Below are 50,908 nucleotides of genomic sequence, written 5' to 3' on the forward strand. Positions count from 1 at the left end.
GGCTGACGCCTCCAGAACACCCGCTGCGAGGGCGCCGTCTCCCACCAGGGACGGCGCCCTCGCTTCGTCCTGTCCGGGCAGGATCCGCCGCGGCCAGCAACACTTACCCTGCGAATCCGTCAGTCCGGGCATGAGCGTTCTTGCAGACGAGACGATCGTCGACACTCCCCCGTTCCCGTCCGGCCCGTCCCCGTCCGAGATTGCCGACGGGCTGCGGCTGCTCGGCATCGACCTCGCCGACACCAACGCCCATTACAAGGGCTACGCGCTGAGCGAGGCCTACCTGATCGGCTACCAGGCCGGGGCCGCCCAGGCTGGTCGCAACCGTCGCCTGGTCGTCGAGCGTGAGCAGCGCGATGCCGCAGCGTCGGTGCTGCACGCGCTCACCTGCGACCGGTGCGGTGGCGATGACCTGACGTGCCCCGACATCAAGGGGAAGTTCTACCTGCTCGGCAACGCCGCGGTGAACGCGGCACGCACAGTCACCCCCGACTGACGAGACCACCCACGCCCCACCCAGCCCCGGTGGGGAGAGAACTCGTCGTTGCCGGACACATGGCGGCCATGAATGACCGTGTCAGCCCCAAGACGAGGTTCACCGCCTCGACCCGTTTCTGCGACCTCGGCTGTGGCCGTGCCGGAACAGAACTGGTCGGAGAGAAGGGTGGATCCGTCCTGCTCACCTGCCCCGCCTGCGCCCGAGCCCTGATCGAGCCGATCGTCCCTGCCTCCGCGGTGACGGCGTCGGTCGGTGGACTCCGCGAGCACGCCCCGATGCTCCTGCTCGGCCTCCTCTGCGCCGCGGCTGCGGCCACGCTGGTCGGGTGGGGAACCGGCTCGACACCGAGCCCGACCAGCGCAATAGGCCTGTTCGGGCTCACCGCAGTCGTCAGCCTTACTGTCAGGCGGATGCGCAGAGCGTAGGCCGGGGCCGCCCCGGTCCATGGCGGCACCGTCACGGAGTCTGCGTATGTCGGACCGGAGGAGGATTCCCGGGTCTGCCGCACACCTGGGAAGGTGCAGCCACCACCCAGGAGGAGACCGTCATGGCCCGCAGGCGTACCACCGGCAACCCGCTCGCCGGGTCGCGCAACCTCGCGCTCGTCCAGGCCATGCAGGCCAAGGCCAGCGGAGCCGGGGTGCACGAGGACCAGAACACCCGCAGGGCAGCGGCCGGTGGCCGTACCAACCGGGTCGGGTCCCGCTCCAGCCAGCGCCGAGCCGCCGTCCGCGACGGCGGCTGGTGAGCGGCATGGTCGACCTGACCCCGACCGAGGACCTGGTGCTGGAGGTGCTCGCCGCCCGGCACCGGCTCGGTGAGACGCTGTGGACGTTCGAGTCCCGGCACGCCCCCGCCGCGCGACGACTGGAAGCCAAGGGCCTCGTCAACGTCATCCACGGCATCGTCGAGAACACGATCCGGCTCTCGCTCACGGAGCAGGGCAAGGCCGTGTGCCTCTCCGACGACTACACCGCACCAGTCCTGCGCACCGAGTGCCCGGCGTTCTACATCCTCCCGAACACGGCCGCCTACCGGGTCGACTGCGACCGCAAGCGCCGCCACAGGGGCAGGCATCGCGTCTCCTTCGACTACGTCGCCGACGGCGGGGTCACCTGGTTCGACGACGACGAGGGCGCGCACGGCGCCGACCCGCTCAACCCGGTGACCCACTGCCCGGGGACGTACCCGGTGCCCGACACCTCCTTCGTGCATCGCTGCGACCGTAGGCAGGGGCACGGAGCGCAACCGGTCCCGGTGCACCGCACCGATCTGACCGGCGAAGGTGTCGGCGACAACTTCTACTGGACCGACAGCCGCGCCGCGCACGCCCGGGCGCTGTCGCGCCGCCACGCCGACTGCACCAGCACTGACTGCACTGTCGACCGGCCCGCCGAGTGCCCGCACCCGGGCCCCGAAGACCCGGCATAGAGACCGGCATGACCACCCCAACTCACGCCATCGACACCGCCCAGAGGTTCCTGCCATGACCGCCATGACGACAGGGCGGTTCGAGGTATGGACCGACGGGTCGGCCAAGCACGGCACCGGCGGATGGGGATGGGTCACCGCGGATGGTCGCACCGGAGGCGGTGCCGAGAAGCCGTCGACAAACCAACGGATGGAACTGACCGCCGCGCTGGAGGCGATCTGGGCCCTGCCCGACCGGCCACTGCTGGTGGTCTCCGACTCGGCCTACCTGGTCAACTGCTTCCAGCAGCGCTGGTGGCGCAACTGGGTCCGCAACGGGTGGGTGAACTCCAAGAAGGAGCCGGTCGCCAACCGCGACATCTGGGAGCCGCTGGTGCGCCTCGCCATCGAGGAGGACGTCGCGTTCCGCTGGGTCAAGGGTCACGCCGGGCACCCGCTGAACGAGGCCGCCGACCAGGTCGCCGAGGCTGCCCGGCTCGGGCGACCCTGGGACTCCCTCGTGCTGCCGCTGGAGGGATACCTGGCGTAGGGTCCACCTGACCATTCCGACTGCCCTCGCTGCCGTTCCACCCCGCCGGGGAGTACCCGCCCGGCTGCCGCACACTGGTCGGCCATGACCGACACGGCCACCCAAGAGATCGCCAAGGCGCTCTGCGACGGCCTCTGCCACCACGAGGGCCGGTACCGCGAGTGCGAGAAGAAGGCGACCACGCTGCTCGACTCCCCCGCGATGACCGCGCTACGTGACCAGGTGCGCGCCGAGGCGTGGCGTGCCTCCCGTCTCGACCTCGCCCACGAGTTGCGCGAATCGGGTGCCTGGGCGGAGGTCCGCATGGCCGAGTGGGTCGAGATGCGGGCCGACCGCGGCCCACTCGGCCCGGACCCGACGCAGGAGACCGAGGACGCAGAGGTCCCCGACCACCAGATCTGCCCCGACTGCCTCGGGGGCATGAACGTCCCCGACCACTACGGCTGCTCGTTCTGCGGCGGCTGTGAGTGCCAAGGAGAATGCTGATGAGCCACACCCCCTCGACCGCGACCGCCCGCGGCAAGGGTGAGCACTCGTGGGTGCAGCCGATCGTCGTCGCCAAGGAGGGCACCCACGAGAACACCGTGCTCGCCGGTGCCCAGGCGTCGGTGGGGCTGTACCTGAGCCCGAACCACACCGCGGCTGACGACCGGTTCGCGCACGCCTTCCACGCCTGGCTGTCCGGCCCCTTCACCAAGACGGTCCGCCGTGCCTCCTACAAGGACCTGGCCAAGGTGGTCGACTGGTGCGAGGAGCACCGGGTGCCCTACGAGGGCGTCGAGTACGGCGACTCGGCCGCGTTCGCGCTGCCGCCGATGCGCTACGTCGACCTGCCCAAGCCGGTCGCCCGACTCCAGGTGTCCGGCACCGACCTGCCACGCCGCCCCGGGGTGGCGCACCGTGCCGACGACGAGGACTCCTGGGTCACCCTGCACGTCGACGAGACGCTGACCACCGGCAAGGCGACCGCGCAGGACGCGCACGCCATGTGGGCCTGGGTCCTGGACTGGACCCGGCACGCCGGGCCGTGGGAGATCGAGAAGTTCTTCGACGTGGGCTGGCCCACCGACCTGAACCTGACCACCGCGGCCAGCCTGGCCAGGATCGCCGACGAGCCGTACACGTTCCCGATCCGCGACAACGGGCTCACCGAGGTCGACCCCGGCACGCTGACCGCGGTCGCCGAGGGTTGGCACGCCACCCGGAGGACTCGCTGATGAGTGACCTGACCGAGACCGGTGCTCGTCTGCCGCACCCCGACGGCGGCAACGTGTTCGTCGACCCGACCCTGCTGACCGAACTGGCCACCGGCACGATCCGCACCGGCCTCGTCGTCGTCGGTCGTCTCCGGTTCGTCGCGCCGCGGGCCGAGGACGCTCTGGTGCACGCCGGATGGGCCGAGCCCACGTGCGGGGGTCTGCTCGCCACCGGCCGGTACTCCGCAGACCTGATGGCCGAGTCGCCCCGCTGAACTGACCAGACCGAACCCGGGCAGCGCACGGCCTGCTGCCGCACACCTTCCCGGCATGAGCACCGCCACCGACGAGATTTCGATCTCCCGCGAGGAGATGACTCGGCGCCACATCAAGTCCTTCTACGGACTCGACCTGCGCCGCAAGATGCGAGTCACCTTCGAGGGCCGCCCCGGGGTGATCACCGGGTTCCGCGACGCCTACGTGCTGGCTCGCCTCGACGACGGGGAGAAGGCACGGCTGCACCCGACCTGGCGGGTCGGCTACCCCGACCTCGACATCCCGGAGGACTGGTCCTGATGCTTCCCATCCAGGAGCGCCTCGCCTGCCGCGACGCCACCGTGTTCGTCGCCTCCGACTCCTTCGACGCCCTCGCCGAGCGGGTGCTGGCCATCGTCGGCACCGGACGCAGGATGACGCTGGTGCAGCGCTACCTCGACACCGAGGGGCGCGCCCGCAGCCTCGACATCCACACCTCGCTGCGCCTCGACGACGTGCCCGACGGCGGCGTCGAGCGATGGTCGCGCACCGACTCGCTCGCGGGCCGCGGCCTTCACGTTCATCTGGCGCCCGGCATCCACGGGTTCGGCTTCGCCGCCTACGACAGGGACGGAACCGAGTCCGACGTGGCCCGCCGCTACCACGCCGACCGGCCCCGCAACGTCACCGTCGCCCGCGTCGACGCCTGGACAGACTCGCCCAGCCGCGAGGACCGTATCGAGATCGAGCGCTGGAACGACCACGGCGTCTGCCGGGTCACCACGGTCGCCTTCGAGGAGTCCACGGACGACCGGAGCCGCGCCGCTGCCCACGACGTGCTCGACCTGGCCGAGGCGGGTCGGATGCCGGAGACGTTCTGGGCCACCGACTCTCGTGTGCTGCGCGCCTGCGAGATCCTCGGGATCACCCCGGCCGCGGCCCGCGAGGGTGTCCGATGAGCGAGCCGACGAACCCGCCCGTCACGGACCTGCTCCACGACTATCTGGTCGCCCGGGACACGGCGCGGCTGAACCGGGTCGCGGAGATGTGGAACGGCCTGACCGAGCGGGAGCAGCGGCTGGTCAAGGAGGCCGCAGTGATGGGTTACGTCCGCGGCACGATGGCCGGACGCGACGTGTCCCCGTTCCCGCGCGACCGGGACATCGTGATCGAGGTGCTCTCCTGCACCGACGGCCACGACCTGTACCCGACCCTGGCCGCGCTCCCCGGCCAGCCGGGCGACAACCTGTCCGACGACGAGGAGGACAAGGCGTGACCGTCTACATCGACGACTACCAGCGCCGCGCGAAGGTCGGTCGCCTGGACGCGACCTGGTCGCACCTGATGGCCGACACCACCGAGGAACTCCTCGCCTTCGCCCGGCGGCTGGGCATGAACCCGCGCTGGATCCAGAAGGCCGGGACCTCACTGGAGCACTTCGACGTCACCGAGCCCAAGCGGCAGCAGGCTTTGAGGCTCGGGGCGGTCCCGATCCGGTACGGCCACGAGGGCGCCGGGCTGACCCGCGCGAAGCGGGAGGGCCGGGTCTTCGACCTGGAGGCGCATCGGGCGGCGCTGCAAGCAGCCGAGGAGGCTCGATGAACCAGACCCTGGACGCGATGGGCCGGGTCCTCGCGCTGACCGGACGCCAGACCGTCCCCGCCGGGCCGGTGCTCAACCACCTCTCCTCGGTGCTGGGCCGCCACTGCGTGGTGAGCGGCTGGGCCGAGGAGCACAAGGACGCCGTACGCCGCGGTGACCCCGAGCACGACATCAACATCCACGGCGCCCGCTGCCTGCTGAACTGCCTCGCCGACGAGGGGATCTGCGGGCACTGCCCCGGCGACGTGCCATGGCCCTGCCCGGACGCCGCGGACGCGCTGCGGCTGCTGGCCGAGATCGAGAAGGCGAACGCCGTGATGGCTGCCGAGTCGCCCAGGCCCACCGGCGCCTCAGTCTCGCTGGCTCGTCTGACCACGATGGGTGTGCAGCCGGGCGACCGGCACTTCCACTGGCGGGTCGAGGACGCCATCGCGGTCTACCTATGGGCTGAGGCGAGCACCCGGCCCGGGCCCGGGCCCGGGACCAACACGATCGCCTACCCGTCGCTGAACGAGGCACGGGACTTCCTGGCCGCCTACAGGGAAGCCCGCGAGACGTCCTGGGAGTCGTGACGCCGCCTGATGCTTCACCGCAGCAGGAGCGACATCACAGCCCTGTCACGACTGGGGAGAAAACGGCACGAAGCCGTCCACGTTCTGCCCATGATCGAGGCCATGAGACTCCGACGCACCATCGCTGCACTCACCATCGCCCTGCTCGCCGGGTCCGGCCTGGCTGTGGCCACCGACGCCGCCGCTCCCCCGGCCGCAGAGGCCGCCGTGGTCAAGAAGCGGGTGGTGAAGATGACCCGGGACTTGCGGGTTGCCCGTGAGGTCCGCCGCGGCTACGACCGCGACCTGTTCGACCACTGGGTCGACGCCGACCGGGACGGGTGCGACACACGCCGAGAGGTGCTGATCATGGAGGCACGACGCAAGCCGAAGGTGGGCGCAGGATGTGATCTGCACGGCGGCCGCTGGTTCTCCTACTACGACGGCCAGCGCACCGGGAACGACTCGTCGTTCGACGTGGACCACATGGTGCCGCTCGCCGAGGCGTGGGATTCGGGGGCCCGCCGGTGGAACGTCGACACTCGACGCCGCTACGCCAACGACCTGGCCGATCCGCGCACGCTGGTCGCGGTGAGCGCGTCATCGAACCGGTCCAAGTCCGATCGTGACCCCGCCGAGTGGCTGCCCCGTCGGGCCGCTCAATGCCGCTACGTCCGCGACTACGTTGCCGTGAAGACCCGGTGGCGGCTGACCGTCGACCGGCGCGAGAAGCGCGCCCTGCTGCGCGCGGTTCGCGGCTGCAAGAACGTGGTCGTGAAGGTGCGCCCCGCGCGGGTCGTCATCGGGAAGACCACGACCGGGCCCACCACCGGCGGTGGCTCGACCGGAGGAAGGACCGGCGGGACCACCTCCGGCGGCTCGGGCACGGACCCGAGGTTCGACTACTGCTACCAGGCCAAGGACGCCGGGTACGGGCCCTACTACCAGGGCCGCGACGCCGAGTACGACTGGTACACCGACTCCGACGGTGACGGGATCGTCTGCGAGTAGTAGATCCCACGCACCGAGAAGCGCCCCGCGCCATCTCGGTCTCCGGGGCGCTTCTCGCGTCTGCGGCTCAGGCGTGCCGAGCCAGACGACCGGCGGCCTCGAAGGCGGCCAGGTCCCACTCCTCGACCAACTTCTCCCGCCACGCCTCCGCGTCGTACGGCGCGTCGTCGGGGTCGTACCCCTCGGTGGGGAAGTCGGCCAGTTCGTATCCGTTGATGTAGTAGGTCGCGTCGAGCGTGGAGGGGTCATCGGCCCGGTTCGCGATCTCGGCGGAGCGCCTGGTCGCCTCAGTGATCTCGGCGAAGTGGTGCTCGAAGTCCTCCTCGCTCACCGCCGGGACGTCCTCACGCATTCGTGCCCGGGCCTCGGTCACCGAGATCGGGGCGACACCGTCGACGGCGAACGGGTGCAGGTCGCGGGCGGTGTTCCACAGGTTGCTGCGCACGGACTCCTGGACCGCGTTCAGCGGCGCAGGCGCCAGCGTGAGCGTCGACTCGCCCCGGCTGGTGGCAGCGAACTGTCCTCCGGCGGGCACTCCGGCAGGAACTCGTGTCTCGGTCATGCCGTTCAGGTGCGCGGGATCTGCCGCCGGTGACAGGGGGCGACTGGTCGGACTCCTCGCCGCCGCGTACGCATGTTCCGGCATAGAGGACCCGTTCGCTGCCCCGACCCAAGGAGGACACCGCGATGCAGTGGCCCCAGCAGATGAGGGTGCGCCCGATCCAGACCTGGCCCGGGACGCTGACCACATCTCGTCGCCGGTCGAACTTCTCGGCGCCCTGGTCCGACACTCTGGAACTTCTGGCCCGCGAGATCAAGGCACTCGGCGGACGCGACGTCGTCCTCCAGGTGGCGATGGCCGAGACCGACTTCCGTCTCGACGGCTTTCCGCGAGCGAACGCGAAGGCCTCCCACCCAGGCGTGATCCTCTCGCTGGAGTCCAAGCACGGCCCGCTGTCGTGGCCCTGCGACACGTTCACGACCTGGCAGGACAACATCCGGGCGGTCGCGCTTGCGATGGAGGCGTTGCGCAAGGTCGACCGGTACGGGGTCACCAAGAACGGCGAGCAGTACACCGGATGGAGGGCGCTCCCCGGGGGCAGCGGCGCCGATGCGGACCTGCCACGCGAAGAGGCCATCTCGGTGCTCGCCACCCTCGCCGGACTCTCCGACCAGGAGACCGCCGCGTTCACCCCGGTCGCGCTCCTGCGCAAGGCGCGCGCCGCCGCGCACCCTGACCGCAACGATGGCGACCGGTCACGCTGGGACCTGGTCGAACGGGCCGCGAAAGCCCTCGGACTGATCGAAGACGGAGCAACCCGACGATGACCATGACCCAGCAGCGACCGCTCTCCGAGTCCGGCGCTGATCCGGTGGCCGACGCCGCGAACCTGCTGATGCGGCTGTCCTCCACCGAGGAGTGGCCGATGGACCGCGGTGCGCAGGACAAGATGCTGAAGAAGGCGCGGTTCCGGGTCCACCCCGACCGCAACGGGGGCGACCGCACCGGGTGGGACGCCGTCGAGGAGGCGGCCAAACTGCTCGGCATCCACCGGTAGGCTCTCCTTGGTCCCAGATCGCCGGGGGTCGTGCGCACCGCGGCTCTCGGCGAGGGGCCGCCAAGTCCCCGCCCGGGCGGAGAGCCGTCGCGGATCTGCCGCACACCTGGCGGCCATGAGAACCGTCGACGACACGATCCCCGAGCCGTACCCTGGCGAGTCCGCGGCCACCTACTGCTCCCGGCTGCCGAAGCGGCGCCACTCGCACGGGGCCAAGGGCAAGATCCTGCTCCTGCCCCGCACCGGCATGGTTGTCGTTCCGTTCGAGCAGCACTCCGGCGGCTGGAACGTGGTCGTGATCAGAGCCGACCGAAAGGGTGTCTACCAGCCCGACGGTTACTCGCTGTCGGTGGGCGCCGACGAGATCGAGACCGCCATCGAGCAACGGCTGGCCCTGGACTGATGGCCGAGTCCGACCGCACCGCTGCCTCCCGGATCGCCGCCCTGCGCGAGTTCTACGGCCACCCCACCATCGAGGTGGACCCGCTGCTGCCCGAGCACGCCGCGCTCCGCGCGGTCAGGCACGTCCTGGACCACATCGAGGACGTGTCGCGCCACCACGCCACCCGCACCGGCACCGACCCGCTGTACGAAGTCCCGTACTGCAACGAGTGCGGCTACGTCTACGACGGGGATACCGCGAACAGCCACACCAGCGACTTCCTCGACGCCCTGCACCTGATCGGCGTCTTGGAGCAGGCCACCCCAGGAGGACCGGTGACCGACCAGTCCGAGACCTCCAACGGGACGGACTGGCCGTACCCGGAGACCGACCGGACCCACGTCCCGGCACCGCCTGCAACCATCGGAGGCGCGACCGGATTGGTCTACTGCAAGGCATGTGGGTTCCTGCTGTGGTCCGGCAGCGGGCCGAGCAAGGGACCGCGCGCCAGCAGGCCCTGCGCACCCGTGCTGGTCCGGTTCCGCGGCGCAGCCGACAAGGTCCTGCTCCCCGACGATGTCGACGACTGACCATGTGCAGCCTGTTCGAGACCCCGGGACGCACCTACCTTGACCACCTCGGTCTGAGCGACCACCCGCTGTCGTGGGAGATCGTCCAAGACCTCGACGACGCGATCCTCTCCGCAGCCGAGCAGGTGATCGCCGAGCGGAGCACCCGAGACCCCGTCATGCGGGCGATGCTCAGCCCCCGCTACGCCCTGTGGGAACGCGTCGACATCCCGATCGAGCACGCCCGACTCGGGATGTGGATCGAAGGGTGGGTGCCCCACGGCAACGGGTACACCAGGACTGAGATCAACGGCCAGATCTCCACCATCACGGATCGGTGGATCACCGTCGTACGGCACGACTCCGGCCTCGACCGACCGGTGCAGGGCACGGTGGAGCGCGAGGCGTGGTCCTACGTGCGCGCTGTGCTACCGGTCCCGCTGGACGCGGCCACGCTCACCGAGGACCGGCCCGGCTACTGACTCAGCGGCGGAACCAGCGGCGTCGGCGCTTCGGCTTCTCCCCGTCGGAGAGCAGTCGCTCCTCCACCCAGGAGAGGTCTGCATCCGACTGCCCGCTCGGCATCCGGTCGCCGATGCGCGGTGCCATCTGGGCCAGGTCCGGGCGGGCGGTGTCTGGCGCCGGTGGTGTCGACTCGCGCACCCGACCGGACGGGTCGATTGCCATGTGACGGCGGGAGTCGGGGCTGACGACGGTGACCACGATGTGGGAGGCCCGGCGGATCGCCTCACCACACAGGTCGGTGACCGCCGCCGGGAGACTGGGCGCGTGGCGGCGGGCCACACCGTCCAGGGTGACCCCGTAGCGGTTCGGGCTGAGTCTCCGGACGGTCGCGGGCAGCGGCCGGGGTCCCCGCCGTTCCGCGTGCGGCGTCGGGCTGCCCGAGGCGGCACCCGGGTCGAACTGTTGCGCGTTCGGTACCGGCTGGGTGTGTCCGGATGAGGGCAGCACTGGAGCCTGCGGGGGCGGCACCTCGTGGTGAGTGGTCATGGCGGTGGCCCTCGACGGTCAGGCGCGGACTGGCTCGGGCGACGGCCCCAGGTTGCTCAACGCATCCAGGCTGGGCCAGTACGCCTCGCGGATCGCTGCGAACCGGTCCCGCAGGTCGTCGAGATGACCGGAGACGGTGAACAGGTCCGGCTGGTGGCCCTGGACGTCGATCTCGCCGTGGACCCGCGCGAAGTAGTCGTGGTGCGACTCCCCCGGCGTCCCGATCGGCAGGCCGTCGTCGTCGATGGCGGGCACGTCGGTGAGCAGCGACTCGGCCATCCGCGACAGCGCACGCACGCCGATCCGGATCTCGGTGTCCGAGGCCCGACCCACCTGGGCCCGGGTCTCCTCGGCGGTGTCGAGCAGGTCGTCGGCGATCAGCGCCCACGAAGCCCGTGTCAGGTCGCCGCGCAGCGCGAGAGCGGACTCCAGCGCCCACGACGGCGGCTCCACGTCCAGGTACTCGCTGAGGTCGATGCTGTCGAGCACCTCGTCATCGGCGCCGTCGAGCCACTCCTCGACCCGGGCTAGGTCGACGTCGTTGGTGGTGTCCAGGCCGACCGTGGCCAGCACGTCCAGCCAGGTTCCGGTCTCGGGGTCGTACAGGCCAGAGGCCGTCATCTCGAACGCGACCCGGATCGCCCACAGGTCGTCGTCTTCGAGGCTCGCGACCCCGGTGGCGGGATCGGAGATCGTGTACCGGCCCGACACCCGCCGGGGCAGCCACATCAGCGGGTGCCACATGAACTCCGCCCGGACGCCGTCCCAGCGGCGGCGCGGCCGCCCGTCGGGAAGCGGCCCGAAGTCGGTGTAGATCGGCAGCGGCATCGCGCACAGGATTGAGGAGAGCACATGGCGTGGCGCGACTCCCGACTCCTCGATGAACTCGCTGAATCGGATGGCCGCGCCGAACGTGGAGCGGCACAGCAGCAGTGGCTCGCCGGGGTTCATCATCGACGGCCTGCGGACGTGTTCCATCTCGGTGATCTCGTTCCTGTGTCTGCGGCGGTGGGCGCCTGCGTTGGACCCGACTCTGCCGAGCGACATGCGTAGACGCCAAGGGCGGTGCGTCCGCCCGAGTGGCCCCCGCTGCCGGTCCCCCACTGGGTGGCATAGGGCACGGCATGGCGAACGCGAACAAGCGCAAGGGCGACAAGGCCGAACTCGAAGCGGTTCGGGTTCTGGTCGACCTTGCCCCAGACCTTGCCCGCACCGACTCGATGAGGATGCTCGGTGCCGGGCGCAAGGAAGATGTCGGCGACCTGCGGGTCTTCGACGACGTCGCGATCCAGGTTCGCAACTACGCGGTGAGTTCCATCGGCACCGCCATCCGGTCTGCTGCCGTCGATGCCTCGGTGCAAGCAGCACGCGGCCGCAACCCGTTCGCGCTCGGCATGGTGCCGATCCCGAACGCCCGCAAGGACTCCGTCAGGTGGCTGGCCTGTGTCGAGACCTGGCCCACCTACACCCGGATCCACCGGCCTGGCTTGGAGACTGTCGAGTTTGCGCTGGTCTCGAAGGCGATCAAGTGGCTGCGCGACGACGTCGGCCCCTACGGCTACCGGGTGTACCCGCGCGAGCAGCGGGTCGCCCACCTGACCGGGTCCGGGGCACCGGTCCTGGTCGCCCCGATCGAGGCGTGGATGGCCGCCTACCGCGAAGGCAGGACGGGTCTGATCTACCCGGCCGCAGGTTGAGCCCGCCGCGCACCTGAGACCTGAACGCACCCACGACCGCCACCGCGGCCTGACCCCGAGAGCACACCCATGAGCATCGCGCCCGACCCCGCCAACCAGGACACCCCGGCCCCCAACCCACAGGAGAAGGCCAGGGCAACCCGGGAGCGCAAACGGCACGAGCGAGAGACGCTGCTGCGCCACGGCGCCGCCTTGGTCGCGGCCGCTGCCGCCCCCGCACTAGCCAAGCGCCGCAACGCCCCGCGCCACCTCGGGCAGCACCTGCGTCCGGACAGCACCACCTCGGCTTGCGTGGAGTGCGCCCACGTCTACGTCCACCAGCGTGCCTGGGATCGTGTCGAGGCCGACCAGCACGAGGCCTGGCTCGACGCCGGGTTCCGTCGCGACGGCGGACGCGGCCTGTGTGAGGAGTGCCTAAGTGCCCTGACGTCCGAAGTCGAGGGGTACCTCAACGACTTCGTGAACCCGGCGCAGCCCGCACCGGAGATGGTCCAGCCCGTACTGGTGGCGCTGGACGGAGGTGCACAGCCCGGGGAGGGCGCCCGCGGTGCCGCGGACCTGACCCTGATCCTCGGTCAGGGCCAGCCGCTGATCGTCGACGATCGCGGCTTCGACATCGGCCTGGAGGACTTCTACTTCCCGCCGCCGATGGGCCCCTGGATCGACGAGGCGGTGTGCGCTCAGATCGACCCGGAGTTGTTCCAGTCCGGGGCCGGTTCGGCCGACCAGGACGCCGCCACCGCAGTCTGCGCCACCTGCCCCGTCCGGCTGTCCTGCCTGCGGTACGCGCTGGAGAATCCGAAGGCCACCTGCACGGGGGTCTGGGGTGGCTACAACCAGTACCAGTTGGAGGGCCTGCGGCGTCGGGCGCGGGAAGCGGCCCGGGAACGCGTCGCGGTGCCCCTGTCGGCGTAGGCCCGCGGCCAACCCCGCCTCGCGGGGAGCAGCCTGCGCATGTCCGCACACGTGAACGTCGAACCGACACCGACGACCCGCAGGAGCCAGCCATGATGGGACGCACGCACGCCACCTCCGGCGCGGTCGCCTACCTGGCCGCGCTCCCGGTGCTCACCCACTACGGCGTCGACGTCGACCCGATCGCGGTCGTCGCCGGAACGGTCGCTGCCGCGGGCGCCGCGATGCTGCCCGACTTCGACCACCAGCACGCCACAATCGCTCAGGCCCTCGGACCGTTCACCAAGGCGCTCGCCCAGATCATCGGCGCCGTCTCCGGCGGGCACCGCAACGGCACCCACTCGCTGCTCGGCCTGGGTGCCTTCGTCTACCTCTCCTACTGGATCGGGGAGGCAGGCGGGATCGCCCTCGGGCTGTGGCTAGCGTTCCTGTTCGCGGTCGCCACCGCGGCCCTGCGCCTGGAGATGACCCGGGCCACCAGCCTGCACTACCTGATCTCCGGCGTCGGCGGTGTCGCCCTGGTCTCCACCAGCGCGTTCGCGCACTTCCCCGTCGACGTGATCCCGTGGGCGGTCGGCATCGGTGTCGCGGCCCACATCGCGGGCGACATGCTCACCAAGGAGGGCTGCCCGCTCCTCTGGCCGATCTCGCGCCAGCGGTTCAAGGTGCTGATGCTGACCACCGAGGGGTTCACCGAGCGCACCATCATCGGCCCGGGGCTCGGCCTGCTCGCCGTCGTGCTGACCCTCTACCAGGCGGGCCTGGTAGACACGCTGCGCCCACCGGGGGCGTAGCCAGGACGTCGTCGCCACTGGTTTCGCTGCGGGTCACGACTTGATCGTCCTACTCTGCGAACAGTCCGGTATGTCGGGTTCTCCCCGTCTCGCTTTCAGGAGCCGCACCATGAATCGCACCGCCACCATCGCCGTCCTCGCTGTCGCCATGCTGGGTACCTCGGGCAAGACTGCTCTCGCGGCCCCGTCAAACCCGTCCGCATCTGCGGTGACCAACAAGGTCGCGACGATCAAGGACGCCCGCAAGGACATGGTGACCGACTGGGGCAGCAGAAGTCAGTGGCCCGGGCCGCTCGACATCTGGCGCGTTACCGGGACGGTGGCCAACGGGCGGCTCGTCGTCATCGGCCGGTTCGCCAACCTCACCGCCGCCAACACGTTCGAGAAGACCTACAACTGGTTCGAGGGCGGAGCGGGCGTGGTCTGGACAGACCAACGAGCCGACTTCTCCGCCTTGGTCACGACCGACACCGGCCAGTACGGCTGGTTCCGCGACGGCGAGGACGGCACTGTGACCCTGGGTCGCCTGTACCGCACAGGGCCAGGAACCTGGGGTCAGGAGGACGTCGACTGCACCGGCGGGACCAGCGGGATCAACGTGAAGACTGAGCGGGTCCGCTTCAGTGTGCCCCTTTCCTGCATGGGGGACCCGACCCGTGCCCGCGTGCAGTTCGATGTGGTGGACTACCGCCGGGGACTGCGCGATGTCGCCGGACCTACCGGGTGGTTCGCCACCTCCTAGCCAGCGGGTGCGACGTGTTCGCGCAGGTGCTCGTCGTAGGGATCCAGTTCATGCCGCGACTCGCCCCAGGCGTGCGGCATCTGTCCCCGCGTCTCGATGCGCCGGGGACAGGGTGCGTCTTTCTCGACGGCATGCGTCATGAGCCCTCCGCGTGCGGCTCTGCGACGTCGGCTCCCCCGAACCCGGCACCCACACTCTGGTGGACCGGGCACTCCGGAATGCTCACGTGCACCGCGACGTCGGCGCGGGAGTCCCCGATCAGCCAGACGACCTCCTCGACGGTCGCCAGTGCGGGCCCGTCGGAGCCGTCGGTGAGCCACATCCCGTCCTCCGCCCGGGGAACGGCGAGCATCTCGTGGACCTCGCTGGCTCTGCCCGACCCACGGAAGAGAACCTGGACCCGCAGCGGCCGGACGGCGGTGTCGACCACCTCGGTGGTCACCGGTCGCTCCCGTCGACGGCCCGCCACAGTATCGTTCCGTCGGCGTGCTGCTCCTCGACGACCACCGAGGCGCCGAGGAGCACCTGCACCGCGGGCTGGGTCGGGTCGTACTGGAACACCCGGCAGTCGTCGTTGGCGCAGAACGCCATCGGGTGCACGTTGGGTGCGATCATCATCGACGCTGCCCAGCCGCACACCGGGCAGTGCGGGCACGCCAGGTGCAGGTCGGCGTAGGGCCATTCGGCGGGGTCGGCGGGTCGCTGGCTCATTGGTCTTCCTCTCACCGGTCTGGCTCCAGTGGACCGCACCGGACCGACACTCCATGCACTAGTCGGCCGCCAGTGTCTCCGCGTCTGCCGGGTAGGTGGCCATGTGCCGGTAGAGCGTAGAGCGGGACCATCCGACGAACCGCGCTGCCTCGGCTGCCGTCATGTCGTCCTCGTCCATCAGCCTGCGCGCGATCTTCACCTTGGTCTGTACCTCGGTCGGGTCCGGTGCGGGGCGGCCGAACTTCACTCCCCTTGCACGCGCCGCCGCGATTCCAGCGTTGATGCGCTCTCGGATGAGGTCGCGTTCGTACTGGGCGAGGGTTACGAACACGCCGAGCAGAAGCCGTCCCGTGGGGGTCGAGGGGTCAATGTTGTCCTGCAACGACCTGACCCCGACGCCGCGGTTCTGGAGTTCCTCCACGGTGTTGAGCACGTCGATCATGGACCGACCGAGACGGTCGATGCGCCACACGACGACCGTGTCTCCCTCTCGTGCCACGTCCAGCGCCCTGGTGAGTCCTGGTCGCTTGTCGGCCGACAGGGATCCCGAGGCCGAGTCGGCGTAGATGTAGCGCTCATCGACTCCGTGCTCGATGAGCGCCCGGCGTTGCAGGTCGTGATCCTGATCTGCGGTCGAAACTCGTGTGTACCCGATGAGCATCGTCTCGTTTACCTCTCGACTCTATGTGCGACTGTACTTTTGAGACGGTCCATGAGACACAGATGTTGCCCCCACAGCGCAGTTTCGGGACAGACTCGGGCGCCGCGCCCGGGAAGTCCTTGTGGGACGGCTCCGGGACCTACGGTGCCGAGCAGGGTCCGCCGGTCCCCCGGCCCCCGGCATAGGACGAGCATGTTCGCCTCGACCACCGACGCCTCACCGGCCGAGTTCGTCCACCTGCACGTGCACACCGAGCACTCCAAGCAGGACGGGATGATCACCGTCCGCAATCTCGTCGGGTCCGCGGTGGCCGACGGCCAGCCCGCGATCGCGATGACCGACCACGGGTCGACCGCTGGCGCCTGGCGGTTCTACAAGGAGGCCAAGAGGCAGGGCATCAAGCCAATCCTCGGCATCGAGGCCTACATGGCGCTCGTCCCCGACGGCTCCGACGGCAACCCCGCACTGGACCCGTTCGACCCGCAGGTGCGCTTCACCCAGTTCGCCTCTACCAAGGTCGACGCGGTCGACGGCGGTGACAAGCGCTCCACCTACAACCACCTGACGATCCTGGTCCGCAACGAGACCGGGTGGCGCAACCTGAGCGCGATGGTCAACGCTGCCGAGGACTCCTTCTGGGGCAAGCCGCGGATCGACTACGCGCTGCTGGAGCAGTACGGCGAGGGCCTGATCGTGCTCACCGGATGTCTCGGCGGTCCCGTCGCCGGTCCTTTGGCGCAGGGCGACCGGGACGAGGCGGCAGCAGCGATCCAGCGGCTGATCCGCTGCGTGGGCCAGGAGAACGTCTACGTCGAGATCATGGAGCACGGCCTGGAGGTCGAGGCCCAGAACCTGAAGGTGATGGCGGAACTGGCCGACGAAGCCGGGATCCCGCTGGTCGCCACCAACGACGCCCACTACACCGAGCCGAGTCACTGCCACGCCCACTCCGGCTTGCTCGCGCTGGCCACCGGCAAGGTGCTCTCCGACGAGAAGCGCTGGACGTTCAACGGCGAGGGCTACCACCTCCGCACCGAGGCCGAGATGCGCGCCCTGCGCGCGGGCAAGCGCTGGCAGCAGGCGGTCTCCGAGACCGCACGGATCGCCGAGCGCATCGACGATGATGTGCTTCCGGTCAAGGACCTGCGACTGCCCAGGTTCCCCGTGCCCGTCGAGTACGTGGCCGAGTGGGAGGCAGGCACGCCGACCACGGTCACCGACATCTTCGGTGTCGAGCAGCCCGCACGCCAGGTCGGCAAGAAGGCCTACCGCACCGCATCGGCGTACTACCTGCACCACCTGGTCGTCGACGGGGCCAAGGCCCGGTACGGGACACCGTTCGGCGCGGAGTTGAAGCAGCGACTGTCGTTCGAGGAGAGCGTCATCACCGGGCTCGGCCTGGACGACTACTTCCTCATCGTCCACGACGTGCTCGACTGGGCACGCTCGGACCGCGGCCTCCCGACCGCCGAGCACCCGCAGGGTGAGCCCGGGAAGAAGAAGCCGATCCTGGTCGGCCCCGGACGAGGCTCCGCCGCGGGTTCGGCGGTGTCCTACTGCCTCTACATCGTCATGGTGGAGCCGATCGCCAACGGGCTGCTGTTCGAGAGGTTCCTCGACCCCGAGCGCGTCGGCATGCCCGACATCGACGTCGACTTCGAGTTCATGCGCCGCGGCGAGGTCTACGAGTACCTGGCCGCCCGCTACGGCGCCGACTACGTCGCCCGGATCGGCGCGTTCCAGATGGCGAAGACCAAGCGTGCGATCAAGGACGCCGCCCGACTGCTAGAGAAGACCGCTCTCGGCGACCGGCTGACGAAGATGGTGCCGATGGACGGTGCCGAGCCGTTCACCTTCACCCAGATCGCCACCTCACCGGAGGCCGCGGAGTTCCGCGAGTTCGCGGCATCCGAGCCCGACGCCGCCGAGGTGCTCGACCTGGCACAGTTCTACGAGGGCGTGTCGATGGGCGAGACGATCCACGCCGCTGGCGTGATCATCTCCGATGAGCCGCTGCCCACCCTGATCCCGATGCGCTACCCGCGCGGCAAGGACAAGGACGAGGCCGACTCCGACACCAAGATCGCGCTATGGGACGGCGTCGACATCGACGGCTTCGGGATGCTGAAGTTGGACGCGCTCGCGCTGCGCAACCTCGACGTGGTCTCCATGTGCTGCGACAACATCCGCCACACCACCGGCGAGGTCGTCGACCCCGACGCCCTACCCGACCCCGACACCCAGGGCGACCCGCGCGTGGACAAGGCGTTCGCGCTGCTGCGGGCCGGGAAGACCGCGGGCATCTTCCAGTTGGAGTCCTCCGGCATCACCGAACTGTGCGAGGCGATCGCCCCGACCTCGTTCGCTGACCTGTCGGCTCTGGTGGCCCTGTACCGGCCCGGCCCGATGGGTGCCAACATGCACACCCGCTACGCCGACCGCAAGCACGGCCGCGAGCAGGTCGACTACTCGATCTTCACCAACGACCGTGCCGAGCAGGAGATCATCGCCGGAGTTCTCGACGAGACCTACGGGGTGATCGCCTACCAGGAGCAGTTGATGATCCTGGCCGCGGACATCGCAGGCTTCGACGCGGGCCTGAAGAACCGGCTGCGGAAGGCGGTCAGCAAGAAGAAGCAGGCCGAGATCGACGCGCTGAAGGCGATCTTCCTCGACGGCGGGCAGACCACCTTCGACCTGCCCGACGGACGGGTCTCCCCCGCGTTCAAGGCAGCGACGCTGGAGCGGCTGTGGGAGACGTTCAACGCGAGCGCGAAGTACCTGTTCAACAAGGCCCACTCGGCCGCCTACGGCTACCTGGCCTATGTGACCGCGTACCTGAAGGCGAACTGGCCGACCGAGTACGGCGCAGCGATCCTGAGCGTGACCGACAAGGACGACAAGCGCCGGGCCGCGCTGGACGCGCTCGCCCAGGACGGCATCACCGTGCTGCCGCCGGACGTTAACAAGTCGGGGGTCCACTCGATGCCCGACCCGGTCGACCCGTCCGCGGTCCGGCTCGGCATGAAGGAGATCCGCGACGTCGGCTCCAACAGCCGCTGGATCGTCCACGAGCGCGAGCAGCACGGCGAGTTCACCTCGCTGGCCGACGTGATCGCCCGGGTGAAGACCCCCAACGGTGACGGCGACCTGGTGTCGAAGATCTCCACCACCGCCATCGAGGGGCTCATCGAGTCCGGCGCGTGCGACTCGCTCGGCCCGCGCCTGGGCCACATCCTCGCGATGCGGGCGCTGCTGGCCAACCCGGACCTCGGCATCCCGGCTGCCGAGTGGGGCGCGCTGGAGCAGGCGACCCGGCAGCGTGTCCGGGTCGGGTTCTCGGTCGGCGAGCACCCGTTGAAGACGTTCCGCGACGTCCTGAAGGAGTGGGTCACCCCCGAGGACGACCTGTTCCGCGGAGAGACGTTCACCGCCCGTGGGGCGAAGCCGGTCAGCCTGCACACGGTGGGCCGCTCCGGCAACGGTCGCAACGGCCCGGTGGTCGCCCTCGGGCTGCTCACCGGCTGGACCGAGAAGCAGGGCAAGAACGGAAAGCGTGCCAACTTCACCATCGAGGGTTCACGCACCGTCATGGACGGGGTGATCTGGCCCGATTCGCTCTCCAGCCTGCGCAAGCGCGGACAGGTGCCCAACGTGGGCGACATCGTCGCCATCTCCGGGCGCGCCAAGGTCCGGCTCGTCGAGATCGAGGAGGACGGCGAGGAACGCACCGAGGAGCGCGTGGAGTTGATCGCCAACACCGTGTGGGTGATCGACGTCGACGACCACAAGTCGATGCCCGCGCCGGTCGCCGAACCGGTCAACCTGGCCCAGGTGATCGACCTCGCTCGGGCTCGTGAGCAGTCGCTGACCGCGACCGCCCGGAAGTCGACGAGGAGCACCTCGGAGCCCGAGCAGGACGCGCGCATCGCCGATGACCCGTTCCCCGACGTCCCTGGGTTCGCGGATGAGGAGGGCGCCGCGGTGGAACCGACGCCGCTGCGGCCCAAGAACCGGACGATCCTGTTGCGCGCCAGTTCGCTGGATCGCCTCGTGCGCGCAAGCGTCGTCGACGAGTCCGGCACGCCGTTTCCCAAGCACATCGCGATGGCGACCCGCAACGAGGCCGACCGGGTGATGTCAGCGCTGCGGACCCCACCCCGTGAGCACCTGCTCGGCAAGGCCGAAGGCGTCGTCTACCGGGTCCGCGGCGGGTGCCAGGGCGGCTGCCTCAACGGATGCGAGGTCCCTGAGGGCGCGACGACCTGTGCCTGCCAGTGCCCGGGATGCACCGACCGCCGGTCCAGCGCCGGTTACGAGGTCTGGGTGGTGATCGCGGGGAGCAAAGCCCCCGTTGCCGCATACATCCAGGCTGCCCAGGCATCGGAGACCTGGGAGCCGACTCAGGAGGCTGCCTGGTCGCGCACCTTCGCAGGTGCCGCCGCAGCAGCCACCGAGCCTGTCGAGCAGTACCCCGAGGACGCCGTCACCGCGGCGTGAGAGGAACCCGATGAGCACGCAATCCGACACAGCGGCCGGTCCGGCCCGGCAGTTGGAGTACCTGGTTCTCGACTTCGAGAACACCGGCCTGGACCCCCGGACCGACGCGATCGTCGAGGTCGCCGTCGTCGGCGTCGACCGGAACCTCGATGTCCTGTTCGAGTACGACACCCCGGTGCTCACCAGTCCCGAGGACATCGCAAAGATCGAGGCGAACGACTACCTGAGCGACATGCACTCCGGCAACGGGCTCCTCGATGCGCTCCGCGACGGCACGGATCTCCCGAGCCTGGCCGAAGTCGAGCAGAAGATCCTGGCGCTGATGGCCGAGCATCCGCAGCCGCAGCAGAAACCGCAGTTGGCCGGGTCCGGCGTGGGGCACCACGACCACAACTTCATCAAGTTCCAGATGCCGGTGCTGGCCGACGCTCTGTTCTACTCCACCTGCGACGCCGGGGTGATGCGCCGGGCGTACCTGAAGGCCACCGGTCGGCTGCTCACCGACATCGACCAGTCCAAGACCCACCGGGCGATGGACGACGTGCGCTGCCACATCGAGGAACTGCGGTCCTTCTTCGAGATGTTCCGCGCCTACGAGGCGATCCGCCAGGCCGGAGTCATCTGATGAAGATCGAACTGACGATGCGCCCCGACGAGGGCGACACGGTCACCCTGATTCAGCCCTACCTCGGGATGGACCCGTTCGCGCTGCTCCAGGTCCGCCCCGACCAGACCGACGCCGAGGACGGGATACGGCTGACCGTCGACACCGGCGGCGGGATCCCGCAGAGCGCAGCCGATCTGGCCGCGTTCCTGCGCGACGTCGCCGACTACCTCGACGACATCGAGGTCGAAGCGAACGAGGCGGTCGCTGCGGTCCTCGACGACTCTCCCTCCGACAAGGACGGGGCGGACCGATGAGCCTCGTGGCACTCCCCTACGGCGGCACGTCCGGCCACTCGGGGACCTCGACGTCGAAGACCCGCGCCCGCAACGCCGACCGGTCCGGCAAGACCGCCTCGCGGCAGGACGAGACCCGGACCCGGCTCACCGCCGCCAGGACCGACGGGCTCACCGTGGCGGAAGTGTGCGCCGCGACCGGCTGGCACCACGGCACGGCCTCCGGCGTCCTGTCGGTCCTGCACATGGTCGGCGACATCGCCCGGCTGGCCCAGACCCGCAACGGCTGCAAGATCTACGTGATGCCGCGCTACGTCGGCGCGCGCGTCGTCGAGCCGCAGGGCCGCAAGGCCAAGCCGACGTCTGCGAGCCCGTTCGCCCGGGTCGAGGACTGCGACGTCTGCCAGGGCACCGGCACCATCGAGTACGAGATGGACCCGCTCCAGATGGAACTCGGGTTCGTCTGCGGCTGCGGCGAGTGGGTCGTCGACACCGACCCGCACGAGCAGTGCCGCGACAAGCAGCCCCAGGTAGCGGCGTGAGCACCGGCGCGCTGCTCGGCCACGCCCTCGGCGGCACCGTCGAGCACACCGTCTCCAACGACGGGCTCCTGCTCATCTCGATCTACACCAGCCCCGACGGCGACACGATCACCGGCCGCGTCACCTGGCGCGACCGCCAGACCGCGGACGAGAACTACGCTAACGCTCAACGGTCCTTCGAGGACCGGGTCGTCGCACACTTCGCACCGAAACTGTCCAACCCCGCCCACGACGGGGACCGGCACCGGGCCTGGAAGCGCCAGACCTGGCTCGGCACCGCCTACCTGGGCCTGGCCACTGGATCGTCGACCCGACTCCGACCACGGGTGAACGTGAGGCTGCGCCGCAACGGCGAGCCCTCCCCGCTGGTGGCGGTCGGCTGGCTGCACGCAACGGCCTACCTGCGCTTGGCCCCGGCACGGCGCCGGACCGCCACCTGAGCCGCGCCAGGAGACTCCTCGCGCCGCGGGGAGAGAACGCTCCGCCGCCGTACACATCCTGGTCGACCGATCCGGCGAAGCCCGTTGTCACCGCGACTCAGGCCCGCGTACCTCACTGGCACACCACTGTCAGTGGCACCACCACAAGGGAGAACAGACATGGCTCAGAGCACCACCATCACCGAGACCGCCACCGAGCCGGGCGCCCTCATCTCTTTCCTGTCCGACCGCCGCGAGGTCTCCGTGGCCGAGGCTCTCGCCTGGGAGAGCGCGGCGGAGGCGATCCGCTTCGCCCCGCTCTCCCAGGCCGCCTGACCCGGCCCTAGAAGCCACCGGCTGCCGTCGTGCCGCCGGTGGCTTCTTGCTCGGCATAGGTCGGGCATGAGCACCCCCGGACGAAGCGGCCCGCGTTGCGCTGCCCTCTTCGTCGTACCCACCTCCGCGGTCTGCTACGCCCCGGCGGGCCATGACGGCGACCACGAGCCACCCAGACCCGGAACCGAACGCCGCGTGGACGTCGACTGGGCACGCCACTCGATTCCTCCGTACGCGCTCGAAGAGACCTGCCGTTGCGGGGCCCCGGCCGCGCACAACATCGCCGAGACTTCCGGCCCGGACACCTTCCACCCGCTCACCGCCTACCTGTGCTGCGACTGCTTCACCAGCGTCTTGGGCCCATGCGCCACCTACCCCTACGACCTCGACACGCACCGGAGCGTGACCGCGTGACCGACGACCGCCCCCGCAGCCTGTTCCCCAACGAGCAGGTCGCCGCCGACCGCCTCGCCTCGGCACTGGAACCGTTCCTGGCCGAGGCCCTCATCAGCGAGGAGCGTGCAGCCGGTCTCGCCCCGCTCCTCGCCCACTACGTCGTCGCCTCGGACTGGTTCGACGAGCAGGTCCGCAACGGGATCCTGCACGGCAAGCACATCGACGCCTACGAGACCTACGCCCTCGTCAGCGACCTACCCGGGGTCCGCGAGGACGTGCTCGGCCTGCTGCGTGACCGTGACGCCGAGGCCCGCCAAAAGTGGGACGACCACCGGCGCGCCATCGGCGGCCAGTGACCGAGGTCCCGGTGGCGGGGAGCGCCCGGTACGCCGCCGCACACATGAGGGCCATGTCCGACCAGACCCCGCGGATCCCGGTCTTCTCCTCCGACACGCCCGCGGACGGCAACGTCGGCCTGGCCGACCTGCACTACTTCGGCTGCGACTCGTTCGACACCTACGACTACGGCACCCGCACCGGGGACTGCGACTGCCGCAGCACGGTCGCCGCGCTGCTGACCGCGTTCCGCGAACAGGTCATCGCCGAGCACGCCGTCGGCACCCGTCCGGACTGCACCGAGGAGAAGTGACCATGCCCGACACCTACCGGTCCACGCTGCGCGAGTCGCTGCGCGACAACATCGTCGCCCCGTTCTTCGTCGGCGCGGGATACGACCAGCACCAGCCGAACGACCGCGAGGAGCGCGCCGACGCGCTCGCCGGGACGGTTTTGGATTCCTGCTGGCTCGAAGACCTCGTCGCTGCCGCTGAACAGCGCGGACGCCGTGCCGAGCAGGCGCGCCTGTCCACCAAGGTCGACACGGTGATCGAGGACCTCGACCACCACCGCGAGTTCGAGGGCGAGGCGGCCGAGTTCCGCAGCCGCGAGGGCTGGGTCGACGTCGGTGAGGTCGTGACCGGCCTGCTGCCCGACGAACCCGACCACGGCTCGTTCACCGACGCCTCGCGGCTGCTCGACGACGTCGGGGTGATCGCCGCGATCCGTCGCCGCACCGGCCTGAGCGCCTCTGACGCCCGCAACGTCCTCGTCGCCGTGGCCGAGCACATCGCTGCCCGGGCCATCCGCAACGACGCCGGACCGGTGACGTGATGTTCACCCGACGTGTCCCGGGAACCACCTGGATTCGCATTTTTGCCTCCAACCGGGCCGAACCGGGGCGAGGTTGGCTCTACGGGGGTGCGGTCTACCGGCTCTGCCTCCGTAGCGAGCGCCTCGGCTACGCGGTGGGCCTGATGGTGATGCCCGCCAGCCAGACCTCCGAGACATTCCGCGGGCGCCGCCGCACCGCCTACCTGCGCGGCCTGGCCGAAGGAAGGTACACGGCATGACCTGGCTGGTAGAGATCCGTCGCCGGGCCGCCGAGGTCGACTGGCGTGCCGAAGCCGTGCTCGTCGGGAAGGTCGTCTCAGCCGTCACACTGGCCGCGGCCCCGTACCCGTTCGCCTGGCTGGCGATCTCCGGCGAGGCCTCGGTGTCGGCCACCGACGTGCTCCTGGCCGTTGGCACCCTCGCGATCAGTGTCCCGCTGTTCTCCTTCGCGCTCCGCCTGGCCGGTGCTCGCCGGGCATGGTTCGGCGGGGTGTACATCGCCGGGCTTACCGGATTGATGGGCGCGTGGACGATCCTGTTCCGGGGAGCGGACCAAGTCAGCCCCGGGTCGTGGCTGGGGGCCGCAGGGTGCGTGGCCATCATCTACGCCCTCGACTACGGCTCACCCACCAAGTACCCCGTCAGTGAGGAGCCCTCGCGCCTGGACGCACCGGTCGACGTTTCTGCCCCCTGAACCGGGGAGACAACCCCGCGCGGCCGCACACCTGCGGGCCATGACCAAGACGCTCGCACCACAGACCCCCGCCGTCGACGCCCCCGTCGAGCAGGTTCCGTTGACCGCGCTGGACCGATGCGATCGTTGCGGCGCCCAGGCCTATGTCCGCACCGAGCACGATCCCGGCCCGCTGCTGTGGTGTGCCCACCACGCGGCCGCACACCGGTTCGCACTCTCCCCGTTCGTCGTCCAGGACGAGACGCACCGGCTGTACGAGGCGAACACCGCCTACAAGAACGGCGAGTAACCGGCGATGACCGCTGCGCCGCCCACTGGCGGCATAGGGACCGTCATGACCGACCCGACCGACCGCTACACCGACTGGTCCCTGGACGCCCTCGTCGCCGAGTTCGCCCTTGTCCGCGGTGACCTGGTCGAGCCGCAGGCTCGAACGCAGTTCATCGCCGCTGCGCTGGCTTCCGCCGAGGTCAGCGACTTGGTGGCCGCCGCCTACGCCGAGGGCCGCCGCGTGCAGGCTAGCGAGATCGCCTCCTACTGCCGCGCCCAGGCGACCAAGGCCGACCCGGCAACCGGGGACCACACCGCTCCGACCTGGTGGAACGGACACAACGCCGCGCTCCGGCAGATCGCAGAGCGCCAGGAGACCCGGATAGCCGAGGCGTTCGGATTCCCCGCCGCGTCCGATCCGACGCGGCAGGTCATCCCCGACCGAACCGCCGCGTGACCGAGCACATCGAGCCCCGGCCCAGCCGCCTCGACCAGATCCAAACCGCCCTGGCCGACCGGGCCACCCCGTACGCCGACCGCTGCGACCTTCACCTCGAACGCGACAAGGTGCCGTGCACGTGCGGGCACGTGTGCGGCATGCACGGCTCCTTCGATCCCGACCGCGGTTTCGTCGGCATCGGTCGCGGCCCCTGCGGGTTCGAGGCCCTCGACGCCTGGGCGCGATGGCAGCCGTGCCCATGCACCCAGATGACCGAGGTCACGGCTTCGTGACCTCCCCTGCGCGTCCGCTGCGCACCCCACACGACGGACCGGCACCCGGCTGGACCGCCCACCAGAAAGACGTGAGATCACAGTGACGACTCGGGCCGAACACCTCGACGAGATCCTGACCGGACTGGCCCTCTTCGACGCCTACACCGGACGCGACGCCGACGGGATCGGCAACCTGCTCGCCCACACCGACCTCAACGCCGCGCTGCTGGCGACCCTGACGTCGATGGAACTGCTCACCCAGATCTTCGCCGCGAGACTGGGCGCGGACGTGACCCAGGTGACCGACTCGGTGCGGCGACGTGTCATCCGCGAACTCGCAGCGACGGGACCAGTCAGCAGGTGATGACAGCGGGGAGCCATCACGGCTCTGCCGCACACCTAGAAGGCACGGAGCCACCCGGCCCGTTTCCGCCGCCGGTGCACCACCGATCGGCATAGGAGTAGACGTCCCCGCCAATCATGGCGGACGGCGACCGAGAGCCCACATGGGCACTACCTGGAAGGAACGTGCATGAACAGCACGCACTTCGTCGGCAACCTGGTTCGCGACCCCGAGTTGCGCACCGCGGCCAACGGCAACAAGCGGGCCACCTTCACCGTCGCGGTGAACGAGGGCGAGCGCGGTACCGACAACGAGAAGACCCACTTCGTCAACGTGACCGCCTTCGGCACGCTCGGCGAGAACATGGCCGCGTCCCTGGTCAAGGGTCAGCGAGTCCTCGTCGTCGGCCGGTTCGACTCCTACAGCAAGGAGGTCCAGATCGACGGGGAGGACAAGAACCTCCCGATGCTGTCCTTCATCGCCTCCGCGGTCGGCCCCGACCTGCGCTGGGCGACCGCCAAGGTCAGCAAGGTCGAGAGCAGCGGTGGCTCCAGCACCAACGGCGGCAACGGTGGCGGCAACTCCACTGCCAAGCCCGCCGTGCAGAAGGCTGCCCCGGCTGCTGCTGCGGGCGACGACGACGACTTCTGAGTCGACCGCCCACGACGGGCCGGTGACCGGCCGAGGCTGCCTCCGAGCGCCGGTCACCGAACCCGGCTGAGAAAACTCCCGGACCCCTGAGGGCCGGGAGTTTTCTTGTTCCCCGCTACGCATGTCGCGTGCCGAGGCGGTCCCTCCCTGCCGCCCCGGAAGGCGCACCTCCCCTAGGCGCCGACCAACCTCGCCGACCGGAAGGAGAACCCGTGCCCATCAAGGCCGTTCTCCTTCTGGTCGCCTGGATTCTTCCCGCGGCGCTGATCGCCAACGCGGCCGCGGACCCGCCGCCTGGTCACCCGGCGCCCGACGTGGACGCACCCGGCCTCGTGCGCGCTGTCGCCGACGGACTCTGGACCATCCTGTGGTGGGCAGCGGAGAACCCGAAGGCGGCAGGCGTCGCGGCCCTCCTCGTCCTCGTCCCGCTGCTCGCCGGGGTGGCTGCGCGCGCGATCCCGCGGCCAGTGCAGAAGGACCAGCAACGGATGTTCACCGCCAACCAGCGCCGTACGGGATTCGCCCGGGCCGGGGGCCGCTGCGAAGCCGAGACGGTGTGGTTTCTGCGCTGCCGTGCTGCCGCCTCCCACGGCGACCACTGGTACCCGTGGACTCTCGGCGGCGCCACCACCATGGGCAACTTCGTCGCCATGTGCCCCCGGCACAACACCTCCAAGGGTGCCAAGGTGCCCACGTTCTGGCAGACCTGGCGGCTCGGCAGACGCCGCCGCGGCTACTTCCCGGCACACATGGACGTGCATGCCGGAGACCGAACGCCCCCGCTCCCGCCCGCGTCCCCCTCGTTCGTTTACGCGGCCAGGAAGTAGCGCCGCCAGTTCCGCTGGATCTCCGCATGTTGCAGGGTATGAGGGAAGACAGTCTCCGCGACGAGCACGGGGAGCCCGGCGACCGGCCCCGGCCCGCGCAGCGCCTTCCCCATGACGCGGCCGCTGCACCCGATCCCGGCGCACCGCTGGACGTCCCGCACACGCACCGGAGCGCCCCCGAGCCGACTGGCACCGCGCACCCAGCGCCGCCGACGGGCTACGACCGGGCCGGGAACCGCGAGACCACGCTCGCCGCCGACGCGGCCAAGGTCGCCCGCTCGGCGAAGGACGCCACCAGCCCGAAGACGATCGCAGTCAACGGAGCACTCGCAGCAACCGGGATGCACACGGCCAAGGAGGCCCTCGGCGTCGGTCACGACCTCGCCGGAGCCGCCCGCGAAGAGACCGGTCATGCTGGCCGCGACACCGCTCCCCCGGCACGCCCTGCCCGGCCGCCGCAGCGGCACCGAGCCGCCGACATCGCAGGACCCGGGACCGGCCAGGACGCACGACCGGCCCCCCGGCAGAACCGTGCTGGCTCAGCCCCGACTCCGCTGCCAGCGGGGACGAGGAAGACCTCACGCAGCCGCCCCAACGTCGCCTTGGGCACTGCCGCCAAGCGTTCCGGCCTCGGCGACGTCCACTCCACGCTGCTGATTCCGGGCGAGGGTGAACACTCCTACACAGGAGCAGCGCGGGATACAGCAAAGGGCGCCAAGGCCGGTGCCAAGATCGGCTCTGCGGTCCCTGTGGCCGGTACCGCCGCCGGGGCCGCGGTCGGTGGCGCGCTCGGGGCACTGAAGTCCAAGCGCGGGCGACGTCTCATGCTCGGACTCGCGCTCCTGCCCCCGGTCGCGGTCGCGATGGCACTGTTCCTCCTGCTGTCGATGGTCAGCGGCGGGGCCGCAGCATCGTTCAAGGCCAACGACACCGCGGTGGCGCTCGACGCGGCCGAGGAGGCTGGCGTCGATCCGGCGTTGGTGAACACCTACTACGAGGCTTCGGCCAACCGCGGCGTGAACTGGGAGTTCCTGGCCGCCATCGCCCACGCGGCCAACGGCAGCACCGAGGCCCCGCCCGCCGACGACCTGTCCAAGATGGCCGAGGACGACGAGCCGATCGGCCCGTTCGGGATCAAGTACCAGACCGCCCGCGACACCTCGACCCGCTACGGCGTCGACCTGCCCGAGCCGGAGGTCCTCTACGACACCGAGCAGGCCAGCGAGTTCCTGGCGGCACTGTTCGCTGTGATCCTCGCCGAGGAGACCGATGGACCCAGTCTGGACGCGGGCGTGGTGATCGCTGAGGACGACGAGTCCGGCCACAAGTTGGTGATCGACACCGCCGACGAGCAAGCGCAGGCCGACGCCGACGACGCCCAGGAACAGTTCACCAAGGCGCTGGAACTCCTGCCGGTCGAAGCGGCCGAGACCAACGCCGCCGGGGTGTTCGACACCGCCCGGTCCTGGCACCTCGGCGGTCAGGACTCCTGCGCGATCTCCGGCCCGACCAGCGGCCCCTCCTCGATCGAGGGCATCCCCCAGGTCGCCCTCGACGCCTACAACAAGGCGGCCCAGGCCAGCGGCATCGACTGGGCGGTCATCGCCGCGATCGGCTTCCACGAGGGCAGCCACGGCAGCGCGAACGGCGCCACCTTGTCGGCCACCGGCGACATCCGGCCCAAGATCCTCGGTGTGGTCCTCGACGGCAGCACCCCGGGAACGTCAGTGATCGCCGACTGGGACAACGGCCGCTACGACGGGAACAGGCAGTGGGAGCGCGCCATCGGTCCGTTGCAGTTCCTTCCCCAGACGTGGGAGGCGATGGCCAAGGACGGCAACGCCGACGGCAAGATCGACCCCGACAACATCTTCGACTCCGCGATGGCGGCCGCGTTCTACTTGAAGGCATCGGGCGCCCCGGCCGACTACGACAGGGCGATCCTGACCTACAACAACAGCACGACCTACCTGGCCGACATCAAGGCGAAGGCCGAGGAGTACCGGAGCGCCCCCGCCGCCCCCACCGCATCACCTGAGGCTGGCCCTGCCGGAGCGAAGTCGGGCCCTGGCAGCACACCCGAGCCCGACTCGACCAACCCGGCCCCCGAGGAAGACAGCGACCCCGGCACCGACGTGGGCAGTGGACCGGCATCGGGGGCGTGGACACGGCCGCTGGACGCCGGACACGAGATCACCTCCCCCTTCGGCATGCGCATGCACCCCGTCCTCCACGTCTACAAGTTGCACGACGGCACCGACTTCGGCGCCGCCGAGGGCACCCCCGTGTACGCGATCGGCGACGGGGTCGTCGAGACCGCTGGGACCCCCGACAGTCACTGGGCGGGCCCGAACTACGTGACGATCAACCACGGCACCGTCGACGGCAAGTCGACCTCCTCCGGCTACGGCCACATGTCGGCGATGAACGTCACCGTGGGCCAACAGGTCAAGGCAGGAGACCTGATCGGCGCGGTCGGCAACATGGGGCTGTCCAGCGGTGCCCACCTCCACCTCCAGGTCTTCCAGGACGGCACCGTGGTCGATCCGGCACTCTTCTTGACCACCGCCGGGTTCCCGGTCTCCACCGGCGCGGCCGGATGCGGCGTGGGCAACTTCCCGCCGCCGACCGGAGACGGCGCCTGGGGCGGCTACCAGAACGGGCAGATCCCGCTGGAGGAGTTGCAGGAGTTGTCTTTCTCTCCCGGTGCGTACCTCCGGGCCGACGCCGCGCAGTCCCTGGAGCGGCTCAACGATGCCTTCCAGGCCGAGTTCGGCAAGAACATCGGACCGGTCGGCGGCTACCGCCCCTACGAGGACCAGGTGCAGTGCCAACTGGAGAAGGGCAGTCTCTGCGCGACGCCCGGCACCTCCAACCACGGCTGGGCGCTGGCCGCCGACCTGGGCGCCAACATCAATGTCTTCGGGACGCCCGAGCACAACTGGATGGTCGAGCACGCCGGGGTCTACGGCTGGATCCTCCCACCGTGGGCGCAGCAGGGCGGCTCCAAGCCTGAGCCGTGGCACTGGCAGTTCGGGCTCACCGACTAACCCGGGGAAGGGACACCACGATGAACCACACCACCGCCAAGAGCGTCACCGTCGCGGCCGTCGGGCTGCTGCTCGTCAGCACCGCGGGCTGCGCCAGCAGCGCACCGCAAGAAGACCCCGGTGACCGCGAGCGCACCGGGTCCCAGGTCTCGCTGACCAACCCCTCGGCCGGGTCGGGCCACGACGGGGCAGTCCAGCCGTCGCCCGCGTCCGGCTCGTCGGATGACGCGACGGGCTACGACCTGCACCTTCCTGTCGACATGGCGACCCTGGAGGAGGTCGCCGCCGAGGCAGCGGAGTTCACCGGCCTGTACGCCTCCTACGACTACCGCGACTCCCCCGACGAGCGCCTGCGGGACCTGGAGCGCTACGTCGCCAAGGAACACATGGTGGACCTCCAGGACGCGGTTCCGGTCGGGGCCCTCGCCGACTCCTACAGACGAGACCGGGTGGTCACCACCGCGCGGGTGAGCGACGTGTCGCTGGAGATGGTCTCGTCCGAATCTGCGCTGTTCACCATCGAGGTGAAGGCCACCACCTCGATCGGAGGCGAGGACACCGACACCGCGATCGAGTACGCGGTCACCATGCGCAAGCAGATCCGGTCCTGGGCGGTGGAGAACCTGACCCCGGTCGGCGACGGAAGCGGCGCGCACCAGCACTGAGCCGTGCGGGCGGCGAGTCCACGAGAGGCAGAACAGCCCCGGCCGGAGATCCCGGCCGGGGCTACTGTCGTATCGGAGTCCGCCACGCGTCGTGTCGGGCTCAGGTGTTTTGAATGACGATCTGCCCGACGGTGTGCAGTTGTGCCCGGACCTCTTCGATCTCCCTCTCCAGGGCCGCCCGCTGCTCGGCGTTGAGACGTCCTTCCATCTCGGTGAGCATGACGCGGATCTGCTCGGTGTCCACAGACGGCTTCTTCACGTAGTCGCGGTCCAGGAAGTGCCGCGACAGGCCGCTGAGTCCGGTCTCCTCGGCGATCTGCCGCACCGTCTTGGGGCCTGCGCTGGTGCCGACCGTGTGGTCCCACACGTGGACTCGTTGGGCGCCGTCTTCGAGGCCGAACGCCGCGTTGTACATCGCCAGCGCACGGACGGTGGGGCGTACGTCGATCCGCGGTAGCCGTTCCGGGCCCTGTTCGAGGACGCGGCGGATGCGCTCCTCGAACTCGACCTGGGCCGCGTGGTGGCGCCCTTCTCGGTCGGCCACTGCCGCGGCGTCATCGGAGTCCACCGGCGGGTTCTGGAAGTACCAGTCCCAGCCGCCGTGGGTGTTCCACAGGATCGACGGCATCTGCTCGATCCGCTTGTCCCTGGAACCGGTGTAGGTCTCCTCGCACGCCGCGAGGGCCTCATCGGGCAGGTCGACGACGCTCCAGAACTGGACGATCTGGTCCGGGGTGCGCAGCAGCGGCGGGTAGTAGTAGTCCCCGTCGAGAGGCACCAGGGACACGTTCGCCTCGGGACGCTGAACGGTCCCGAACTGGCCACCGGAAGGAGTGCCCGAGGGCTGACGCGGCTGCTCACTCATCGGTCCCCCGCAGGTGGGGCATCGGGTCGTTGACGTGCTGGTGGTGTCCATGTCCGAAATCGTAACTTCGGCCCGGTCCGTGGCCCGTCATGTCTGCTCCTCGACTCCTCGTGGTCCTCGTATCAGATCTGGGGCGCAGATCCGTGGCTGTCTGCCCCAGAGGTGCGCGGGGTCGACGTCTGCTGCTGCTGCTGCTGCGCCGGACGGGGACCCGCACCGACCGGCTCGGGCTGGTCTGCGATCCATGTCTTCTGCCCGGCAGTGTCGAGCGCGCTCCATCCGTCTCCGGCACCGTCGGCGTCCGGGTAGCCCCGGTAGACCGGCTGCGATCGCCGGGCGGACGGACGATCCCCGGCGGGCTGGCCGACCTCCGGGTCGGCGGCGTCCTGGGTCGGCGCGTACACGTCGCCGTTGGCTTGCGACTGCTGCTCAGACTCCTGCTGTGCCTGCTGCGCCCGCTGCTGACTCATGTGCTCGGCGTAGGCCTCTGCCTCGGTCGCGCGGGAGGCCGCGCTCCGCCGGTTCGCTGCCTGCGCTGCCTTCCAGCCGCCATAGGCCAGACCCGCACCGAGCGGGCCGAGGGTGACCGCACCGAGGCCGACGACCGCCGCGGTCTTCACTGCGGGCTTCGCGTGCTTGGCGGCAGCGCTCGCGCCCGACTTGGTCGTCTGGAGCGGCTTCTGCCGGAACTGCTCCGAGGCGACCGCGTACCGGTCCCGGGCACGCTCCCGCCGGGTCGGCTGAGCGTCCTCGCGTCGCGTGCGGGCCGCTTCGACGGCCTCACTGCCCTCCGGGGTCCTCGCCCACTGGGCAGCCGCCTTCCGCTCCGAGCGGGCCTGCCGGGCGGCCTCGGCCTCGTCCATCGGGTCCAGGTCAGGGCGGCGCGGGGTGCTGGCCTGCGCTGGGCGCTCGCTGGGCGCTCCGGTCCCTGCTGCGGCCGTAGCGGTCGAGTCCGCCTCGGCGCCGCCCTGGTCCGGGGCCCCCGCGCCACTGGTCGTGGGTTCGGTGCTGGTTGCGGGCTCCTCGGCTCCGCGGCCACCTGGTGCTCGGGTGGGGGCCGGAGACTGGTCGGCGGTCGGCTGGGTGTCCTTGGGGGCCTGCTTGTTGATCCGCCCCTTCCCGCCCGGACGGTGGGCATCGAGCGCCTGCTGGCTGCGGGCCTTGACGGCCTGCTTGGCCTTCTCCTGGCCGCGGTTCATCAGGGAGGCCACGCCCCCACCGGCTGCACCGGCTGCGGCTCCCCCGGCCATCGCCTTACCCCAGCCGAGGCCGGAGGAGACCGAGATCGGGGAGGGCATCCGCATCTTCTTGAAGCCCAGGTGCATCACCAGCAGCGCGATCAGCGGCGCGAACCCGGTCCACAGCATCGACATGAGACCCCCGGCCCCACCGGGCATCGTGGTAGTGCCCGCGTCGACGAGAATCCAGGTGAACAGCGACAGGATGGCGAGCAGGAACTGCGCCCCGAAGGAGAACAGCGAGATCCCGACGTACTGCTTCAGGTAGTCGCCGACCTTGCCGACGCTGGAGTTGGGTAGCAACGCCGCGGTGAGCGCGAAGAAGACGAGCAGCATCATCACCAGGGCTGCCACCTTGGCCACGATGATCGCCCCGGCGAAGAGGCCGAACACCAGCCACATCATCGCTGCGGAGATGCTGTAGATGAACATCGACACCAGCCCACCGGCGTTCTTGTTGCCGTGCAGGGTGAGGAGGAAGTCCTTGGCCTCGGCGGCGTCTGCCTGGTCCAGGTCGTCGTCGGAGTCGTCCCAGTCGAAGGCGTCGGCGTCGTAGTCGAGGACGTCGGTGCCGTCCTGGCCGAAGAAGGTCTTGCAGTCGGCATCGGCGGCGTGCTTGGTGACGGACTCGTCACGCAGGACCGCCTTCCCGGCCTGCCAGTCGCAGGCGGCCCAGCCGACGAGCCCCCGGTCGCGCTTCTTGATGCTGGAGGAGGAGGTGAACGCCAGGGCGCGTTCGGCCTTGTCGAAGTCGAACCCGGAGTTGGCCAGCGCAGGGACGGTGCGCATCACGTCGATCTGGTCGACGCCGGACTGTCCGGCGTACTCCTCCAGCAGACGGCAGTACATCCAGTCGCCGTACTCGTTGTCCTGACCGAACTGGGCCTTCTTCCACGCCTCCAGGCCGGTCTGCTCCCACATCGACGACAGCAGCAGTGGGGTGTTCGCGGCCTCTTCGTAGATCGTCTTGCCGTAGGCCTGCTTGTAGTCGTTCTTCAGCGCCTTGACGTAGCGGCGGCACGACATCGGGCCACCCTCGCCGACCGTGTCGGCCCCGGAGACCTGGGTGAACTCGATGGAGGACGCGACGGTCCCGGCCAGAGACGAGACGGTCTGGTCAACGGTGACGATGACCCATCCGGGTGACCCGACTCCCGGGTTGTACGCCGCCGTGGACCCGCCGATTCCGCCGCCGGTGGAGTTTGCCGCCCCGGCGAGCATCACCCCGAACAGGCCGATCACGAGGCCCTTCTGGACCAGCGTCTTCGACAGGCCGCCGCCGGTGCCGCGGCCGATGCGCCACATGTAGACGATGACGGTGAACGCGACGATCCCGACCATGATCCCCGAGGACATCAGCGCGTTGCCGATCTTCGCGGCGGTCCGGTCGACCTTGCCGCCGACGGTGTCGAGGACACAGAACGCGGTGGCGAACTCGACCATGCCCGCGGCGGAGGCCCAGATGGTGTTGCCGACAGCCAGTTGCGCCTCCAGGATGCCCTTGCGCTGGATCCCGGCGGCTGAGGTCATCCAGTCGGATGCCTTCAGCCGCGAGTGGAACTGCATGCTCTCGCTCCACCGGTTGACCGGCAGCGAGGAGGTGTCGAGGTTGATCGCCTGAGCCGAGCAGACCCCGCGTGATCCGTTGTAGGAGCCGTCGCCCTCGGCGACCCTCATGTACGACGGGCTCGACTGTGGCCCGGTGACGTGTTCGTTCGTCTGCACCATCGAGGCGGCGGCCGGTGACGCGGCCAGGGTGACCACGAGGAAGGCGAGTGCGGCAGCCAGCGCTGCGGAGACCCGAGGGGGCAGTGTGCGGGCCATCAGCAGGCCTTCCGGGTAGGAACGGTGGCGAGAGCGCGGCCGGTCGAGGTTTGCTCGTCGAGGTCGAACCAGGCGGCCGCCTCGTCGACAGGAACGGCCCCGAGCACGGGGCTGGTGGTCTTCACCGGGCTGTCGACCAGGCTGTCGGCGTGGTCCGGTGCCGGGCGAACGGCCGCGGTATCGGCGGTATCGGCGCGGCCGGTGTGCGGCTCCTCGACCCGGTGTCGACCGGAGGCGCGACCGCGGCTCGGCTGGACGGGGGCGGTGTTGCGCATCAGGACGCGGAAGCCGTCCTCGCTCAGGTCGATCTTGTGCCCGCAGAGGAAGAACTGGTTCAGGTTCGAGCGACGCTTGTCGTTGATCGCCTGGTAGGTGCGCAGCCGCAGCCCGGTGCTGGTGCGGCGATGGATCAGCCACAGCGCGGCGCCCTCGACGAGGGGGAGCATGATGATCGCGTACTGGCCGATCAGCGGCCAGGCGGTCACGGTCGCCAGGAGTGCGACCGGCGCGGTCCAGACCAGGATCATCCAGACGCGCCAGTTGAACTCGACGGTTCCGATGACGACGGTGCGGTTGGCGGACGCCTCGCGTCCGGTCAACGGCGTCAACGTGTAGAGAGAGTGCATGTCCCCTCACCGGTGGTGGCTGCGGTTGCGGGTGGTTAGGTCAGCCGGTTCCGGCACGGCTTCCTCTGCGCTCAGGAGCCGTGCCGGACCGGGTCAGGCTGTGGTGTTGTTCCAGATCGAGATCCCGGCGTTGGCGATCACGTCCATGAAGGTCAGCAGGATCGGCAGGATGACGCCGGGGGCGGAGAGGATCGCGCCGATGAGCAGCGCGCCCCACACGGCCGAGGACTGCTGCCCCATGCCGCCACCGCCTCCGCGACGGCGGTCCCAGGCCCACTTGATCAGGGCCATGGCCACGAGCGCGACACCGATGATGCCGAGGAGGTTGATGATCTGGTCGGCACCGCTTGCTGCGGTGATGGCGCCCCAGAACTTGTCCCAGGCGCCAGAGAGGTCGATATCCGTCGAGGTTGACTGGTTGCGGGCGGCGCGCAGGAACGGGCCAGCCGCTGTGAGCGCGTTCAGTGTGGACATCAGGTCCTATCCCTTGCTTGGTGTTCCTACGGGCATAAACATGCGTAGATCTGACGGCTCGGGCGTCAGACCCGCGCGGCGTTGCGGGTGTTGGCCAACTTCAGCGCCGAGTCCCACATGGCCTCCGCCGCGTCCGGGTGCTTGCCGAGGAGCGCGACGATGTCGGCGCGGTCTCGGTCGTTGGGCTCGCCCCAGGGCGCGAACAGGGCGTGGGTGCCCTGGTCGTCGATGCCGTCGGCCCAGTTCCGGGCCGCCGTGGCCACCCCGCCGGGGTAGGCGCTCATCTCCGCGCGCAGGGCGGTGACCTTGCGCTGGCTCAGTGTCCCGGGCCGGACGGTCGGTGCGTCGTTGATCTCGGCGAGGGCGTTCCACAGCAGACGACGGGCGTCGCGCAGGTCACCGTTGTGTCCCTCCACGGCGTCCAGGGCCTTGTCCAGCGACGACTCCGGGCGCACGTCGTTGACCCCCAGACCTGCGTTCAGGTCGGTGTGGGGCAGCACGTAGTCGCGGGCCTCGTCGGTCTCGTAGGCGTCCATCGAGATCTCCATCTGCCCTGCGAAGCGACGGAAGTTCTTGCTCGGCTGGTGCCGCTCGTCGGGCCAGGTGTCGCGGATCGTCTGCGCGATCGCGTCCTTCTCCCGGCCGCTCAACTGGCGGCCCTTGGCTGCCTCTTGGCGGCTGACCTCGTCCCGGAACAGCACCAGGGCCTTGCGGTCCTCGGCCCGGACGCGGGATCCGGCGCTCGCGGCGATGTTGGATGCTGCCCGGTGGATGTAGCCCTGCGGGGACTTGATCTCGTGCCCGTTGGCCTGGGCCTCCAGGTAGGCGAGCACCGCGTCCTGGGCGACGTCGTCGGTGTCGATGGCGCCCCCGGAGCGGTCCCGGGTGCCCTTGCGTTCGGCCCAGTGACGGGCGGAGTGCTCGGCCATGTCGAGCAGCGCGGCGAAGCGCTCGTGGTCGGCGGCCTCATCCTCGTAGACGTCGCCGTAGGCGACGGTGTCCGGCGCGACCAGCGCCACATCGGCCTCGGCGTGGACGGACGCTGCGAACTGGCCGCCGGTGGGGACACCTGCGGCGACACGCGACTGTGTGATGCTCATGCCGCTTGGGTGCGCGGGGTCTTCGCGCAGTGACATGGATCGCGGGCATGACTTTGAGGCCCTGCCTCGGTGAGGTCAGGGCTGGTGGTGGGCCGCTAGTCGAAGTCCTCCAGGTCGCCTTCGTCCGGCGGCGCCTCGTCGGTGGGCACCGGGATGGCCGGTGCGACGACCGTGGAGTCCGGCGTGGCCCCGGGCGACTGCGGGAGGACCGTCGGTTCAGGGCCGGTCTCTGTCTCTGGATCGGCGTCTTCGTCGGGCTTCTGCTTCGCCGCGATCGAGGCCTTGACCGGCTTGCCGGTGCAGCGGAGCGTCACCTTGCAGCGGGTCGGGGGCGCACCTCCTTGGAGGAGTACCCAGGCCTGGCACTCGGGGCAGACAGCGACGGTGAGCAGCGGTGCGGTGCGCACCAGTCGCAGGACGTAGTCGGTCGAGGCATCGGCAAGCAGGTCGGACTCCTCGGCGGTGATGTCGACCTGGGCCAGCAGCGCCAGGGTGCCGGGGTCGTCGGCGTTGATGGCCCTGACCAGGTCGCCCCACGTCTTGTGCTTGGTGTGGCGCACGACGGCCAGGCCGAGGGACACGGCCTGGGCCAGCCTCGGGTGGTCGGCGGGCACGTCGAAGCGCACACGCTTCGGTGCCTTGGTGATGCTCACGGTGGGTCCTATGCCGTCGGTGGTGGGGTCGGGAGCCTGGCGCTCTGGATGGTCGCGCCGACCGGGGTCAGTTGACGCAGCCGCGGAGCACGCGACGCATGGCGTCCTTCTCGGCTGGGGTGACCCACAGGCCGTACTTGGCCTTCACCGCGATCTGCCGGGAGACGTAGGCGCACCGGAACGGCTTGTTCGGCGGCAGCCAGGTCGCTGCGTCCGCGTCGCCCTTCTGCCGGTTCGCTCCGGCGTCGACCGCGAGCAGGTTCAGCGGGTCGTTGGCCAGCGCCGCCCGCTTGGCCTCGGTCCAGCCGGAGGAGCCGGTCACCCAGGAGTTCCCGAGGGCGACGACGTGCTCGGCGTCGACAAGGTTCCCGTCGCCGTAGACGAAGTAGATGTCGGTGCCGGTATAGGGGTCGGCCAGGTCCCCGGAGAGCACCTTGCAGCCGTCGGCGCGTTCACCGGTCAGGTCACGGCGGAGCAGGTCGTTGCGGGTGTCGCAACCGTTCCCGGTCCACGAGAAGTTGCCCGCGTCGTCATCCCAGGGGGCACCGAACTGGTCGCGGTCGTACCCGGTCAGCGGAGCCCTGCCCTTGGCGGGGAGCGCGGTGAGCACGGCGAGGGCGTCGCGGTAGTCGGACTTGGAGCCGTAGTCGTAGGGGCTGGCTGCACCAATGTCGGGCTGCTTGAAGTCGATGGCTCCCGCGTCGGCCCCGAACCCGTCGAGCATGTCGTCGAGCGCGGTCCTGGCGCGTGCGCGGTTCTCGTCGCTGAGCGCGTCACGGAACGGCTCGGCCACCGTCCAGACCTCGGTGATCAACTGGTCCTGCTGCTCCGGTGAGCCGTCCTTCAACTCAACGATCCGCTCGACGCCGGGCAGGGTCCACCAGTCGGCGCGAGGCAGGTCCAGCGCCCGGGTGAACACCCCGGTGAGACCGAGTGCGTTGGAGTACCCCCACAGCAAGATCAGCAGGGGGACGACGATGACGAGTCGGAGCAGCCTCATGCCCATGTAGGTGTGCGGCAGAGCCGGTGAGCGCTCCCCAGGGGCGCTCTGGTGCGGCGCGGCTAGAGGTCTACGTCGCTCTCTTGGTGTGGCCGTGCGGCGAACTGGCCGCCGCGTGGGGTCCCCTTGGGCTCCCGGGCCTGGGCACCGCCGGTCGCGGATGACTTACCGCGCCGGTCACGTCGGCGACGAACCTCGGAGATGACGGCCTGGCAGTTGACCACCATGTCGTCGTAGCCACCGTGCATCTCCAGCATGTCCGCGCCATACACGTCGCGGACCATGTCGGCCATCACGACCGGGTCCTCGATCCGCAGCGACTCCACCAGCACGAGGATGTCGGGCAGGTCCCGGGACCGGGAGGCCACCAGTTTCATCGCCAGCAGGTGCTCGTCGGGAGCAACGTGCCGGGCGAGGCCGGGCTGGACCGGGGGTTGCTGGGCTTCGGCGGGGCGCGGCGGCACCCAGGCACGGGCGCTGCTGTTGAGCCAGTCCGGAGGGAGCCCGCGTTCGGTGGCGATCTCGCGGGCCACGTCCTGGACGTCGGCCTCAGGCACGTAGATCGCGTCGATGTCGACGGTGCGACGCTCACTGTGGTCGCGCAGCGCGATCGCCGCGCCACCGACGACATAGATTGACGCAGCGATGCCTCGGGCCCTCAGCCGCTCGCCCAACTCGTTGAGCAGGGAGTCGATCTCCTTGGGCCCGAACTCGATCATGCCGTGGCCAGGTCCTTCTCAGCGATGAAGACGTTGCTCTCAGCCAGCCACCGGGGCGTCCGCTCGCGGGTGCCGTCCTCGCCGAGGAACGGGTTGGCCCTCAGCCACGGCCGTGCGAGCCGGGCGTGCTCGGTCCACGTGGGACGGGTGTGCGACCCAGCCTCCATCTCGTGGCCGATGATCGCCTTGAACAGCGTCTCGTAGCGCTCGTCCTTGATGCGACTGGACCGGTGCGTCCAGGCAGGAAGCGCGCCCGGGGCGTGGGAGCAGAGGCTGCGCAGATGGTCACGCCCTTGGACGACCATCTTGAACGCCCACTCCTCGTCGCCAGCGTCGAGCGCCCTGTTGACCGCCTGGGCGGTGCTCTCTGCGGTCATCAGCCCGTTGGCGCGGGCCTGGGCGAGCGCGTCACCGAACCGCAGCGCGCGCAGGTAGATCGCGGCTGAGGGGACGGTCTTCCCGGACAGGTAGGTCGACAGCCGAGCCGGTGAGGTCCCGATCGCGCGGGCGAAGGCAGCCTGGCTCAGCCCGCTCGCCTCGACGGCGCCCCGCAGGCTGGTGGCGATCTCCTCGCGCTCGGCGGCTTCGGTAATCATGGCTCCAATGTTATCAAATCCGATAATGCCCTTGGGTGTGCGGATGCGCCCCGCCTGCTCCCCGGCGAAGCAGACGGGGCGCCCAGAGAGCCAGACGCCCCGTCGTGTGGTCAGAGTTCGATGCCGCGCTCGTCGAGCAGGTCCCGCATCGCCTTGATCCGCATCTCGTCGCGCTCGGCCTGCCAGGCGCGTGCCTGCTCGGACTTGCTGTCGGACAGCGCCCGGTGGCGGGCCACAGCGGCCTGGTACTCCGACTCGGCCTTGTCGCGCTTGGCTCGCCAGCCGTCGAGGTTCCTGCTGTCGTACATCGCGGCCTTGACCCGCTCGTACTTGACCCGGGCGCGCTCCTTGGCGACGTAGGCCCTGTCGCTGTCGTCGGAGGTGTCGGGGACGCCGGTGAGCGCGTCGTAGGTCGCTTTGGAGACCCGCGTCACGCGGCTGCCCTCGAACTGGACGCTGTAGGTGACCTTGTCACCGTCGACGTAGGGCTTCTTGCCGACCACCCCGACCCGGGCGAGGTGCGCGCCGAGTGACTCTGTGGTGGTGGTGCCGTCGTCGTTGTGGAACCGCCAGACCTTGCCCAGTTCGCTGCGGGCCCGGTCTGCCTGGGCGGCGGTGAGACCGGAGTAGTCGATGCCGATCGCCTCGCCGTGGAGCGGGTCGACGGTGTCGGGTGCGTAGACCCAGGGACGGTCGGGGCTGAGGTTCTCGATCCCGGTGACGTCGAGGTGCCGGTTCGGGTCGACGACGATCTGCTTGCCCCACATGCTGTCGTGGATGACCTCGTCCCGGGGCACCAGGAAGTGCCGCTCCTCGCCGGTGGCGTCCTTGCGGGCCCTGGTGACGGCGAAGCCGGTGGGGATCCAGGCGGCGTGGGTGTCGCCGTTGCCGAGGGTGACGAAGTCGTCGGCGTGCGCGGCGCGGAAGGCGGCCTTGTCTGCGGCCTTCTGCTGGTCGCGGCGGACGTAGGACTCCTCGGCCGTCACCGTGGTGCCGGTGGCCTTCTCGTACTGGTCGGGGAACCAGTTCTTGACCGTGCCGGTGCAGGCCTCGCGGATCGCGTCGTGGTCGCCGCCCTGGTAGTGCGGCATCACCTCGGGGTGGTACATCCCGACGATGGCGGCCTCGCAGTCCTCCTCGTACCAGCCGGAGTTGTTGCGCAGCGCGGGCGGGATGAGCGCGTTGCGCTCCTTGGAGACCTTGATCCCGCCGTGCCCAGCGGTGCTCACCTGGACGATGCCGGGTGCGACGTGGTGGGCGGTCTGCGCTGCACCCCACGGGGTGCGCGAGTCTTCGCGGACGTTGGAGACGTCGCCCCACTTCGCCTGCTCGGCGTAGCGGCGCTCGTACTCGGCCTCGACCCTTGCTTCGGCGAGGAGGTCCTCGTCGAGGGCCAGGTCGGACTCGGCGTGGCTGGTGGCGGCGAACTGGCCGCCGACGGGGATGCCCTTGGGCTGGCGGGCGCGGAGGTCTGTGCTCATGCCTGACAGGTGCGCGGGGAGCGTCGCCGTCGAGGTCCGCGGTCCTGGCCGCCCGTTCGAGCGACGCCGGTTGTCAGATTCTCGATAACCCGGGTGCCGATAGTGGCTGGGCCGCGGTCCCGGGGACTTCCTCCGCCGATACTGCGGGCGCAGTCCCAGCCGCAACGTGACCGAGGAGCCTCATCATGGTCTGCACCACCACCGTCCGCGACCTCCGCGCCGGGCAGGTCATCTCTCTGCCCGGAGCAGGCCAGGACGACCCTGCCGTCGTGCATGCGATCTCCGAGCCGAGCGGGGTGCGGTTCCTGATTCTGGCCGATCTCTACGACGGCGAGCCGGTCGGCGGCAGGCTGTGTCTGGGTCTCGACCGGTCGGTGGTCGTGCACGAGGTCGCTGTTTGTCACCACTCGTACCGCAACACCTCGGACGCGGCCGTGCCGGTGGCCTACGGACGTCGCACCGAGACCGTCGAGCCGGGCACGACGGTGCACTACACCGGCGCGGCGAATCCCCAGGCGTTCCCTGAGGAAACCTTCGAGCACTCGGTGCGGCCGGTGGAGGTGGTCAGGGAGCAGTGGCCGCTGTGAGCCGGAGGCCGCTCACCGGCCGGTTCCCGCCGATGCCCGGTGGGCGGCGCAGTAGTCGGCGACGGCCTCCTCACGTGTGGCCCGCAGCGGCCCGCCGAGCCTCGATCGGTAGCCACGGGGCCCTGCCTCGTCGAACCTGCCGACGACGGCGGCTGCGTCGGCGCCGTGGACCCTGTCGCAGTCGGAGCAGGTGGGTCCGACCTTCGAGTGCGTGGTTGTACGCGGGCTCCATGGTCGGGTCGCGGGCGCAGATGCGGTCAGGTCGACCTCGGACTCGGCATGGCTTGCGGCGGCGAACTGGCCGCCCGGGGGTGTGCCTGCGGGCTGACGGTTCGCTGGGGCCATCTCACTGCTCCCGGTCGCGTCGCTGACGCCGGGCCGCCGGGCCGTGGTCACCAGGGGCGGGGACCCGTTTCCAGGACGCCTGCCGCAGGTCGGAGGTGGTCTCCTTGCCGGTGGCGATGTCGCGCAGCATGTACTCCGTGTCACCGGTCTCGCCCCACACCACGCTCTCGCCGTCGTGGCCGAGGATGCTCTGCGCCTTGCGCTTGCCGATGACCTCGTACGCGTTGTCGCCGTGCATCGGCGAGGACCAGATGACGTTGTCGCCGACCTTCGCGCGGCCGTTGGCGACGCGTGGGTCGTCGGGGACCAGCCCGGAGATGTTCAACGGTTGCGAGATACGGGTGAGCATTCGGGTCGCCTCGCTCCGGGCCGCGTCGTACGCCTCGGTGCCGGGTTCGGCGATGTTGCGCGCGATCCGGTCGACGTTGATCTCGAAGTCGTCGGGGTCGGTCAGGTCGGTCTCGTCGAACGGCACCGGATCGCTGTGGTTGTAGATCGCGTCGGCCTTGGAGCCGTCGGGGTGCCCGTCGACGTAGACGAACACCTCACCCCACCGGTTGGAGACGCCGGTGATCAGGCCCTCGGCGATCCGGTCGCCCGGCTTCAGGTCGCGGGCCGCCTTGTGCGTCGCCGCGGGCGCGTTGAGCACCAGGTCGGCCTCGGCACGGCCCGATGCGGCGAACTGACCTCCGGTCGGGGTGCCCCTGGGCTGGCGGGACCGGCTACTGGACGTGGGGTCTGGGCTCATGCCCGGTGGGTACGCGGGAGCCGGGCCTACTGCTCGGTTGCTTGGCGCTCGGCAGCAGCAGTCCGGCTCAGGGCGTACTCAGCGGTCCTGGTCGCGGCCGCCTTGGTCTTCAGGTAGTCGGTGGGCTCGCACTCCGGGTTGCCCGCGCCGGGGTAGCCGCGGACGTAGGCGACGCCCGCCCATCCGGGACCACTGACCAGCGAGGCGATGTCGTCGATGCGCTGCGGGTCACCGGAGGCGGCCGCGTCGTCGATCAGCGCGCGGACGTGCCGTTCTGCGTCGACACGGTTCATCGCCAGCGTCGGCGCGAGAGCCTCGCGGGCTGCTTCCTGCGCACGGGCAGCGTCACGGGCGGCGAACCTGGCCGCAGCCGCCTGGGCCTCGGCCTCGTAGCGGGTTCCGCGCAGGGACGCGTTGCGCTGCTCCTCGTAGTCCGGACCCAGGCCCCGTTCCGCAGGCGGATTGAGGGTCAGGGCGGACTCGGCCTTCGCGGTGGCGGCGAACCGGCCGCCGGTCGGGGTGCCCTTGGGGACTCGGTTCGGCTGGCCGATCTGGTCGCTCATCGGGAGGTCTCCTGGCGCTGGTCGATACGGGTGACGGTGCCGTCGAGGGCGACGTGCGCGACGGGGGTGCCTGCGGGCGGGCTCCACGGAAGGACCGGCTGCTCGGCCGGTCGGTCCCACGCGGTGTCCTTGTAGGTGGCGATCCGGCCCGACGGGGTCTGCACGACGGTGTGGCCGTGCCAGTGGTCGCGGTCGGTCACGTAGGTCATCGCCGCGTAGTGCTGGCCCTTGAAGTCGGCGGCAGCCTCGACGGCCCGGTCGATGGCGGCCGTGTCCAGGGTGGACACGTCGGCGGAGTAGTCCAGCGCCGGTCCGGTGCGGCCCTCCTGGCGCAGTTCGGCGGCCCGGTAGGTGCGGAACTCGCGGGCGGAGCGGGCGATGTCCTCGACGTAGCCGTCGTCGATGCGGGCGAGGAAGGCACGGGTCTCGTCGTGGGTCGGGGCGTTCACGATGTGCATCTCGCAGGCGGCCTCGGCGACCATCTCGTGGCTGTTGATGCCGTGCCGGGCCGCGGCCTGGGCGGCGTGCAGCGGGATGGCCTTGGGCAGGTAGATGTCGCGGGCCTGGCCGTCGGCGAGGAGCCCCACGGCGTAGAACTCCGAGAGGTCGTCGCGGGCGGTCGCGGTGATGGTGGCGCTGCGCCAGGTGCCGTCGCGCGGGTCCTCGAACCCGACCTTCGTCCCGGGCTTGCCGGGGTGCCATGGGACCTGGCCGTACCGGTCGGTGCGGATCCGGCCGCGGTCGCAGTAGCCGCAGCCGGGCTGCTCGCGTCGGGCCGGGTCTGAGGCGCAGTCCGCGCACGCGACGATGCGGTGCGCGCCGGGCGGCAGCCACTCCCCGGTCTCGGCCAGTGCGACACCGGACTCGTTGCGGGCGGTGGCGGCGAACTGGCCGCCGGTAGGAGTCCCTTTCGGGACTCGGTTGGGCTGGCGCGTCTCGTCGGTCATGACGTCCTTCGTTCGATCCAGGCGAGCACCTCGCCGAAGGTTCGGCCGTCGATCTTCCATGACGGCTCGCCGCCGTGGAGGTCGATCCCGGCACCGCCGGGGTGCTCGCGCAGGGTGCGGGCGTGGTAGTTCGAGACGTGCTGGCCGTTGCGCTCGCCGTCCTCGTCCGGGTTGCCGATCATCGGGGCCATGTCGGGGTAGCGCGCGTCGAAGAACATCACCAGGTCATCCTGGGCGACGAGGCTCCCGTCGCGTCCCCACTGCTGGCCGCGGCGGACGATGCGGGCCCGGAACGGGATGCCGTTGGCGGCGGTGAAGTCGCGGGTGTCGAGGATTTTCTGGGTCAGCGCGTCTCCTCCGGCCTCGATCTGTTCGACACGGAACGGGCCGTGTCCGGCGTTGAGGCGGGCCTGGGTGGCGTAGTCGGCCGCGGCGTACAGCACGCCGGTGTGGCGGTTCAGGAGGCTCTCACCGGGCCTCGGTACCTCGTGGGCCGGGATCTCGCTGGCGGCGCGCCGGGCGGTCGCCTCGAAGTGCGCGGCGACCTCGGCGTAGCGGGCCTCGCGCTCGAAGGGCGGGAGCATCTCGACGTTGCGGGTCTCTAGGTGCCAGTCGTTCTCGACGGCCGCGCGGGCGTCGGCGTAGTCGTCGCGGTCCATCGCCGCGAGCACCTCGCTGCGGGGCCGGTAGACGTGAAGGTCCGGGTAGGCGTCCTGCGGTCCGTGAGGACCCCTTCCGCAGCCCCAGCAGGGGTCGGTCGCCGCGGACGCGGCGTCGAGGGTCACTTCGGCTTCGTTGCGCCCGAGGGCGGCGAACTGGCCGCCGGTGGGCACGCCAGCCGGAACACGGGTGTCGGTCATGCCTGGCAGGTGCGCGGGGTGGGCGTGCGGTGCGGGCTCAGGAGACGACCTGGCCGACGAACGCCGACTCGGGGTCGCGGCCCTCGAACGCGCCGAGGTCGACCCACTGCCCGAAAATGCGCTCCTCGACGCCGTCGGCCGTATCGACGTTGGTCACGTAGACCATGTCGTCCTGAACGGCCGTGACGGCGCCGGTGCGGGGCGGGACGTCGGCACGGCGGGTGGCTACCTCGACGGTCTGGCCGACGCGGACGGGACTGCTCGGCGTAGTCATGTGCTCCATGTGTGCGGCGAGCCCGCGATGTCTCCCCCGGCTGCCGGTCCCGGGCGAATCACGCCGCCTTCGGTGTGCGGCGCTTCTTCGCTGCGGCCTTGTGCTTCTCGATCACGTCGCAGACCAGGTCCTCGATGATCTGGGCCGGGGCTGCTGCCGCGTCGACCTCGTCGTCGCTCATCACTGACACGTCGGCGTCCTGGCCGTCGATGGCCGCGGTGATGTCGCCAGCCTTGCGGCGCAGGATCTTCTGGATCCGGGCGTCGAGGGTGCCCTCGGCGAGCAGCGTGGTGATCGAGACGGGGTTCTCCTGGCTGATCCGGTGCAGCCGGTCCTCGGCCTGGCTGACCAGCGCGGGGGTGTAGTCGGTCTCGATGAAGAACGCGTCGCTGGCGCGGGTCAGGGTGATGCCGACCCCGGCGGCGGTGATCGAGCAGACCAGCACCGGCAGCCTTCCGGCCTGGAACTCGTCGACGAGACGGCCGCGCTCGGTCGAGGAGGTGGATCCGGAGATGACGCCGACCATCTTCCGGTCGGAGTCCTTCAGGTGCGCCGCAGCGTGCTCGACGACCGCGTCGACGACCTCATGGTGGTGAGCCCAGAACACGACCGGACGGTCGCAGGTGAAGGAGCCGTCGATGTTGACCTCGACCTCGTCGTTGATCCAGTCCGAGACCATGTCGAGGGCGACCGGGACCTTCGCCAGACCGGCAGCCTTGCGCAGCGGCGACATCAGCCCGATCTGGGAGCGGGCGTAGGTTGCGATCGTCTCGTCCTCGGGGTAGTCGCCGAACTCCTCGACGTGCTCCTCGACCCAGGCGGCGATCTTCTCGGCAACCTCGGCGTGCGCTGCGCGGAACCCCGACAGGTCGACGTCGACGTAGAGGGCGTTGCGCGACTTTGGCGGCAGGTCTTTGAGCACCTCGGACTTGTTGCGCCGCACCCACACGTGCTCACGCAGCCTGGCACGCAACTCCGGCAGTGCCGCCTTGTTCGCCACCAGGGCGTTGAAGTGGTTGCGCTTGCAATACGCCTCGACGAACGCCGAGTAGCCGCCGAACACAGGGTCCAGGTGCCCGGAGATGGCCAGCAGCGACGCGAGTTCGTGTGGGGCGGAGAACATCGGGGTCGCCGTCATCGGGATCCGAAGCGCGTCGGCCGGAAGTCGCTCGACGAGCCCGCGGACTGCCTTGGCCCGGGACGACTTCCAGTTCCTGGCCCGGTGCGCCTCGTCATAGACCAGACCCTGCGGCGCCCATGCAGCGATCTTGTCCTGGAGCGCTGGTCGCGACGTCAGCAGCGAGTCTGGCACCACCACGATGCCGCGTTCGGGCAGGTCAGGCTCCTTGCGTCCGGCCCGGAACACCGCCAGGAAACGTGTCGCCTTCTCGCGCGCAGCCGGTTCGTTTGCGACAATGGACACACTGCTGGGGCGGCCGAGATCGGCCGTGCTTGGTGGTGCGAGCGGGTCATCCGATCCCCGCCCCAGCAACTGACTTCCTTCGACCGCCTTCATTGGCCGGTCCGCGGCTGCCCTCTTGCCGCGCTCGCGGGCCTCCTTCTCCTGGCGCCGCAACTCCGCCTTCGTCGGCGGCTTCGGCGGGGTGACGGCCAGCCCGCACTTCTCGATCTCCCGGCCCCAGTGGGTCACCGTGACCGGAGGGACGATGATCACGGCCCGGTCGACGTCCTTGATCGCCAGCGCCCCGATGGCCTGGACCGTCTTTCCGAGGCCGGTAGGATCGCAAAGAAGGGACCGTCCTGCGGCGACCGCGATCGCACCGAGCCGCTGGTAGGGCCGCGGGGTCATGCCGAACCAGTCGGGGACGTCGCCGACGACCTCGATGAGCCGCTGCACGCCGTCGCTTTCGGCATCGGTCAGGTTGAGCCCGTCCGACAGCGCGAGTCGGCTCGCGTCGGCGATCAGGGTGTCGTCGTCGTGGACGTCGTGACCGAAGGTCGGCTTCTTCTTCAGCAGCGCACGGGCGGCTTCGAGGGTGGCCGGGTCGATGACGAGGCCGTCCTTGGGGTCGCCGTGGCGCAGCAGGTCGGTGAGCGGCACCTCGAACCGCTGGGCCTCCTTGTCCCATACGGCGGCGTCGCCGAGGATCTCGCGGGCGATCTCGTACCCGGCGAAGCGGGGCCGGGCCAGGGCGACGGCGGGCTTGGCCTTCGACTGGCGCACCAGCGGGTCGAACAGGTCCTCCAGGGCCAGGACCCCCTCCAGCGACGGGTCCAGCCCGGTCGTGTCCGGGCCACCGTCGGTGAGGTTCACCTTGAACCCGGCGCGGGCCAGCAGCCGGTCGGGGTTCTTCGGGGAGACGGTGCGGACGCCCGAAGACCTGCGTCCTTCGACGATCTTGCCGCCGAACGCGGTGATAACCCAGCAGCCGAGAGCGGGGTTCCACCGTCGACGGGGCGCCTTCTTGACCCACCCGGCCAGTGGTTCCCCTGTGGCGGCGTGCACGGCGTCGCGGTCGAAGTACAGGCGCACCTCGGGCTGCCGGTCGGTGCCGGACAGGTACGCGACCGGGCGCGTCCCAGGGTGCGTGGACATGCCTTTCCTATGCCGCCGGAGCGTTCACCGGCGGCGATGGGGCGACGTTCAGGAAGGTGCCCCGGCGGCGAGCAGGTCGTCGAGGGTCAGGGCGAGGTCGACCGGACCATCGGTCGTGATGTCTGCGGTGATCGCGCAGTCGCCACAGATGCCGTCGTCGGAGGCGATCCGGGTGGTCTTCCCGCACTCGCCGCACCGGCCGTTGTGCCCGCGAGGATCTACGAGGAAGCCGTAGTCCTCCTCCACCGGACCCTCCAGGGACCAGCCCAGGTCGGCCAGGTGCCGCAGCCGGTGCGCCTCGGCCTCCAGCCGCTCGGCTGCCTGGGTGAGGGTGCGCGCCCCGTCCATCGTCCACTTGCCTCGGATGATGTCACCCGGTTCGACGTGCGATGCGGTCGTCATGGACGGCGACATGCGCAGACGCCGCGGCAGCCGGTCAGGCTGCCCGGTCAGGCTGCCGCGCGGCTCCGTGGCGCGCACTCGGCGCACCCCCGGCCGAGGACGACCCGGTTGTAGGGGGTGTCGCGCCAGGTGTGCCCGCACGACGGGTCGTGCCAGGTGAGGCGGCGCAGCCGTTCGGTCGGCCGGACCTCGACCGGGTGCAGGCCGCCATTGAGCCGAGCCGGGGCGGTGGCGGCGATCTGGGGGTGCAGGGTGTGCAGGTCGTTGACCCCCGGCACCAGGGTGCGTGAGTCGCAGACCCAGCAGGCGTCGTCGGTGCGGCCCCTCACCTTGCCGCGCCAGGTGTGCCCGCACGGCATCGACCAGACCACGGTGCCGCGGTAGTCCACCGGGATCCGGTCTGGTTCCCATCCGCCGTTGAGCGCCGGGTCGATGCAGGCGGCCAGGTCGGGGCGGAGCACAGCCAGGCAGGTGGCCGGGTTGGTGGGTATCTCGCGCATCGGGTGGTGGTAGCCGGGCGGGTTGCACTCGGGGCAACCCGACTGGGCGGCCACGGCTCGGGCGGTGCCGGTGACGATGTGGCCGCAGCCGCGGTAGATCCAGCGGAACGGGGTGTCGTCGGTGGCTGTCGCGAGCCCCGTGTCGTTGCCGGGATGCCATAGCACCGGGGCGTCTGGTGCGGTCATCGCGTCCCGGTGGGGGCTGATGTCGATGTCGAGCGTCGGGTGCAGGGCCAGGTCGGCCTCGCCCGTCGATGACGGCGCGAACCGGCCGCCGAACGGGGTGCCCTTGGGGTGCCGGGACGGGAGGTGTCTCACGCACCTCAGGTGTGCGGCGAACAGCCCGTGCGTCTCCGCGGCGAGGACGCTGCCCTGGTCACGGCGCCCGGCGGTCTTGGGAAAAGCCGAGCGCCGTGCCTGGGAGGTCGGTCCAGCGGACGCGACTCGCGCCGACCGATACCGAGATCGTAGGACGACTTTGCGCGCCGGGTCCGCGGTTCGGCGACAGACGTGGTCTGGACGCCCGGTACGGTGCCCACCATGACCAGCGCTACCCAGACAGGCCACGGCGACGGGCTCCTCACCGTGTACGCCTCGATCCAGGAGGTGCCGCCGGACAACCAGGGCGGGCACAGACTTGCCTCCGACGAGATCCGCGCCGAGGCCGCCTCGGTCGAGGAGGGGCAGGAGATGCTGTCCCGGCAGGTCCCCGACGGCTGGCGGGTCATCGCGTGGCGGGTGGACCGTCCCTAACCGGCTACGCGCCGCCGATGTCCTCGATCAAACGCAGGTAATCGCGCCCGAGCCTCCGGGACTCCGAGAGCGCGTCGTTGGCCGCCGCAACCTGTTCGTAGTCCTGGGTCTCAAGGGCCCCGAGAATGAGGGTCATTCCACGCTGCTGCGCTTCCAACGCGTCGATGAGCGTGCGGTGCGCGGCCATGACGTCCTCGTTGTCGA

Annotated in this window: 70 protein-coding genes (2 of these 70 cut by a window edge); 45 read left to right on the top strand and 25 right to left on the bottom strand. The window is 70.2% G+C overall.

All coding sequences use genetic code 11. The features are described from left to right. From ACYVIH_RS04875 to ACYVIH_RS04945, 15 genes are all read left to right on the top strand, one after another. Positions 1 to 6, top strand: partial view of a hypothetical protein gene (locus ACYVIH_RS04875; protein ID WP_460866598.1) — the final stretch only. It extends 753 nt beyond the left edge of the window; only the last 6 of its 759 coding nucleotides appear in the window; its start codon lies off the left edge, out of view; its stop codon occupies positions 4 to 6. A 124-nt stretch (positions 7 to 130) separates the two neighbouring features. Then, a complete protein-coding gene (locus tag ACYVIH_RS04880; protein WP_460866601.1) occupies positions 131 to 496 on the top strand; it encodes a hypothetical protein in 366 nt (121 codons plus the stop codon). Between the two features lie 68 nt (positions 497 to 564). After that, entirely contained in the window at positions 565 to 924 is a 360-nt protein-coding gene (locus tag ACYVIH_RS04885) for a hypothetical protein (protein WP_460866602.1), read from the top strand. Positions 925 to 1,046: 122 nt separating this feature from the next. Continuing rightward, complete coding sequence (locus tag ACYVIH_RS04890; protein WP_460866605.1) at positions 1,047 to 1,247, top strand: hypothetical protein; 201 nt, start codon at positions 1,047 to 1,049, stop codon at positions 1,245 to 1,247. Between the two features lie 5 nt (positions 1,248 to 1,252). After that, on the top strand, positions 1,253 to 1,930 hold the full coding sequence (locus ACYVIH_RS04895; RefSeq protein WP_460866608.1) for a hypothetical protein: 678 nt from the start codon (positions 1,253 to 1,255) through the stop codon (positions 1,928 to 1,930). A gap of 55 nt (positions 1,931 to 1,985) precedes the next feature. Beyond that, positions 1,986 to 2,459 carry a ribonuclease H family protein gene (locus ACYVIH_RS04900; protein ID WP_460866610.1) on the top strand — a complete coding sequence of 158 codons (474 nt, stop codon included), beginning with the start codon at positions 1,986 to 1,988 and terminating at the stop codon, positions 2,457 to 2,459. 84 nt (positions 2,460 to 2,543) lie between these two features. After that, on the top strand, positions 2,544 to 2,945 hold the full coding sequence (locus ACYVIH_RS04905) for a hypothetical protein (RefSeq protein WP_460866612.1): 402 nt from the start codon (positions 2,544 to 2,546) through the stop codon (positions 2,943 to 2,945). Beyond that, complete coding sequence (locus ACYVIH_RS04910; RefSeq protein ID WP_460866615.1) at positions 2,945 to 3,676, top strand: aminoacyl-tRNA hydrolase; 732 nt, start codon at positions 2,945 to 2,947, stop codon at positions 3,674 to 3,676. Before ACYVIH_RS04905 ends, ACYVIH_RS04910 begins: the two co-directional genes overlap by 1 nt. Then, positions 3,676 to 3,930: a hypothetical protein gene (locus ACYVIH_RS04915; RefSeq protein WP_460866617.1), complete on the top strand. Its 255-nt coding sequence runs from the start codon at positions 3,676 to 3,678 to the stop codon at positions 3,928 to 3,930. Before ACYVIH_RS04910 ends, ACYVIH_RS04915 begins: the two co-directional genes overlap by 1 nt. Positions 3,931 to 3,985: 55 nt before the next feature. Next, the gene (locus tag ACYVIH_RS04920; RefSeq protein ID WP_460866619.1) at positions 3,986 to 4,231 is read left to right on the top strand and encodes a hypothetical protein; all 246 of its coding nucleotides are present in this window, start codon (positions 3,986 to 3,988) and stop codon (positions 4,229 to 4,231) included. After that, complete coding sequence (locus ACYVIH_RS04925) at positions 4,231 to 4,869, top strand: hypothetical protein (protein ID WP_460866621.1); 639 nt, start codon at positions 4,231 to 4,233, stop codon at positions 4,867 to 4,869. Before ACYVIH_RS04920 ends, ACYVIH_RS04925 begins: the two co-directional genes overlap by 1 nt. Further along, a complete protein-coding gene (locus ACYVIH_RS04930; RefSeq protein ID WP_460866623.1) occupies positions 4,866 to 5,186 on the top strand; it encodes a hypothetical protein in 321 nt (106 codons plus the stop codon). The genes ACYVIH_RS04925 and ACYVIH_RS04930 overlap by 4 nt, the downstream gene beginning before the upstream one ends. Continuing rightward, a complete protein-coding gene (locus ACYVIH_RS04935) occupies positions 5,183 to 5,512 on the top strand; it encodes a DUF4031 domain-containing protein (RefSeq protein WP_460866627.1) in 330 nt (109 codons plus the stop codon). The genes ACYVIH_RS04930 and ACYVIH_RS04935 overlap by 4 nt, the downstream gene beginning before the upstream one ends. After that, positions 5,509 to 6,084, top strand: a complete 576-nt coding sequence (locus tag ACYVIH_RS04940) for a hypothetical protein (RefSeq protein ID WP_460866629.1) — start codon at positions 5,509 to 5,511, stop codon at positions 6,082 to 6,084. Before ACYVIH_RS04935 ends, ACYVIH_RS04940 begins: the two co-directional genes overlap by 4 nt. A 102-nt stretch (positions 6,085 to 6,186) precedes the next feature. Next, positions 6,187 to 7,074, top strand: coding sequence for a GmrSD restriction endonuclease domain-containing protein (locus ACYVIH_RS04945; RefSeq protein ID WP_460866632.1), 888 nt, complete (start codon positions 6,187 to 6,189; stop codon positions 7,072 to 7,074). Between the two features lie 67 nt (positions 7,075 to 7,141). On the opposite strand, the gene ACYVIH_RS04950 is transcribed toward ACYVIH_RS04945, so the two are convergent. Beyond that, positions 7,142 to 7,636, bottom strand: a complete 495-nt coding sequence (locus ACYVIH_RS04950) for a hypothetical protein (protein ID WP_460866634.1) — start codon at positions 7,634 to 7,636, stop codon at positions 7,142 to 7,144. Positions 7,637 to 7,761: 125 nt separating this feature from the next. Between ACYVIH_RS04950 and ACYVIH_RS04955 the strand changes: the two genes are divergently transcribed. The 5 genes from ACYVIH_RS04955 (at position 7,762) to ACYVIH_RS04975 (ending at position 10,066) form a co-directional block, all read left to right on the top strand. Then, on the top strand, positions 7,762 to 8,403 hold the full coding sequence (locus tag ACYVIH_RS04955; protein WP_460866636.1) for a hypothetical protein: 642 nt from the start codon (positions 7,762 to 7,764) through the stop codon (positions 8,401 to 8,403). Next, entirely contained in the window at positions 8,400 to 8,633 is a 234-nt protein-coding gene (locus tag ACYVIH_RS04960; protein ID WP_460866639.1) for a hypothetical protein, read from the top strand. Before ACYVIH_RS04955 ends, ACYVIH_RS04960 begins: the two co-directional genes overlap by 4 nt. A gap of 115 nt (positions 8,634 to 8,748) precedes the next feature. Next, complete coding sequence (locus ACYVIH_RS04965) at positions 8,749 to 9,036, top strand: hypothetical protein (protein ID WP_460866642.1); 288 nt, start codon at positions 8,749 to 8,751, stop codon at positions 9,034 to 9,036. Beyond that, positions 9,036 to 9,605 carry a hypothetical protein gene (locus ACYVIH_RS04970; RefSeq protein WP_460866644.1) on the top strand — a complete coding sequence of 190 codons (570 nt, stop codon included), beginning with the start codon at positions 9,036 to 9,038 and terminating at the stop codon, positions 9,603 to 9,605. Before ACYVIH_RS04965 ends, ACYVIH_RS04970 begins: the two co-directional genes overlap by 1 nt. Positions 9,606 to 9,607: 2 nt before the next feature. After that, a complete protein-coding gene (locus ACYVIH_RS04975; protein ID WP_460866647.1) occupies positions 9,608 to 10,066 on the top strand; it encodes a hypothetical protein in 459 nt (152 codons plus the stop codon). Between the two features lies 1 nt (position 10,067). Here ACYVIH_RS04975 and ACYVIH_RS04980 read toward each other — a convergent pair whose 3' ends face one another. Together ACYVIH_RS04980 and ACYVIH_RS04985 are read right to left on the bottom strand one after the other, a co-directional pair. Further along, positions 10,068 to 10,388 (bottom strand): hypothetical protein, encoded by a 321-nt coding sequence (locus ACYVIH_RS04980; RefSeq protein WP_460866650.1) that lies wholly within the window; start codon positions 10,386 to 10,388, stop codon positions 10,068 to 10,070. A gap of 225 nt (positions 10,389 to 10,613) precedes the next feature. Further along, a complete protein-coding gene (locus tag ACYVIH_RS04985) occupies positions 10,614 to 11,573 on the bottom strand; it encodes a hypothetical protein (RefSeq protein WP_460866652.1) in 960 nt (319 codons plus the stop codon). A 146-nt stretch (positions 11,574 to 11,719) separates the two neighbouring features. Between ACYVIH_RS04985 and ACYVIH_RS04990 the strand changes: the two genes are divergently transcribed. The 4 genes from ACYVIH_RS04990 to ACYVIH_RS05005 all read left to right on the top strand — a co-directional run bounded on the left by ACYVIH_RS04990 (position 11,720) and on the right by ACYVIH_RS05005 (position 14,743). Then, a complete protein-coding gene (locus tag ACYVIH_RS04990) occupies positions 11,720 to 12,292 on the top strand; it encodes a hypothetical protein (protein ID WP_460866654.1) in 573 nt (190 codons plus the stop codon). Between the two features lie 69 nt (positions 12,293 to 12,361). Continuing rightward, positions 12,362 to 13,207 (top strand): WhiB family transcriptional regulator, encoded by an 846-nt coding sequence (locus tag ACYVIH_RS04995; protein ID WP_460866656.1) that lies wholly within the window; start codon positions 12,362 to 12,364, stop codon positions 13,205 to 13,207. A gap of 92 nt (positions 13,208 to 13,299) precedes the next feature. After that, complete coding sequence (locus ACYVIH_RS05000; protein WP_460866659.1) at positions 13,300 to 14,001, top strand: metal-dependent hydrolase; 702 nt, start codon at positions 13,300 to 13,302, stop codon at positions 13,999 to 14,001. A gap of 109 nt (positions 14,002 to 14,110) precedes the next feature. Then, positions 14,111 to 14,743 carry a hypothetical protein gene (locus ACYVIH_RS05005; RefSeq protein ID WP_460866661.1) on the top strand — a complete coding sequence of 211 codons (633 nt, stop codon included), beginning with the start codon at positions 14,111 to 14,113 and terminating at the stop codon, positions 14,741 to 14,743. Between the two features lie 136 nt (positions 14,744 to 14,879). Here the strand turns inward: ACYVIH_RS05005 and ACYVIH_RS05010 are convergent, their stop codons facing one another. Genes ACYVIH_RS05010 through ACYVIH_RS05020 form a run of 3 tightly spaced genes read right to left on the bottom strand, consistent with a single transcriptional unit; the run spans position 14,880 to position 16,115 of the window. Continuing rightward, entirely contained in the window at positions 14,880 to 15,185 is a 306-nt protein-coding gene (locus tag ACYVIH_RS05010) for a hypothetical protein (protein ID WP_460866663.1), read from the bottom strand. After that, positions 15,182 to 15,454 carry a hypothetical protein gene (locus ACYVIH_RS05015; protein WP_460866666.1) on the bottom strand — a complete coding sequence of 91 codons (273 nt, stop codon included), beginning with the start codon at positions 15,452 to 15,454 and terminating at the stop codon, positions 15,182 to 15,184. The genes ACYVIH_RS05010 and ACYVIH_RS05015 overlap by 4 nt, the downstream gene beginning before the upstream one ends. Positions 15,455 to 15,512: 58 nt before the next feature. Next, the gene (locus tag ACYVIH_RS05020) at positions 15,513 to 16,115 is read right to left on the bottom strand and encodes a recombinase family protein (protein WP_460866669.1); all 603 of its coding nucleotides are present in this window, start codon (positions 16,113 to 16,115) and stop codon (positions 15,513 to 15,515) included. A gap of 192 nt (positions 16,116 to 16,307) precedes the next feature. Between ACYVIH_RS05020 and ACYVIH_RS05025 the strand changes: the two genes are divergently transcribed. From ACYVIH_RS05025 to ACYVIH_RS05115, 19 genes are all read left to right on the top strand, one after another. Then, positions 16,308 to 20,615 carry a DNA polymerase III subunit alpha gene (locus ACYVIH_RS05025; protein ID WP_460866671.1) on the top strand — a complete coding sequence of 1,436 codons (4,308 nt, stop codon included), beginning with the start codon at positions 16,308 to 16,310 and terminating at the stop codon, positions 20,613 to 20,615. Between the two features lie 10 nt (positions 20,616 to 20,625). Then, a complete protein-coding gene (locus ACYVIH_RS05030; RefSeq protein ID WP_460866673.1) occupies positions 20,626 to 21,240 on the top strand; it encodes an exonuclease domain-containing protein in 615 nt (204 codons plus the stop codon). After that, positions 21,240 to 21,536 (top strand): hypothetical protein, encoded by a 297-nt coding sequence (locus tag ACYVIH_RS05035; protein ID WP_460866676.1) that lies wholly within the window; start codon positions 21,240 to 21,242, stop codon positions 21,534 to 21,536. Before ACYVIH_RS05030 ends, ACYVIH_RS05035 begins: the two co-directional genes overlap by 1 nt. Further along, positions 21,533 to 22,057, top strand: coding sequence for a hypothetical protein (locus tag ACYVIH_RS05040; protein WP_460866678.1), 525 nt, complete (start codon positions 21,533 to 21,535; stop codon positions 22,055 to 22,057). Before ACYVIH_RS05035 ends, ACYVIH_RS05040 begins: the two co-directional genes overlap by 4 nt. Continuing rightward, a complete protein-coding gene (locus tag ACYVIH_RS05045) occupies positions 22,054 to 22,497 on the top strand; it encodes a hypothetical protein (RefSeq protein WP_460866680.1) in 444 nt (147 codons plus the stop codon). The genes ACYVIH_RS05040 and ACYVIH_RS05045 overlap by 4 nt, the downstream gene beginning before the upstream one ends. A gap of 159 nt (positions 22,498 to 22,656) precedes the next feature. Next, the gene (locus tag ACYVIH_RS05050; RefSeq protein WP_460866682.1) at positions 22,657 to 22,812 is read left to right on the top strand and encodes a hypothetical protein; all 156 of its coding nucleotides are present in this window, start codon (positions 22,657 to 22,659) and stop codon (positions 22,810 to 22,812) included. A 66-nt stretch (positions 22,813 to 22,878) separates the two neighbouring features. Then, positions 22,879 to 23,226 (top strand): hypothetical protein, encoded by a 348-nt coding sequence (locus ACYVIH_RS05055; RefSeq protein ID WP_460866684.1) that lies wholly within the window; start codon positions 22,879 to 22,881, stop codon positions 23,224 to 23,226. Next, entirely contained in the window at positions 23,223 to 23,564 is a 342-nt protein-coding gene (locus ACYVIH_RS05060) for a hypothetical protein (protein WP_460866686.1), read from the top strand. Before ACYVIH_RS05055 ends, ACYVIH_RS05060 begins: the two co-directional genes overlap by 4 nt. A 53-nt stretch (positions 23,565 to 23,617) precedes the next feature. After that, a complete protein-coding gene (locus tag ACYVIH_RS05065; RefSeq protein ID WP_460866688.1) occupies positions 23,618 to 23,857 on the top strand; it encodes a hypothetical protein in 240 nt (79 codons plus the stop codon). A 2-nt stretch (positions 23,858 to 23,859) separates the two neighbouring features. Continuing rightward, positions 23,860 to 24,378, top strand: coding sequence for a hypothetical protein (locus tag ACYVIH_RS05070; RefSeq protein WP_460866690.1), 519 nt, complete (start codon positions 23,860 to 23,862; stop codon positions 24,376 to 24,378). A 235-nt stretch (positions 24,379 to 24,613) separates the two neighbouring features. Beyond that, positions 24,614 to 25,072, top strand: a complete 459-nt coding sequence (locus ACYVIH_RS05075; protein ID WP_460866691.1) for a hypothetical protein — start codon at positions 24,614 to 24,616, stop codon at positions 25,070 to 25,072. A 40-nt stretch (positions 25,073 to 25,112) separates the two neighbouring features. Next, a complete protein-coding gene (locus tag ACYVIH_RS05080; RefSeq protein WP_460866694.1) occupies positions 25,113 to 25,361 on the top strand; it encodes a DUF7455 domain-containing protein in 249 nt (82 codons plus the stop codon). A gap of 45 nt (positions 25,362 to 25,406) precedes the next feature. After that, positions 25,407 to 25,799, top strand: a complete 393-nt coding sequence (locus ACYVIH_RS05085) for a hypothetical protein (RefSeq protein WP_460866696.1) — start codon at positions 25,407 to 25,409, stop codon at positions 25,797 to 25,799. After that, on the top strand, positions 25,796 to 26,074 hold the full coding sequence (locus tag ACYVIH_RS05090; protein WP_460866697.1) for a hypothetical protein: 279 nt from the start codon (positions 25,796 to 25,798) through the stop codon (positions 26,072 to 26,074). The genes ACYVIH_RS05085 and ACYVIH_RS05090 overlap by 4 nt, the downstream gene beginning before the upstream one ends. Before the next feature lie 82 nt (positions 26,075 to 26,156). After that, the gene (locus tag ACYVIH_RS05095) at positions 26,157 to 26,420 is read left to right on the top strand and encodes a hypothetical protein (protein WP_460866700.1); all 264 of its coding nucleotides are present in this window, start codon (positions 26,157 to 26,159) and stop codon (positions 26,418 to 26,420) included. A gap of 168 nt (positions 26,421 to 26,588) precedes the next feature. Further along, positions 26,589 to 27,050: a single-stranded DNA-binding protein gene (locus ACYVIH_RS05100; protein WP_460866703.1), complete on the top strand. Its 462-nt coding sequence runs from the start codon at positions 26,589 to 26,591 to the stop codon at positions 27,048 to 27,050. Between the two features lie 212 nt (positions 27,051 to 27,262). After that, on the top strand, positions 27,263 to 27,877 hold the full coding sequence (locus tag ACYVIH_RS05105; RefSeq protein WP_460866705.1) for a hypothetical protein: 615 nt from the start codon (positions 27,263 to 27,265) through the stop codon (positions 27,875 to 27,877). A 38-nt stretch (positions 27,878 to 27,915) separates the two neighbouring features. Further along, complete coding sequence (locus ACYVIH_RS05110) at positions 27,916 to 30,927, top strand: peptidoglycan DD-metalloendopeptidase family protein (protein ID WP_460866707.1); 3,012 nt, start codon at positions 27,916 to 27,918, stop codon at positions 30,925 to 30,927. A 20-nt stretch (positions 30,928 to 30,947) separates the two neighbouring features. After that, the gene (locus tag ACYVIH_RS05115) at positions 30,948 to 31,592 is read left to right on the top strand and encodes a hypothetical protein (RefSeq protein WP_460866709.1); all 645 of its coding nucleotides are present in this window, start codon (positions 30,948 to 30,950) and stop codon (positions 31,590 to 31,592) included. A gap of 100 nt (positions 31,593 to 31,692) precedes the next feature. On the opposite strand, the gene ACYVIH_RS05120 is transcribed toward ACYVIH_RS05115, so the two are convergent. The 10 genes from ACYVIH_RS05120 to ACYVIH_RS05165 form a co-directional block, all read right to left on the bottom strand. Then, a complete protein-coding gene (locus tag ACYVIH_RS05120) occupies positions 31,693 to 32,457 on the bottom strand; it encodes a hypothetical protein (RefSeq protein WP_460866711.1) in 765 nt (254 codons plus the stop codon). Between the two features lie 122 nt (positions 32,458 to 32,579). Next, positions 32,580 to 35,519: a hypothetical protein gene (locus ACYVIH_RS05125; RefSeq protein WP_460866713.1), complete on the bottom strand. Its 2,940-nt coding sequence runs from the start codon at positions 35,517 to 35,519 to the stop codon at positions 32,580 to 32,582. Then, a complete protein-coding gene (locus ACYVIH_RS05130) occupies positions 35,519 to 36,145 on the bottom strand; it encodes a hypothetical protein (RefSeq protein WP_460866715.1) in 627 nt (208 codons plus the stop codon). The genes ACYVIH_RS05125 and ACYVIH_RS05130 overlap by 1 nt, the downstream gene beginning before the upstream one ends. A gap of 93 nt (positions 36,146 to 36,238) precedes the next feature. After that, positions 36,239 to 36,619, bottom strand: coding sequence for a hypothetical protein (locus ACYVIH_RS05135; RefSeq protein WP_460866717.1), 381 nt, complete (start codon positions 36,617 to 36,619; stop codon positions 36,239 to 36,241). 65 nt (positions 36,620 to 36,684) lie between these two features. After that, positions 36,685 to 37,719, bottom strand: coding sequence for an RNA polymerase sigma factor (locus tag ACYVIH_RS05140; RefSeq protein ID WP_460866719.1), 1,035 nt, complete (start codon positions 37,717 to 37,719; stop codon positions 36,685 to 36,687). Between the two features lie 95 nt (positions 37,720 to 37,814). Then, on the bottom strand, positions 37,815 to 38,372 hold the full coding sequence (locus ACYVIH_RS05145) for a hypothetical protein (RefSeq protein WP_460866721.1): 558 nt from the start codon (positions 38,370 to 38,372) through the stop codon (positions 37,815 to 37,817). Positions 38,373 to 38,439: 67 nt separating this feature from the next. Next, complete coding sequence (locus ACYVIH_RS05150; RefSeq protein WP_460866723.1) at positions 38,440 to 39,372, bottom strand: HNH endonuclease family protein; 933 nt, start codon at positions 39,370 to 39,372, stop codon at positions 38,440 to 38,442. 62 nt (positions 39,373 to 39,434) lie between these two features. After that, a complete protein-coding gene (locus ACYVIH_RS05155) occupies positions 39,435 to 40,091 on the bottom strand; it encodes a DUF6036 family nucleotidyltransferase (RefSeq protein ID WP_460866725.1) in 657 nt (218 codons plus the stop codon). Beyond that, positions 40,088 to 40,687, bottom strand: coding sequence for a helix-turn-helix domain-containing protein (locus ACYVIH_RS05160; protein ID WP_460866727.1), 600 nt, complete (start codon positions 40,685 to 40,687; stop codon positions 40,088 to 40,090). Before ACYVIH_RS05160 ends, ACYVIH_RS05155 begins: the two co-directional genes overlap by 4 nt. 110 nt (positions 40,688 to 40,797) lie before the next feature. Continuing rightward, positions 40,798 to 42,168, bottom strand: coding sequence for a DUF7007 domain-containing protein (locus ACYVIH_RS05165; RefSeq protein WP_460866729.1), 1,371 nt, complete (start codon positions 42,166 to 42,168; stop codon positions 40,798 to 40,800). 185 nt (positions 42,169 to 42,353) lie between these two features. Here ACYVIH_RS05165 and ACYVIH_RS05170 point away from each other — a divergent pair, with 185 nt between their 5' ends. After that, complete coding sequence (locus ACYVIH_RS05170; protein ID WP_460866730.1) at positions 42,354 to 42,755, top strand: hypothetical protein; 402 nt, start codon at positions 42,354 to 42,356, stop codon at positions 42,753 to 42,755. A gap of 346 nt (positions 42,756 to 43,101) precedes the next feature. Here the strand turns inward: ACYVIH_RS05170 and ACYVIH_RS05175 are convergent, their stop codons facing one another. From ACYVIH_RS05175 to ACYVIH_RS05210, 8 genes are read right to left on the bottom strand one after another with little or no spacing between them, the layout of a single operon-like run. Next, positions 43,102 to 43,848: a hypothetical protein gene (locus ACYVIH_RS05175; RefSeq protein WP_460866733.1), complete on the bottom strand. Its 747-nt coding sequence runs from the start codon at positions 43,846 to 43,848 to the stop codon at positions 43,102 to 43,104. A gap of 26 nt (positions 43,849 to 43,874) precedes the next feature. Then, on the bottom strand, positions 43,875 to 44,411 hold the full coding sequence (locus tag ACYVIH_RS05180; RefSeq protein WP_460866735.1) for a hypothetical protein: 537 nt from the start codon (positions 44,409 to 44,411) through the stop codon (positions 43,875 to 43,877). Then, positions 44,408 to 45,358, bottom strand: coding sequence for a hypothetical protein (locus tag ACYVIH_RS05185; protein WP_460866738.1), 951 nt, complete (start codon positions 45,356 to 45,358; stop codon positions 44,408 to 44,410). The genes ACYVIH_RS05180 and ACYVIH_RS05185 overlap by 4 nt, the downstream gene beginning before the upstream one ends. Further along, entirely contained in the window at positions 45,355 to 46,218 is an 864-nt protein-coding gene (locus ACYVIH_RS05190) for a hypothetical protein (RefSeq protein ID WP_460866740.1), read from the bottom strand. Before ACYVIH_RS05190 ends, ACYVIH_RS05185 begins: the two co-directional genes overlap by 4 nt. A gap of 37 nt (positions 46,219 to 46,255) precedes the next feature. Then, positions 46,256 to 46,492: a hypothetical protein gene (locus tag ACYVIH_RS05195; protein WP_460866742.1), complete on the bottom strand. Its 237-nt coding sequence runs from the start codon at positions 46,490 to 46,492 to the stop codon at positions 46,256 to 46,258. 58 nt (positions 46,493 to 46,550) lie between these two features. Continuing rightward, positions 46,551 to 49,049, bottom strand: coding sequence for a DEAD/DEAH box helicase (locus tag ACYVIH_RS05200; protein WP_460866744.1), 2,499 nt, complete (start codon positions 49,047 to 49,049; stop codon positions 46,551 to 46,553). A 48-nt stretch (positions 49,050 to 49,097) separates the two neighbouring features. Continuing rightward, entirely contained in the window at positions 49,098 to 49,451 is a 354-nt protein-coding gene (locus tag ACYVIH_RS05205) for a hypothetical protein (RefSeq protein ID WP_460866746.1), read from the bottom strand. Between the two features lie 47 nt (positions 49,452 to 49,498). Further along, positions 49,499 to 50,269 (bottom strand): zinc-ribbon domain-containing protein, encoded by a 771-nt coding sequence (locus tag ACYVIH_RS05210; protein ID WP_460866748.1) that lies wholly within the window; start codon positions 50,267 to 50,269, stop codon positions 49,499 to 49,501. A gap of 222 nt (positions 50,270 to 50,491) precedes the next feature. Between ACYVIH_RS05210 and ACYVIH_RS05215 the strand changes: the two genes are divergently transcribed. Further along, positions 50,492 to 50,704 carry a hypothetical protein gene (locus ACYVIH_RS05215; protein ID WP_460866750.1) on the top strand — a complete coding sequence of 71 codons (213 nt, stop codon included), beginning with the start codon at positions 50,492 to 50,494 and terminating at the stop codon, positions 50,702 to 50,704. 4 nt (positions 50,705 to 50,708) lie between these two features. On the opposite strand, the gene ACYVIH_RS05220 is transcribed toward ACYVIH_RS05215, so the two are convergent. After that, on the bottom strand, positions 50,709 to 50,908 hold the final stretch of the coding sequence (locus ACYVIH_RS05220) for a hypothetical protein (RefSeq protein ID WP_460866752.1). The gene runs 289 nt beyond the window's last position; only the last 200 of its 489 coding nucleotides appear in the window; its start codon lies beyond the right edge, outside the window; it ends in the stop codon at positions 50,709 to 50,711.

Source organism: Nocardioides pakistanensis, from assembly GCF_054781215.1.

What these genes read in the sequence shown, in the direction of transcription:
- ACYVIH_RS04880 (WP_460866601.1), top strand. Translation starts at nt 131, where the DNA reads ATGAGCGTTCTTGCAGACGAGACGATCGTCGACACTCCCCCGTTCCCG.
- ACYVIH_RS04885 (WP_460866602.1), top strand. Translation starts at nt 565, where the DNA reads ATGAATGACCGTGTCAGCCCCAAGACGAGGTTCACCGCCTCGACCCGT.
- ACYVIH_RS04890 (WP_460866605.1), top strand. Translation starts at nt 1,047, where the DNA reads ATGGCCCGCAGGCGTACCACCGGCAACCCGCTCGCCGGGTCGCGCAAC.
- ACYVIH_RS04895 (WP_460866608.1), top strand. Translation starts at nt 1,253, where the DNA reads ATGGTCGACCTGACCCCGACCGAGGACCTGGTGCTGGAGGTGCTCGCC.
- ACYVIH_RS04900 (WP_460866610.1), top strand. Translation starts at nt 1,986, where the DNA reads ATGACCGCCATGACGACAGGGCGGTTCGAGGTATGGACCGACGGGTCG.
- ACYVIH_RS04905 (WP_460866612.1), top strand. Translation starts at nt 2,544, where the DNA reads ATGACCGACACGGCCACCCAAGAGATCGCCAAGGCGCTCTGCGACGGC.
- ACYVIH_RS04910 (WP_460866615.1), top strand. Translation starts at nt 2,945, where the DNA reads ATGAGCCACACCCCCTCGACCGCGACCGCCCGCGGCAAGGGTGAGCAC.
- ACYVIH_RS04915 (WP_460866617.1), top strand. Translation starts at nt 3,676, where the DNA reads ATGAGTGACCTGACCGAGACCGGTGCTCGTCTGCCGCACCCCGACGGC.
- ACYVIH_RS04920 (WP_460866619.1), top strand. Translation starts at nt 3,986, where the DNA reads ATGAGCACCGCCACCGACGAGATTTCGATCTCCCGCGAGGAGATGACT.
- ACYVIH_RS04925 (WP_460866621.1), top strand. Translation starts at nt 4,231, where the DNA reads ATGCTTCCCATCCAGGAGCGCCTCGCCTGCCGCGACGCCACCGTGTTC.
- ACYVIH_RS04930 (WP_460866623.1), top strand. Translation starts at nt 4,866, where the DNA reads ATGAGCGAGCCGACGAACCCGCCCGTCACGGACCTGCTCCACGACTAT.
- ACYVIH_RS04940 (WP_460866629.1), top strand. Translation starts at nt 5,509, where the DNA reads ATGAACCAGACCCTGGACGCGATGGGCCGGGTCCTCGCGCTGACCGGA.
- ACYVIH_RS04945 (WP_460866632.1), top strand. Translation starts at nt 6,187, where the DNA reads ATGAGACTCCGACGCACCATCGCTGCACTCACCATCGCCCTGCTCGCC.
- ACYVIH_RS04950 (WP_460866634.1), bottom strand. Translation starts at nt 7,636, where the DNA reads ATGACCGAGACACGAGTTCCTGCCGGAGTGCCCGCCGGAGGACAGTTC.
- ACYVIH_RS04955 (WP_460866636.1), top strand. Translation starts at nt 7,762, where the DNA reads ATGCAGTGGCCCCAGCAGATGAGGGTGCGCCCGATCCAGACCTGGCCC.
- ACYVIH_RS04960 (WP_460866639.1), top strand. Translation starts at nt 8,400, where the DNA reads ATGACCATGACCCAGCAGCGACCGCTCTCCGAGTCCGGCGCTGATCCG.
- ACYVIH_RS04965 (WP_460866642.1), top strand. Translation starts at nt 8,749, where the DNA reads ATGAGAACCGTCGACGACACGATCCCCGAGCCGTACCCTGGCGAGTCC.
- ACYVIH_RS04970 (WP_460866644.1), top strand. Translation starts at nt 9,036, where the DNA reads ATGGCCGAGTCCGACCGCACCGCTGCCTCCCGGATCGCCGCCCTGCGC.
- ACYVIH_RS04975 (WP_460866647.1), top strand. Translation starts at nt 9,608, where the DNA reads ATGTGCAGCCTGTTCGAGACCCCGGGACGCACCTACCTTGACCACCTC.
- ACYVIH_RS04985 (WP_460866652.1), bottom strand. Translation starts at nt 11,573, where the DNA reads ATGGAACACGTCCGCAGGCCGTCGATGATGAACCCCGGCGAGCCACTG.
- ACYVIH_RS04990 (WP_460866654.1), top strand. Translation starts at nt 11,720, where the DNA reads ATGGCGAACGCGAACAAGCGCAAGGGCGACAAGGCCGAACTCGAAGCG.
- ACYVIH_RS04995 (WP_460866656.1), top strand. Translation starts at nt 12,362, where the DNA reads ATGAGCATCGCGCCCGACCCCGCCAACCAGGACACCCCGGCCCCCAAC.
- ACYVIH_RS05000 (WP_460866659.1), top strand. Translation starts at nt 13,300, where the DNA reads ATGATGGGACGCACGCACGCCACCTCCGGCGCGGTCGCCTACCTGGCC.
- ACYVIH_RS05005 (WP_460866661.1), top strand. Translation starts at nt 14,111, where the DNA reads ATGAATCGCACCGCCACCATCGCCGTCCTCGCTGTCGCCATGCTGGGT.
- ACYVIH_RS05015 (WP_460866666.1), bottom strand. Translation starts at nt 15,454, where the DNA reads ATGAGCCAGCGACCCGCCGACCCCGCCGAATGGCCCTACGCCGACCTG.
- ACYVIH_RS05020 (WP_460866669.1), bottom strand. Translation starts at nt 16,115, where the DNA reads ATGCTCATCGGGTACACACGAGTTTCGACCGCAGATCAGGATCACGAC.
- ACYVIH_RS05025 (WP_460866671.1), top strand. Translation starts at nt 16,308, where the DNA reads ATGTTCGCCTCGACCACCGACGCCTCACCGGCCGAGTTCGTCCACCTG.
- ACYVIH_RS05030 (WP_460866673.1), top strand. Translation starts at nt 20,626, where the DNA reads ATGAGCACGCAATCCGACACAGCGGCCGGTCCGGCCCGGCAGTTGGAG.
- ACYVIH_RS05035 (WP_460866676.1), top strand. Translation starts at nt 21,240, where the DNA reads ATGAAGATCGAACTGACGATGCGCCCCGACGAGGGCGACACGGTCACC.
- ACYVIH_RS05040 (WP_460866678.1), top strand. Translation starts at nt 21,533, where the DNA reads ATGAGCCTCGTGGCACTCCCCTACGGCGGCACGTCCGGCCACTCGGGG.
- ACYVIH_RS05050 (WP_460866682.1), top strand. Translation starts at nt 22,657, where the DNA reads ATGGCTCAGAGCACCACCATCACCGAGACCGCCACCGAGCCGGGCGCC.
- ACYVIH_RS05055 (WP_460866684.1), top strand. Translation starts at nt 22,879, where the DNA reads ATGAGCACCCCCGGACGAAGCGGCCCGCGTTGCGCTGCCCTCTTCGTC.
- ACYVIH_RS05065 (WP_460866688.1), top strand. Translation starts at nt 23,618, where the DNA reads ATGTCCGACCAGACCCCGCGGATCCCGGTCTTCTCCTCCGACACGCCC.
- ACYVIH_RS05070 (WP_460866690.1), top strand. Translation starts at nt 23,860, where the DNA reads ATGCCCGACACCTACCGGTCCACGCTGCGCGAGTCGCTGCGCGACAAC.
- ACYVIH_RS05075 (WP_460866691.1), top strand. Translation starts at nt 24,614, where the DNA reads ATGACCTGGCTGGTAGAGATCCGTCGCCGGGCCGCCGAGGTCGACTGG.
- ACYVIH_RS05080 (WP_460866694.1), top strand. Translation starts at nt 25,113, where the DNA reads ATGACCAAGACGCTCGCACCACAGACCCCCGCCGTCGACGCCCCCGTC.
- ACYVIH_RS05085 (WP_460866696.1), top strand. Translation starts at nt 25,407, where the DNA reads ATGACCGACCCGACCGACCGCTACACCGACTGGTCCCTGGACGCCCTC.
- ACYVIH_RS05100 (WP_460866703.1), top strand. Translation starts at nt 26,589, where the DNA reads ATGAACAGCACGCACTTCGTCGGCAACCTGGTTCGCGACCCCGAGTTG.
- ACYVIH_RS05110 (WP_460866707.1), top strand. Translation starts at nt 27,916, where the DNA reads ATGAGGGAAGACAGTCTCCGCGACGAGCACGGGGAGCCCGGCGACCGG.
- ACYVIH_RS05115 (WP_460866709.1), top strand. Translation starts at nt 30,948, where the DNA reads ATGAACCACACCACCGCCAAGAGCGTCACCGTCGCGGCCGTCGGGCTG.
- ACYVIH_RS05120 (WP_460866711.1), bottom strand. Translation starts at nt 32,457, where the DNA reads ATGAGTGAGCAGCCGCGTCAGCCCTCGGGCACTCCTTCCGGTGGCCAG.
- ACYVIH_RS05125 (WP_460866713.1), bottom strand. Translation starts at nt 35,519, where the DNA reads ATGGCCCGCACACTGCCCCCTCGGGTCTCCGCAGCGCTGGCTGCCGCA.
- ACYVIH_RS05130 (WP_460866715.1), bottom strand. Translation starts at nt 36,145, where the DNA reads ATGCACTCTCTCTACACGTTGACGCCGTTGACCGGACGCGAGGCGTCC.
- ACYVIH_RS05135 (WP_460866717.1), bottom strand. Translation starts at nt 36,619, where the DNA reads ATGTCCACACTGAACGCGCTCACAGCGGCTGGCCCGTTCCTGCGCGCC.
- ACYVIH_RS05140 (WP_460866719.1), bottom strand. Translation starts at nt 37,719, where the DNA reads ATGAGCATCACACAGTCGCGTGTCGCCGCAGGTGTCCCCACCGGCGGC.
- ACYVIH_RS05150 (WP_460866723.1), bottom strand. Translation starts at nt 39,372, where the DNA reads ATGAGGCTGCTCCGACTCGTCATCGTCGTCCCCCTGCTGATCTTGCTG.
- ACYVIH_RS05155 (WP_460866725.1), bottom strand. Translation starts at nt 40,091, where the DNA reads ATGATCGAGTTCGGGCCCAAGGAGATCGACTCCCTGCTCAACGAGTTG.
- ACYVIH_RS05160 (WP_460866727.1), bottom strand. Translation starts at nt 40,687, where the DNA reads ATGATTACCGAAGCCGCCGAGCGCGAGGAGATCGCCACCAGCCTGCGG.
- ACYVIH_RS05165 (WP_460866729.1), bottom strand. Translation starts at nt 42,168, where the DNA reads ATGAGCACAGACCTCCGCGCCCGCCAGCCCAAGGGCATCCCCGTCGGC.
- ACYVIH_RS05170 (WP_460866730.1), top strand. Translation starts at nt 42,354, where the DNA reads ATGGTCTGCACCACCACCGTCCGCGACCTCCGCGCCGGGCAGGTCATC.
- ACYVIH_RS05175 (WP_460866733.1), bottom strand. Translation starts at nt 43,848, where the DNA reads ATGAGCCCAGACCCCACGTCCAGTAGCCGGTCCCGCCAGCCCAGGGGC.
- ACYVIH_RS05180 (WP_460866735.1), bottom strand. Translation starts at nt 44,411, where the DNA reads ATGAGCGACCAGATCGGCCAGCCGAACCGAGTCCCCAAGGGCACCCCG.
- ACYVIH_RS05185 (WP_460866738.1), bottom strand. Translation starts at nt 45,358, where the DNA reads ATGACCGACGAGACGCGCCAGCCCAACCGAGTCCCGAAAGGGACTCCT.
- ACYVIH_RS05190 (WP_460866740.1), bottom strand. Translation starts at nt 46,218, where the DNA reads ATGACCGACACCCGTGTTCCGGCTGGCGTGCCCACCGGCGGCCAGTTC.
- ACYVIH_RS05195 (WP_460866742.1), bottom strand. Translation starts at nt 46,492, where the DNA reads ATGACTACGCCGAGCAGTCCCGTCCGCGTCGGCCAGACCGTCGAGGTA.
- ACYVIH_RS05200 (WP_460866744.1), bottom strand. Translation starts at nt 49,049, where the DNA reads ATGTCCACGCACCCTGGGACGCGCCCGGTCGCGTACCTGTCCGGCACC.
- ACYVIH_RS05205 (WP_460866746.1), bottom strand. Translation starts at nt 49,451, where the DNA reads ATGACGACCGCATCGCACGTCGAACCGGGTGACATCATCCGAGGCAAG.
- ACYVIH_RS05215 (WP_460866750.1), top strand. Translation starts at nt 50,492, where the DNA reads ATGACCAGCGCTACCCAGACAGGCCACGGCGACGGGCTCCTCACCGTG.